Here is a 57,063-nt window from a genome sequence, read left to right on the forward strand (position 1 = left end):
CCTCGGCCGTTGTCGACGACGCGGACGCCGCCGTCGGCCAGGATCGTCACCTCGATGGTGTCCGCGTGGCCGGCCAGCGCCTCGTCGACGGAGTTGTCGACGACCTCGTACACGAGGTGGTGAAGTCCGCGCTCACCGGTCGAGCCGATGTACATGCCGGGTCGCTTGCGGACCGCGTCCAGACCCTCGAGGACGGTGATGGCGCTGGCGTCGTACGAGGATGAGACCTCGCCAGTGGCGCCGGCGTCGGTGGACGGGATGTTCTCGTTGGGGTTGCCGGAATCGGCCACGAAGCGCCCTTTCTGGCACAGCACAAGCCAAGCTCCCGGCGGGTGGCCGGAGCGGCTGCGGCGTGTTGCGTTGGTAAGCCTTAGTCAGCGTTGCTCGGTGTGTCCCACAAGTGGGGCGGGATTAGCCTCCAGTCTACCGGTAGCGCCGACAGTGATGGGGGTTTGCCGGTACCTGAGTCCGCATGTGCCGCCCTGAACCGGTCTCGGCCGACTCCCCATATACGGCCCCGGGCCCAAAGAGGCTCACAGCGGCACTCAGCGCTTCCGGCTGTCAACCCTTGGCTACTGCGGAGTCAGGTCGGTGTTCGCAACCGCGTGGGGTGGAACCGCGCCGGGCCCCGGAGGCGGGCGGAAGCGGCCTCCGAGAGGGCTCGGTGATCGCTCGCGACGGCCGACGATCTGCGGATCGTCGCAGGTCAGAAGGGATTGAAGTGCTCGTCGGTCTCCGGCGGCCCGACCGCCGCCGCAGGTGGTTCCGGCCGTGCGTGGGGCCGGCGGCTCCTCCGGCCGGATGCCGCCGGAAGCAGCGCGGAGGGGGCGGACCAAGGGTGGGGGTGCGCCCCGGGCGGCCGGGCGGCGCGGGGCGCGTCTCCAGTGAAGGCATGCGCCGGCTGTGACAGAAGTGTCGACCGAGGCCGAGGTATGGCCGAGACATTCCGTCCGCCTCGGGTACGGCGCGCGGGTCGAGCGTGTCGGCGGACCGCGATCAGCCGTAGGTGTCGCCGGGGCCCGTGCTCCCGGGCGCGCGCAGCGGACCGAAGCGGCGGGCGGGGCCCCCAGGGCCCTGCACCTTGATCAGACGCACCGTGCCGTGCCCGAGGTCCTGGTTCAGCCGTGCGACCAGCTGCGGAGCCAGCAGCCGGAGCTGGGTCGCCCAGGCCGTCGAGTCGCACTGCACCGTCAGCACCCGCTCGGCCGGGTCGTCGTCGTACTTCACCGGCACGCAGTGCTTGGCCAGGTCGTCGCCGACGATCTGTGGCCAGCGGCCCATCACGCCGCCGACCGCGGCCGGGGTCTCCCAGCCGCGCTCGGTCAGCAGCCGGTTGATGGCGGAGCCGAGCGCCATGGGGTCGCGTCCGTCGGCGCGTGCGCCGGAGCGCAGGCCGCCGCCGCGCCGCGCCTGCTTCCGCTGCTGTGCGGCGTCCCCACGCGCGCGTGCCTGTTCCTTCGCCGCGCGCAGGGCCACGCGCGCGAGGTCGACGCCGGAGGGCTCGGGGGTCTTGCCGCGGGCGTCTCCCGCGCCCTTCCCGGTGCCGGGCGTCGCGTCCGGTGTGTTCTCCGTCATACGCGTTCCACCGTGCCTTCGGACACGGCGTACCGCGTCCCCGTCAGTACGTCCGGTACGTCGTCCTCCACCGCGGCGGTCACCAGGACCTGCTCGCCGGGCGCGACGAGTTCCGCGAGACGCTCCCTGCGGCGGCTGTCGAGCTCGGCGAACACGTCGTCCAGGACCAGCACGGGTTCGTTGCCCTCGGCCCTGAGCAGGTCGTACGAGGCCAGGCGCAGCGCCAGCGCGTACGACCAGGACTCGCCGTGCGAGGCGTACCCCTTGGCGGGCAGCTGACCGAGTTTGAGAAGCAGATCGTCACGGTGGGGCCCGACAAGGGTCACGCCCCGCTCGATCTCCTGCTTGCGGACCTCGGCGAGCGCCGCCATCAGCTGCTCGTACAGTTCCTCGCGCGCGTGCGCCTCGCCGGGGGCGGACGGCCGGTACTCCAGGGTGATCGGTCCGCCGCCGGGGGCCAGCTGCTCGTAGGCCTTGTCGGCCAGCGGCTGGAGGGCGGCGACGAGGTCGAGCCGCTGGGCGAGCAGTTCGGCACCCACGCGTGCGAGGTGCTGGTCCCACACGTCGAGCGTCGACAGGTCCATGGTGCGTCCGCCGTGCCGGCGGGCCAGTGCGGCGGACTTCAGGAGCGTGTTGCGCTGTTTGAGGACCCGGTCGTAGTCGGAGCGGACGCCGGCCATGCGCGGAGAGCGGGCGGTGATCAGCTCGTCGAGGAACCGGCGCCGTTCGCCGGGGTCGCCCTTCACGAGGGCGAGGTCCTCCGGGGCGAACAGCACCGTCCGCACAATGCCCAGCACGTCACGCGGTCTGACCTGCGAGGACCTGTTGATGCGGGCTCGGTTGGCCTTGCCCGGGTTCAGCTCCAGCTCGACGAGCTGCTGCCGGTCGCCCTGCCGGACGTTGGCCCTGATGATCGCCCGGTCGGCGCCCATGCGGACCAGGGGCGCGTCGGAGGAGACACGATGGCTGCCGAGGGTCGCCAGATAGCCGACCGCCTCGACCAGGTTCGTCTTGCCCTGCCCGTTGGGCCCCACGAACGCGGTGACGCCCGGGTCGAGCGGGACCTCGACCCGGGCGTACGAGCGGAAGTCGGCCAGCGACAGATGCGTGACGTGCATGGTCGTTCGCCGACCTCCCCCAGCGTGGTGTCTCGGTTCTCCCGGGGCCCGGGTCTCCCCGGCCCTCCGGTTTTCCCCCGGCTGTGGACAACCGGGTCGCCCCGGGTGTGGAGAACCCGGGGCTCGGATCAGGCCTTCTCGACGGCGTGGCCGCCGAACTGGTTGCGCAGCGCCGCGATCATCTTCATCTGCGGCGAGTCGTCCTGCCGCGACGCGAAGCGCGCGAACAGCGACGCGGTGATCGCCGGCAGCGGCACCGCGTGGTCGATGGCGGCTTCCACAGTCCAGCGTCCCTCGCCGGAATCCTGTGCATAACCCTTGAGCTTGTCCAGGTGCTCGTCCTCGTCCAGGGCGTTGACCGCGAGGTCGAGCAGCCAGGAGCGGATGACGGTGCCCTCCTGCCAGGAGCGGAAGACCTCGCGCACGTCCGTGACGGAGTCGACCTTCTCCAGCAGCTCCCAGCCCTCGGCGTAGGCCTGCATCATGGCGTACTCGATGCCGTTGTGGACCATCTTGGCGAAGTGGCCCGCACCGACCTTGCCGGCGTGCACCGACCCGAAGTCGCCCTCGGGCTTGAGCGCGTCGAAGACCGGCTGCACCTTGGCGACGTTCTCCTTGTCGCCGCCGTACATCAGCGCATAGCCGTTCTCCAGGCCCCAGACACCGCCGGAGACGCCGCAGTCGACGAAGCCGATGCCCTTGATGCCCAGCTCGACGGCGTGCTTCTGGTCGTCCGTCCAGCGGGAATTGCCGCCGTCGACGACGACGTCGCCCGGCTCCAGCAGGGCGGCCAGCTCGTCGATGGTGGCCTGGGTCGCGGCACCGGCCGGGACCATGACCCACACCACGCGCGGGCCCTTCAGCTTGCCCACAAGTTCTTCGAGGCTGTGGACATCGGCGAGGTCCGGGTTGCGGTCGTATCCGATGACGGTGTGGCCTGCGCGGCGGATCCGCTCGCGCATGTTGCCGCCCATCTTGCCGAGGCCGACGAGACCGAGCTCCATCAGTGGTTCCTTAGGGTTGCGACGTGGCGTGAGGGCACTCTCGTGCCCGTGTCAGAGCCTAAGCCTGGCGGTACCACCCACGCCTTTCGGGCAGCGGGGGAACTCACGCACATCTGTGGGCATACCCGCTCAGACGGTCGCCTCATCGTGGACGCGCGCCGGACCCTGAGGCCCGGCGCGCGAGAGGGCTCAGCCCGACAGTCGCACCGGCATGATCAGGTACTTGTAGGCCTCGTCGGCCTCCGCGTCGACGGCCGGCTTGCCGCTCAGCAGCGCCGGCTTCGTGGACGTCGTGAAGGACAGCTGGGCCACCGGCGAGTCGATGGCGCTCAGACCGTCGAGCAGGAACGTCGGGTTGAAGGCGATCGAGATGTCGTCGCCGTCCAGCTGGGCGTCGACCCTTTCCACAGCCTGTGCGTCGTCGCTGGAGCCAGCCTCCAGGATCAGCACGCCCTGCTCGAAGCTGAGGCGCACCGGGGTGTTCCGCTCGGCGACCAGAGCCACACGCTTGACGGCCTCGACGAAGGGGGCGGTCTCGATCACCGCGACCGAGTTGAACTCCGTCGGGAACAGCGTGCGGTACTTCGGGAGGTCGCCTTCGAGCAGACGGGTGGTCGTGCGGCGTCCGGCGCCCTCGAAACCGATCAGGCCTTCGCCCGCGCCCGAGCCGGACAGCGCCAGGATGACGCTGTCGCCGCTGGTGAGCGCCTTGGCGGTGTCCAGGAGCGTCTTGGCGGGCACCAGGGCCACCGCGGACGCGTCCGGGTTCTCCGGCTTCCACAGGAACTCGCGGACCGCGAAGCGGTAGCGGTCGGTGGAGGCGAGGGTGACGGTGTCGCCCTCGATCTCGATGCGCACACCGGTCAGGACGGGGAGCGTGTCGTCGCGGCCCGCGGCGATGGCGACCTGTGCGGCGGCGGAGGCGAAGACCTCACCGGGGACCGTGCCCGTCGCCGACGGCATCTGGGGCAGCGCCGGGTACTCCTCCACAGGAAGGGTGTGGAGTGTGAATCGCGAGGAGCCGCAGACCACGGTCGCCCGTACACCGTCTGTGGAAATCTCCACCGGCCGGTTGGGGAGAGCGCGGCAGATGTCCGCGAGCAGACGGCCGGAGACGAGGACCGTGCCCTCTTCGTCGACCTCCGCGTCCACGGAGACGCGCGCCGAGACCTCGTAGTCGAAGCTGGAGAGGCTCAGGGCGCCCTCCTCGGCCTTCAGGAGGAGGCCGGCGAGCACAGGCGCCGGCGGACGGGCCGGGAGACTGCGTGCCGCCCAGGCCACTGCCTCCGCGAGTACGTCGCGTTCCACCCGGATCTTCACCGTTGCCGCCTCCGTCTGTTGCCGGCGCTCTCGCCCTGCTGGCCTTCGTCGTCCCGGTGTCGCTCCGCCTTGTGAGGGGAAGGACACCGGGGACCAGTCTGACGCACCGCGCTGACAGTCGGTGCCCCTCGGGGTCAAGTCGTGCCGAGCGGCAGTCGAGCCGCCGAGAGCAAGTTGTGCACAGCCCCGTCTTCGAAACGATTCTCAGGCTCTCTCTAGTTGGGAGTAGTAGTAGGGCCTGTGGATACCGTGGATAACCGCGTTTTCGCAGGTCAGGCGGGATTTTTTGTCCACTGGCCCTGTGGGCGGAGGCGGTGGACAACCGGGCGCTTCTGTGGACGACGAAAAGTTCTGCACACTCGATGCACAGCCTCGGGCCACTTCTCCCCAGCGCTGTCCCCAGCTTTACCCACGTTCCCCACAGCCCAACCCGGCACCTTGATGTGACGCCTTTCACTCGACACGGTGAGGAGGCGCGTCACGTTGCCGAACAGTGGACAGGCATGTGGAGAAGCTGGGAATCGCTGGGGACAACCGGCTGAAGCCTGTGGGTCGACGGTGGACAACTCCGTGCACACCCTGTGGATCTTTTCTTCGTCCACAGTCTGTGGAGAGCGGTCGTCCACGAATCCACAAGCGGTTGACCTGGTCTGATGGTCTTTCAACAGCTCCGCCTGTGGACACAGTCTGGACAACTTCCCAGTCCCCAGGGTGTGGACGCCAGAAAGTCACCGAATCTGTGGAGAGTGGCCGTAACCGGGCTCTTAATCGAACAGCTGATGACGCGCCGGTTGCGACGCTCACGGGCCGGATGCCCCTGAGAGGGGGTGCCGGAGCCCTTCGGAGCGGTCTTTCGGAGTGCTTTCCGGCGACCGCACGTCGGCTCGGAGCGCTCGGAACGGACCGGGGGAAGCCCTCCTGCGGAACCGGCCGGAGCATCTCGGGACAGGACCGGGACCTCTCGGCACGGGACCAGGACCTCTCGGCACGGGACCAGGAGACCTCTAGGGACGCCTGCCTGAGCGGTGAGCGGCAGCCGCGGACTCGCCGGGGACGCTGGCGGCGGAGACGGCTCGGGGAGAACGCGAAAGGCGCCCTCGGGGACGTGCCCCGGGGCGCCCTCAGCCGCGTACGGCCGCCGTCCTCAGGGACGGACGGCCACGCGGTCAGCCGTTCTTGATGCGGTTCGTGAGCTCGGTGACCTGGTTGTAGATCGAGCGGCGCTCGGCCATGAGCGCGCGGATCTTGCGGTCGGCGTGCATCACGGTCGTGTGGTCGCGGCCGCCGAACTGTGCGCCGATCTTCGGCAGCGACAGGTCCGTGAGCTCGCGGCACAGGTACATGGCGATCTGCCGGGCCGTCACGAGGACACGGCTGCGGGAGGAACCGCACAGGTCCTCCACCGTGAGACCGAAGTAGTCGGCCGTGGCCGCCATGATCGCGGTGGCGGTGATCTCGGGCGCCGAGTCCTCGCCGCCGGGGATCAGGTCCTTGAGGACGATCTCCGTCAGACCGAGGTCCACGGGCTGCCGATTGAGCGACGCGAACGCGGTCACCCGGATCAGCGCGCCCTCCAGCTCGCGGATGTTGCGCGAGATCCGCGAGGCGATGAACTCCAGCACCTCCGGCGGGGCGTTGAGCTGCTCCTGCACCGCCTTCTTGCGGAGGATCGCGATGCGCGTCTCCAGTTCGGGCGGCTGGACGTCGGTGATCAGACCCCACTCGAAACGGTTCCGCAGCCGGTCCTCCAGCGTCACCAGCTGCTTGGGCGGCCGGTCGGAGGACAGCACGATCTGCTTGTTCGCGTTGTGGAGCGTGTTGAAGGTGTGGAAGAACTCCTCCTGCGTCGACTCCTTGTCCGCGAGGAACTGGATGTCGTCGACGAGCAGGATGTCCATCTCGCGGTACCGCTTGCGGAAGCTGTCGCCCTTGCCGTCGCGGATGGAGTTGATGAACTCGTTGGTGAACTCCTCCGAGCTCACGTAGCGCACCCGCGTGCCGGGGTAGAGGCTGCGGGCGTAGTGCCCGATCGCGTGCAGCAGGTGCGTCTTGCCGAGCCCCGACTCCCCGTAGATGAACAGGGGGTTGTACGCCTTGGCGGGTGCCTCGGCGACGGCGACGGCGGCCGCGTGCGCGAAGCGGTTCGAGGCGCCGATGACGAACGTGTCGAAGAGGTACTTCGGGTTCAGGCGCGCGGTCGGCTCACCCGGGCCCGACGCCGGCGCGGGCTTCGCGGCCAGCGGGCCGGGCGCGCCGGATGGAGGCAGCGAGGGGCCGCCGCGGTGCCCGGGTCCGGCGCCGCCCGGGGACGGCTCCTGGAGGTCCCGGCGGTCGGTCCGCTGGTCGTAGTCGCCCCTCGGCTGGTCGTAGTCCGAGCGCGGCTGGTCGTAGTCCTGGCGCTGCTGCTCGTAGGGCGGGCGCTCCATCGACTGCGGCCGGTAGTCCTGGCCGGGCGAGGCGTACGGATCCCGCTCCGGGAAGCCGAGCCGCTGCTGCTGCCAGCCGTAGTCGTCCTGGGAGTGCCGCGGCCAGGCGCCCGGCTCGGGCCGCTGGTAGTCCGGGTAGGCGGGCCGGGCCGTCGGCAGCTGGTCCTGGCGTCCCGACGGCAGCTGGTCACCGGGACCGCCCGGGAGCTGGTCGGCGCGGCCACCCCTGTGGTCGTCGGCGCGGTGGCGGCCGTATCCCTCGTACTCGTCGCGCCGCTGGCCGTCGTAGGCACCGCGGTCGTCACGGGCCGGGGCGTCGTAATCGCGGCCCTGCGTGTCGTAGGGGCTGCGGTCGTCGCGGGACGGGGAGCCGTAGGCCGCCCTCTCGTCCCCGCCCTGGGAGCCGTACCCCACGCGCTCGTCGCCCTGGGATCCGTAGCCGGCGCGGTCGTCGCCGCCCTGGCCGTCGTACGCGTCACGGCCGTGACCGGGCCCGGAGGGGAGCTCGGGCTCCTCGTAGCGCGACGGGGCCGAAGGTGCCGGGGCGGGGGGCTCGCCGGCGGAGTCGTCGACGGTGATCGCGATGCGGATCGGACGGCCGCACTCGCGGCTCAGGGTCTCGCTGACGATCGGCGCGAGACGTCCTTCCAGTACGCCCTTCGCAAACTCGTTCGGGACCGCGAGCAGGGCGGTGTCGGCGACCAGCGCCAAGGGCTGGCAGCGTTTGATCCAGTGCTCGTCCTTCGCCTCGACACCCTGCCCGCGGCCCTCACCGAGAAGCTGTTCCAGAACTCGTGGCCACACTGCGGCAAGATCGGCAGGTACGTCAGCCACAGGGCACGCTCTCTCATGGGTCCCACGAACGTGTGGTTCTGGGAAAGGGTCGGGAAGTCGGTCGGGTGGGGCGGGGGGAACAAAACCGCTGGGGCGGTGGGAAGGGAACGAATCGGAGTTCAGCCACGGTAGTCAGGGCGACCGGTGCGGTTCAAGTTGTTGTCCCCAGCCTGTGGATAGTGTCTCCCGGCACGCGCTGGTTTGACCGGATGGCGTAGCCGCGCGTACCGTAACCAGGTCGAGTTGTCGATGGCTGCTGCCGCCTGCCTCCGATGGGCATAGATCACGTCGAGTGATCGGGAAGCGGTGCACTCGGGCGTAATACGAGCTACTCGTGGGCGCACGGTGACAGCCAGGACGGCACCCCGCCACTACCGATTCTTTCTGGAGCCCCCGAGTGAGCAAGCGCACCTTCCAGCCGAACAACCGTCGTCGCGCCAAGACCCACGGCTTCCGGCTGCGCATGCGCACCCGTGCCGGCCGCGCGATTCTCGCGTCCCGCCGTGGCAAGGGTCGCGCCCGCCTGTCCGCCTGATCGCACAGGTCATGATGTCGTGCTGCCTACCGAGCATCGGCTGAGGCGGCGCGAAGACTTCGCGACCGCGGTACGCCGAGGACGTCGGGCCGGACGCCCGCTTCTCGTCGTCCATCTACGTAGCGGTGCAACGGACCCGCACGCGCCAGGGGAGAGCGCTCCCCCGACGCGTGCGGGTTTCGTCGTGAGCAAGGCCGTGGGTGGAGCCGTCGTACGCAACACGGTGAAGCGCAGGCTTCGCCATCTGATGCGTGACCGAGTCGCCCTGTTGCCCCCCGGTAGCCTGGTAGTCGTACGAGCGCTGCCCGGTGCGGGCAACGCCGACCATGAACAGCTGGCCCGAGACCTGGATGCCGCCTTTCAGCGGCTGCTGGGAGGGGGCGCGCGATGAAGTACCCGCTGCTGGCACTGATCAAGCTGTACCAGTGGACGATCAGTCCGTTGCTGGGGCCGGTGTGCAAGTACTACCCGTCGTGTTCCCACTACGGCTACCAGGCCATCGACCGGCACGGTGCGATCAAGGGAACGGCACTCACCGCCTGGCGCATCCTCCGGTGCAATCCGTGGTCGCTGGGCGGTGTGGACCATGTTCCGCCGCGCAAGCGCCCGCGGTGGCACGAAATGCTGCGTAACGCCTGGCGTGCACGCAAGGGCGGGAACTCCGCCGCCGAACCGGCCACCGAGGGGCCTGGTAGGTCCGACCACCCCTCAAGCCCGGCCGCCGAGACCCCGTCCCATGCTCAAGGAGCCTGATTAGTGGACACGATTGCCAGTCTCTTCAGCTTCATCACGACACCCGTTTCTTGGGTCATCGTCCAGTTCCACTCCGTGTACGGGAAGATCTTCGGTCCCGACACGGGCTGGGCCTGGGGCCTGTCCATCGTGTCCCTGGTGATCCTGATCCGTATCTGCCTGATCCCGCTCTTCGTGAAGCAGATCAAGGCCACTCGGGCGATGCAGACGCTGCAGCCCGAGATGAAGAAGATCCAGGAGCGCTACAAGAACGACAAGCAGCGCCAGTCCGAAGAGATGATGAAGATGTACAAGGAGGCGGGCACCAACCCGCTCTCCTCGTGCCTTCCGATCTTGGCGCAGTCGCCCTTCTTCTTCGCCCTGTACCACGTGCTCAACGGCATCGCGACGGGCAAGACGATCGGCGTCATCGACGATCCGCTGCTCGCCAGCGCCCGTAAGGCGCACATCTTCGGAGCCCCGCTCGCGGCGAAGTTCACCGACAGCGCCGACAAGGTCGCCCAGCTCGGCGCCTCGCTGACCGACGTCCGCGTCGTCACCGCGATCATGATCGTCCTGATGTCGGCGTCGCAGTTCTACACGCAGCGCCAGCTGATGACGAAGAACGTCGACACCACGGTGAAGACGCCGTTCATGCAGCAGCAGAAGATGCTGATGTACGTCTTCCCGGTCATGTTCGCCGTCTTCGGTATCAACTTCCCGGTCGGTGTCCTCGTCTACTGGCTGACCACCAACGTGTGGACCATGGGCCAGCAGATGTACGTGATCCACAACAACCCGACCCCGGGTTCCAAGGCTCAGGCCGCTTACCTGGAGCGTCTGACCAAGCACGTCACGCACCACGGCAAGACCCGCAGCCGGGGCGAGCGCGCCATCGTCAAGGCGATCGTCGCCAAGGGCCGCGACCGCAACGAGTTCGAGCGCAAGTTCATCAACAGCCTCACCAAGGTGGGCCTGGCCGCTGCGGCCGATGGCACCGTGGCGAAGAGTGATGTCGCGGTCGTCGCCGAGACCGAGGACGGCACCACGGTGACCGGCGCCGCTCCCAAGCGTCAGCAGCCGAAGCGGCAGTCCAAGTCGCAGCGTCAGTCCCAGTCGGGCACCGCCAAGGCGGCCGACGAGACCGAGCCGAAGACCTCGCTGAGCAAGTCCGACGAGCCGGAGGACGCCAAGCCCTCCCCCGCCAAGCCGGCCGGTGGCGGCAACAAGCCCGGCGCCGGTACCCGCAGCAAGGCCCAGTCCGGACAGCGCAAGGGTCCTCAGCGGCCCAAGTCCCCGTCCAAGAAGTAAGAAGGAGTCCATCCCGTGACGGAAGGCACCACCTCCGCCGCCACCGAGGGCGACACCCTGACCCGCCTGGAGCAGGAAGGCGAGATCGCGGCGGACTACCTCGAAGGTCTGCTCGACATCGCCGATCTCGACGGTGACATCGACATGGACGTCGAGGCCGACCGCGCCGCTGTCTCGATCATCAGCGACGCGGGGAGCCGTGACCTGCAGAAGCTGGTCGGCCGTGACGGTGAGGTGCTGGAGGCGCTCCAGGAGCTCACTCGCCTGGCAGTGCACCGGGAGACCGGGGACCGCAGCCGCCTGATGCTGGACATCGCGGGCTACCGGGCCAAGAAGCGCGAGGAGCTCTCCGAGCTGGGCGCCAAGGCCGCGGCCGAGGTCAAGAGCTCGGGCGAGCCCGTGAAGCTGAAGCCGATGACGCCCTTCGAGCGCAAGGTGGTGCACGACGCGGTCAAGGCCGCGGGGCTGCGCAGCGAGTCCGAGGGCGAGGAGCCTCAGCGCTTCGTCGTCGTGCTTCCCGCCTGATCGGTACGTACGTTCCATCGGCCCCGTCTGTTGCGCAGACGGGGCCGAATTTTGTCAGCCTGATAGTCCTGGAGACAGCGCCCAGTGCGCTCATGCGGTACGGAAGGACGGTCCCCCCGTGACGGAGGCAGCGGAGCTTCCCCCTGCGCCCGAGCAGGCGCGCGAGGTTTTCGGCGATCGCTTCGCGGACGCGGTGCGGTACGCGGAGCTCTTGGCCGAGGCGGGAGTGAAGCGGGGTCTGATCGGCCCGCGTGAAGTACCCCGGCTCTGGGAGCGGCACCTGCTGAACTGTGCGGTGCTCTCCGAGGTCGTTCCCGAGGGTGTGACGGTGTGCGACGTGGGCTCGGGTGCCGGACTGCCGGGCATTCCGCTGGCGCTCGTCCGGGAGGACCTCAAGATCACGCTGCTCGAGCCGCTGCTGCGGCGCACCAACTTCCTCACCGAGGTCGTGGAGCTCCTGGGCCTCGATCATGTGACGGTCGTCCGTGGACGTGCCGAGGAGGTCATGGGCAAGCTGCCTCCCGTCCACGTGGTGACCGCCCGTGCCGTGGCGCCTCTGGACCGTCTGGCCACGTGGGGGATCCCTCTGCTGCGTCCCTACGGCGAGATGCTCGCTCTCAAGGGCGATACCGCGGAGGAGGAGCTGAAGAGCGCTGCCACGGCCCTGAGCAAGCTCGGTGCCGTGGAGACGTCCGTGCTCCACGTCGGGGACGGGGTGGTCGACCCGCTCTCCACCGTCGTGCGTGTGGAGGTCGGCGAGAGCCCGGGTGGTGTGCGCTTCGCAGCCAAGCGAGCCAAGGCCGCCCGAACCGGTCGGGCCCGGCGTCGACGCTGATCTCCTGAGAAGGCCTCGTACTCCCGGTTCCGCTGTGCGGAGCCGGGAGTTCTTCGTCACTCCGCCCGATCAGGTCGGGTGGCTGTCCGTACTCCACACAAGCCTCCAAACCTACGCATCTCGGAGTGTCGCGCGGTGATGGCCTGCGTGGCTATGCATCGTGTTTCACGTGAAACGTCGCTCACTGTTGCACGGAATCATCAGCCGCGGCCGTGCTGCGGCCGAACCTCGCGACCGAAAGCCTCTCGGTTCACTCGGAGAGGGTGCGGAGTTGTCCACAGAGGTGGATTTCTCCACAGAACAACGGGCCTCGCTGGTTCACGACCCCGAAGGCATGGGAGGCTCTGTTCATTGCGAGCCTGAAGTCGAGGAGAGTGAATCCTTGCGGTCCGACGCCAACATCGCGGGACCGATGACCGATCCGGTCCCCGGTCCCCGTACCGAGTCGATGGGGGAGGATGTTTCACGTGAAACACCGCCCCCGATGGACGACACTCCCATCGGTCGTGCTGCCCAACTTGCGGTGGAGGCGCTAGGTCGCGCCGGCGAGGGTCTGCCACGGCCCGAGCAGACCCGGGTCATGGTGGTCGCCAACCAGAAGGGTGGGGTGGGCAAGACCACGACCACGGTCAACCTTGCCGCTTCACTGGCGCTGCACGGTGGTCGTGTCCTGGTGATCGACCTCGACCCTCAGGGCAATGCCTCCACAGCGCTGGGCATCGACCATCACGCCGAAGTCCCGTCCATCTACGACGTGCTGATCGACAGCAAGCCGCTCTCGGAAGTCGTCCAGCCCGTCCCGGACGTCGAAGGTCTCTTCTGCGCTCCCGCCACGATCGATCTCGCCGGTGCGGAGATCGAGCTGGTGTCCCTGGTGGCGCGGGAGAGCCGGCTGGAGCGCGCGATCCAGGCGTACGAGCAGCCGTTGGACTACATCCTCATCGACTGCCCGCCGTCGCTGGGCCTCCTCACGGTCAACGCGCTCGTCGCCGGTGCGGAGGTACTCATCCCCATCCAGTGCGAGTACTACGCGCTGGAGGGGCTGGGGCAGCTCCTGCGCAACGTGGACCTGGTGCGGGGACATCTCAACCCCGCTCTCCATGTCTCGACGATCCTGCTCACCATGTACGACGGCCGGACGCGTCTCGCGTCGCAGGTCGCGGACGAGGTACGGAACCACTTCGGTGACGAGGTGCTGCGGACAAGCATTCCGCGCTCGGTCCGTATCTCCGAGGCCCCGAGCTACGGGCAGACCGTCCTGACTTACGATCCGGGTTCCAGTGGTGCTCTCTCGTATCTTGAGGCCGCACGGGAAATCGCCCTCCGAGGGGTCGGAGTGGCGTACGACGCGCAGCACGCACACGCGGGTGCGCAGAACGATCAGAACACGGTGGAGGGGATCCAGTGAGTGAGCGACGACGGGGGCTGGGGCGCGGCCTCGGCGCACTGATCCCTGCGGCTCCGACAGGGGAGAGGCCGGCGTCTCCGGCGGGTGGGACGCCCACCTCGCCGACGGCCGCGCCTGTCCTCACGGCGGAGCGCGGGGTGGCTGCGGCGAAGGTGGCCACGCTGCCGCCTGTTTCACATGAAACGGAGGAGCCGGCGGAGGTCGCATCCTTCGAGATGCCTTCGGAGCCCGTCGGCGCGCACTTCGCCGAGTTGCCGCTCGACTTCATCACTCCCAACCCGCGTCAGCCGCGTGAGGTCTTCGACGAGGACGCTCTCGCCGAGCTGGTCACCTCCATCCAGGAGGTCGGGCTCCTCCAGCCCGTCGTCGTGCGTCAGCTGGGTCCGGCACGCTACGAGCTCATCATGGGCGAGCGGCGCTGGAGGGCCTGCCGTGAGGCGGGACTGGAGGCCATTCCGGCGATCGTCCGAGCCACGGACGACGAGAAGCTCCTCCTGGACGCCCTGCTGGAGAACCTCCACCGCGCTCAGCTGAACCCTCTGGAGGAAGCGGCCGCCTACGACCAGCTCCTCAAGGACTTCAATTGCACGCACGACCAGCTGGCGGACCGCATCGGACGGTCCCGCCCGCAGGTCTCCAACACCCTGCGTCTGCTGAAGCTCTCCCCTGCGGTCCAGCGCCGCGTCGCGGCGGGTGTTCTCTCCGCGGGTCACGCGCGGGCCCTGCTCTCCGTCGAGGACTCTGAGGAGCAGGACAGGCTTGCCCACCGCATCGTGGCCGAGGGGCTCTCGGTGCGGGCGGTCGAGGAGATCGTGACGCTCATGGGTTCCCGCCCGCAGAGCGCGCCGCGCTCCAAGGGACCCCGAGCCGGCGGTCGCGTCTCTCCGGCTCTGAGCGACCTGGCGACGCGCCTCTCGGATCGCTTCGAGACGCGAGTGAAGGTCGACCTGGGACAGAAGAAGGGAAAGATCACCGTCGAGTTCGCATCGATGGACGATCTTGAGCGCATCCTCGGCGCCCTGGCGCCCGGCGAGGGCCCTGTCCTGCAGAAGAGCCTTCTGGATGACGACTCCGACGACTCGGAGGCCTGAGCCGGCCGAGTAGCCGCGGCCGCTCGACGGCACGTTCTGCCGTCGACCCGACCAGCAGAGCGGACTGTGTCCGGTGTGTACCGGAACACGGTCCGCTCTTTGCTTTCTGGCGGTATCGATGGAATCGCATCGTGGATACGATGCGAACGGGTATGGCGCATCCACCTGGCAGCACCTTCATTGGGGAGGCGGGGGCCATGCAAACCGTGAGCCGTACCGGATTGGTGACCGCGGGCCTGGGTCTAGGGGCGGTCGGCGGCTTCGTCGGCAGCCTGCTCAGGGAGCGCAGTGCCTTGACAGCCGCCCGCGATGCCGCGGGTGAAGGAAGCGAGGAACACCCTTCATGGGGCGTCGGCTGGTACCGCTCACGCTGGACAACCTCCAGGACCTTCCCAAGCGCTGCCGCGCGTGTGTCTTCTGGGAACTGGACCCAGTCAGTGGAGAAGCCGCGGTAAAGGCGGGTACACCGGCACTGGAAAAGGAAGCCTGGATCTCCGCGGTCCTGCTGGACTGGGGTTCCTGCGGCCGCGTCGTCTACGTGGACGACGTGCCGGTGGGCTTCGTGCTGTACGCGCCCCCCGCCTATGTCCCCCGCTCCACGGCCTTCCCCACGAGCCCGGTCTCGCCGGACGCGGTGCAGCTGATGACCGCCTTCATCATGCCCGGCTACCAGGGGCAGGGACTCGGTCGTGTGATGGTCCAGACGGTCGCCAAGGATCTGCTGCGCCGGGGCTTCAGAGCGATCGAGGCCTTTGGCGACGCGCGGTGGAAGGAGGCGGCGTGTGTGCTCCCCGCCGACCATCTCCTCTCCGTGGGATTCAAGACGGTCCGGCCGCACCCCACCTATCCACGGCTGAGGCTGGAGCTGCGCTCGACGCTCTCGTGGAAGGAAGACGTGGAGCTTGCTCTGGACCGGCTCCTGGGAGCGGTGCAGAAGGAGCCGGCGCTCCGTCCACTGTGACCGGCGGTCCGGCACCGCTCGATAGAGCCGGTCCGGCACCGCTCGACAGAGGTGACGAGGCCTCTATGACGGTCAAGCAAATGGGCCAGCCCTTTCGGGCTGGCCCATTCGTGTTTCACGTGAAACATGTGCCGCTCGCCGCGGCGAACACCGACTACTCGGCGATGAACGCCTCGAGGTCGCGCACGATCGCGGCCTTCGGCTTCGCGCCGACGATGGTCTTGGCGACCTCGCCACCCTGGTAGACGTTCAGGGTCGGAATCGACATGACGCCGTACTTGGCGGCCGTGGCCGGGTTCTCGTCGATGTTGAGCTTGACGACCTCGATCTTGTCGCCGTACTCGGAGGCGATGGCCTCGAGAGACGGCGCGATCTGGCGGCACGGCCCGCACCAGGCGGCCCAGAAGTCCACCAGTACAGGCTTGTCGCTCTTGAGGACGTCCTCGTCGAAGGAAGCGTCGGTCACGTTCTTCAGGGTGCCGGCCACGGCGGGCTCCTTAACTTGTTGGTGCGGTGGGGCGGGTGAGGGTCAGACGGTGGCAGTCGCGGCAGCGGTCTCGCTGTCCGCGAGAGCGGCGAGGAAGCGCTCGGCGTCGAGAGCGGCCGAGCAGCCCGTGCCGGCGGCGGTGATGGCCTGGCGGTAGGTGTGGTCGACGACGTCGCCGGCGCCGAAGACACCGGTCAGGTTCGTCCGGGTGGAGGGCGCGGCGACCTTGAGGTAGCCCTCGTCGTCCAGGTCGAGCTGGCCCTTGAAGAGCTCGGTGCGAGGGTCGTGGCCGATCGCGATGAACAGACCGGTCACCGGCAGCTCGGAGGTCTCGCCGGTCTTCAGGTTGCGCAGCGTCAGGCCTTCCAGCTTCGGGTCGCCCTTGATCTCGGCCACCTCGCTGTCCCAGACGAACTTGATCTTCGGGTCGGCGAAGGCACGCTCCTGCATCGCCTTGGAGGCGCGAAGGGAGTCCCTGCGGTGGACGATGGTGACGGACTTGGCGAAGCGGGAGAGGAAGGTCGCCTCCTCCATCGCGGTGTCGCCGCCACCGATCACGGCGATGTCCTGGTCCTTGAAGAAGAAGCCGTCACAGGTCGCGCACCACGAGACGCCACGACCGGAGAGTGCGTCCTCGTTGGGCAGGCCGAGCTTGCGGTGCTGGGAGCCCGTCGTGACGATGACGGCCTTGGCGCGGTGCACGGTACCGGCGGTGTCCGTGACGGTCTTGATCTCGCCCGTCAGGTCGACAGCGACGACGTCGTCGGGAACCAGCTCGGCGCCGAAACGCTCGGCCTGGGCGCGCATGTTGTCCATGAGCTCCGGGCCCATGATGCCGTCCTGGAAGCCGGGGAAGTTCTCCACCTCGGTGGTGTTCATCAGCGCACCGCCTGCGGTGACGGCGCCCTCGAAGACCAGCGGCTTCAGCGACGCGCGCGCGGTGTAGAGCGCCGCCGTGTAGCCGGCCGGCCCGGAGCCGATGATGATCACGTTACGGACGTCGCTCACGGCTTGATTCCTCGTCTCTGGAGACTGCTGCGTATCCGGTGGGAGCCACTCTCAGTACTCTCACCCCACCCAACGGATCCTAAGGGGCTTCAATTCCCGCTGTGTCCGGGCACACGGAGACGTCGTACCGCACACAGATCCCATGCGGTATCCGGGGACGAGCGGGGTCGAGAGAGACGGTGTCAGGACCGGTCGTACGACTTCGTCAGAAGCAGCTTGCCCGGCGTCGCCGAGCCCTCCTTCTCACAGGCGTCGTCGACGATGTACGCCGTGACCTTCGTGCCGTCGGATGCGTCGGGTTGGACGACGAGATAGACACTCGTCCCCTTGTACGTACCCTTCTCGGAGCCGAGCACTGCTCCGGCGTTTCCGGTCCCCTGTTGCACGCAGTCGGGCACCGGCACCTTCGGCGTGATCAGAGTGTCGACCCCACCGGGTTCGGTGCCCGTGCCCTGCGACGCGGCGCCCCAGGGCTTGGCACTGCCGGACTTGGTTCCCGTGCTCTTGTTCTTGGACAGCAGGTCCGAGACCCGCTGTTCCAGCTGTCCTTCGGAGAAGGTGACCTTCGACGACGTTTCCTGCTGTGCGCGCGTCTGGGGCTCCTTGCCGGAGCCGTCGCCCCCCATGGACTGCACAAGGATCGTGCCCAGTCCCAGAGCGGCGGCGGTGAAGACGGTGCCGAGGACGACCGCCCTGCGCCGCCCGCGGCGTGCTCGGTGAGCACGGCCCGGTCCGGTGGCCGCCCGCGGATGTCCGGAAGGGCGGTCGGTGGGAGCGGGGGAGCCGGATTCGCCGGCGGACGAGGGGGCTCCTGCGCCGAGCGGCGTGAGAAGAGTGTCGGTGGTGGAGGGTTCGACCGATGTTTCACGTGAAACATCGGCGTGCTCGTCCTGCGCACGCGCCGCGTGATCGGGTGCCGTGGCGCTCAGCAGCGCTTCCGCCGCGAGGGCCGCATCGATACGGCCGGCCACGTCGTCGGGCATACGCGCAGGACCGGGCATCGTGCCCAGCAGTCCTCGGATCTCCTCCAGCGACTCGTACACCTCGGAGCAGAGTGCGCACGTCTCGAGATGCCGTCGCACGTCCTCGGTACGGGAAGACGAGAGCAGACCCTCGGTGAGGTCGGAGATCTCCGCGACGTCCGGGTGCCCGGCCGTGTCCGTCGTGGATGTCACGCTCGCCCACCTCCGCCCTTCACAGCAGCTGAATCGCTTGGCCCTGCATCCTGGGGGCCCACATCGTGCGGTCCCGCTGCCGGTGGGACGGATGTCCCCTGCGTCCGGTTCCTTCGGCCACCCGACTTCTCGGACTCCTCGCCGCCCCCGGCCGTGCGGAGGTGGGCGAGCAGCGGGAGCAGTCTGGCTCTGCCGCGAGCGCAGCGGCTCTTCACCGTGCCGGTGGGGACGTCAAGGATGCGGGCGGCTTCGGCGACGGGATAGCCCTGCATGTCCACCAGGACCAGGGCGGCGCGCTGGTCGGCCGGAAGCGTGCCCAGGGCGCCGATGAGCTCGCGGTGGAGGTCATTGCGCTCGGCCGGCGCGGAAGCGGACTCGTGCGGTTCGAGGAGCTGCTCAAGGCGTTCGGTGTCGTCGACCGGCGAGGTCTTCCTGGAGGCGGCCTTGCGGGCACGGTCCAGGCAGGCGTTCACCGTGATGCGATGCAGCCACGTCGTGACGGCCGACTGGCCGCGGAAGGTGTGGGCGGCCCGGTAGGCGGAGACGAGGGCGTCCTGAACCGCGTCAGCGGCTTCCTCGCGGTCTCCCAGCGTGCGCAGGGCCACCGCCCACAGCCGATCGCGATGGCGCCGTACGAGCTCGCCGAAGGCGTCCGGGTCGCCCGCTACATGGCGGGAGAGGAGATCCTGATCGCTTGCTTCGTCGTATGCGACTTCATCGGCCATCGGACCCCCTCCCCTCCCGCGACGGACGTCAGCCGGTGAATTTCACGTCCGTGATGGCTTGCTTGTAGCCCGCGTAGCTGTAGTTGGCGGAGTCGTTGCCCGAGTACGGCATCGCGGTCAGCCACACGAGCACATAGCGGCTCTTCTTCTGCTTTTCGACCCTCACCTTGGCGGAGGTGCCGTTCGTCGTCACCGAGCCGAGCTTCGTCATCGAGCTCAGTGGTGTGGACGAATCCGGTGTGGCAGTCGCGTACAGGTCGATCTTCGTGTGGGGGCCGCCGTACCGGAGCGCGAGGTCGGCGGCCGACACGCTCTGGGCAGAGCCGAGGTCGTAGACGATGCCGACGCCAGGCTTGATCAGTATTTTCGGACCTTCTTTGTAGCTGTTGGTCCGCCACCCGGTCGTCGGGCTGTTGTCGTACGTCTTGCCCACGTCGTTCGGGTGCTGGGCGTCGCCCTCGGCCACGTACTCCGTGGCGCCCTGGATGGCGATCGGCTTGGTCGGCTTGGTGCTGTCGTCGCCCTTGTCGTTGCCGTCCGTCGTGTGCGTCTGCTTGGTGTCCTCGGGCTTGCCCCCGCGGTCCATGAGCGCGTCCGCGAGCTGCCAACTGCCGAGTCCCAGAGCGGCGATGAGCAACGCCGACACGGCCCACTTGAGCGCGGTGCCGGTACGGCTCTGCAGCGGGGGCGGCGGGGTGGGCAGCGGCTGGGTGGCACCGGGACGGCCCGCGGGGCGGCCGTACGTGCCCTGCTGGTAGGTCGTGCGCTGGTACTCCGGCGGGGCGGTGAAAGCGGGCTCCGGCGGGCGGATGCGGGGCATCTCGCTGATCGCCTTCACCAGCTCCTCGGGCGTGGTGCACGGCGATTCGTGACGGGAGGCCGTCGCGCCGTCGTTGACGAGCGCGCGCATGGCCAGCTCCGAAAGCCCTCGGTGGACGCCGGCGCGCACCTGGTCCGGGGCGATGAGGCCGACGCCCTTGGGCAGCCCGGACAGGCCGTACGCGTCGTTCTCGTACGGCCAGCGCTGGGTGAGCGCGGCGTACAGGAGCGCGCCGATCGCCTCCGTGTCCGTGCGCTGCGGGGTGTCGGAGCTGATGCCGCGCAGCGCGGCGTTCACGGCGAGGCCGCGGATGCGCCACTGGCCGGTCGACGCGCGCAGCACGGCGCCCGGCGTCAGACGCAGATGCGCGAGGCCCTCGCGATGGGCCGCGGCCATGGCCTGGGAGACCTGGCTGACCATCTGGTAGGCGTCGTGCACCTCCAGCGGACCGGCGGCCAGGAGAGCCGTCAGCTCGGTGGCGTCCGGCAGCCACTCATGGACGACGTAGACGAGGTCGTTCTCCTCGACGGCGTCCAGGACCTGGACGAACCGGGGATCGCCCAGGAGGGCGGACGACCGGGCCGCCGCCAGCACCGAACGGGCCCTCGGGTGATCGGCGGGCAGTAGATGCACGCCGACGGCACGGCGGAGTTTTTCGTCCACCGCGCGCCAACTGCTGAAACCGTCCAGTCGGGTGACGCACTCCTCGAGGCGGTAGCGCCTGGCGAGTTTGTGACCGCTGTGCAACTCGGGCGGTGAGGCCTTTCCGGGATTCTCGATCCCGCCGCTCCCCTGTGCCTCTTCGCTGTCCGTCTCCCGCTCCCGGTCCTGGGCCACCCCGTCGGACGTGGACTGGTCCGCCTTGGCGGTCAGCGGCTCGTCACCGCTGTTGTCTGCCACGTCGACGGCAGCCGTGCTCCGTTCCGCCACCGTCGTTCCCGCCTCCCCATCCGTTGCGCGCTGTCCGACGCAGAAACCAATTGTGCCCACAGTCCGGCGCTATGCACGACACACGGCGACGGACGATGGTTGTGCGCGTACCCCCGCCTCAGCGCCCCAGGCGCCCGCGGACCATTCCGACCATTGAATTGAGTTCTTCGATGCGCATCTTGCGCGCAGCGACGTAGAAGACGCCGAGGAGGGCCACCGAACCGACCAGCAGCGCCGCGATCGATCCGAAGACCCCGTCCCCGAGGGCCCCGGTGACCGCGAAGCCGATGGCGCCGCCCACCACGGCGCCCGGGATTGCGGCCAGGCCGAGCCGCGCGTACGTGCGCAGGACCTGGGCTCCGTCGAGGTCGCCGCCGAGGCGCTTGCGCAGCCGCTGCCAGGCCACTCCGACACCCACGGCGTAGGCCAGACCGTACGCGCCGGCCATGCCGACGACGGCCCATTCGGCGGGCAGGATCACGTAGCACAGGGCCGAGGCGGCGGCGTTGACCGCGGCCACGATGACCGTGTTGTAGAAGGGGGTGCGGGTGTCCTCGTAGGCGTAGAAGCCGCGCAGGACGACGTACTGCACCGAGAACGGGATCAGGCCGAGGCCGAAGGCCATGAGCACGTAGCCCATCGACTGGGCGGCGTCGATGCCGCTGGAGCCGAAGAGCAGGGTGCACATCGGGATGCCGAGGGCGACGAACATGAAGGCCACGGGGACGATCGCGACGGCCGAGGTGCGCAGGCCGTGGGAGATGTCGTCCCGCACCGCGCCGGCGTCGCCGTCGTGGGCGGCGCGCGAGATCCGGGGGAGCATCGCGGCCATGACCGAGACGGTGATGATCGCCTGCGGCATGCCCCAGATCAGCTGCGCGTTCGAGTAGGCCATGATGCCCGCGCCGCTCTTGCCCGAGGCCTTGCCCGCGGCGGTGGCGAGCTGGGTGACCACGAGGACGCCCGCCTGGTTGGCGAGGACGAAGAGCACGGTCCACTTGGCGAGCTTGACGGCCTTGCCGAGGCCGTGGCCCTTCCAGTCGAACCGCAGCCGGAAGCGGAAGCCGGTCTCGCGCAGGTACGGCACCATCGCGAGGGCCTGCACGACCAGGCCGAGCAGGGTACCGACGCCCAGCAGACGGACTCCGTCCGCGGGGATGTTGTGGACCGACATGCCAGAGTCGCCGGACGTCCCGTAGACCCACAGGAACAGACCGAAGGTGGCGATCATGACGATGTTGTTGAGGACCGGGGTCCACATCATCGCGCCGAACTTCCCGCGGGCATTGAGGATCTGCCCCATGACCACGTGGATGCCCATGAAGAAGATCGTGGGCAGGCAGTAGCGGGCGAAGGTGACGGCGACGTTGTTCGAGGCCGGGTCGCTGGCGACGGAGTCCGACATCAGCTGGATCAGCAGCGGTGCCGCGAAGACCACGATCGCGACGATCACACCGAGGGCGACCATGACGAGGGTCAGCAGGCGGTTGGCGTAGGCCTCACCGCCGTCCTCGTCCTCCTTCATGGATCGCACCAGCTGCGGCACGAACACGGAGTTCAGGCCGCCGCCGACGGTCAGGATGTAGATCATGGTCGGCAGCGTGTAGGCCACCGTCCACGCATCACCGAGGGTCGCGGCGCCCAGGGCAGCCGTGATGATCATGGTCCGGACGAAGCCGGTGAGCCGGGACACCAGCGTGCCCGCCGCCATCACGGCGCTGGACTTCAGCAGACCCGAGGCCCGCCCGCCGCCCCTCGACGCGGGTGCGGCGGCGGGAGCCGCCGGTGCCGTGGCGGCCGGAGCCGGTTCGGGAGCCGGTGCGGGGACACCGGGCGGCGCGGCGTACTCCCCGGCCGGAGCGGCGTACTGCGGACGGGCGCCGCCCTGCTGCTGGTCCCGGAAGAGATGGGCGAACGCGTCGGGCTCGTGGCGCTCGTCACCGGCCTGGGTGACCAGGTCGTCGACACCGACGTACTGGGTGGTGCGCGCGTCGTCGCCGTAGGGCAGGTGGCGCGTGGGGCCGGCCGGCTCGGGCGGGGGCGTCTGGGCCCACACACGCGGGTCGGGGGCGTGCTGAGGCGTGGGGGGCTGCGCGTAGAGCGCCTGCGGCGGGTAATACGTGCCGGGAGGCGGCGGGGGGTGCGCGGCACGGTCGTAGAGCGCCTCGGTCACCGGATCCTGGGCGGAGAGGTCCTGGCCCCGGTAGGGATCCTGGTTGTAGGCGTCCTGGAAGTACATGTCGGCCGGGGGGCCCGGCTGCGTCTGGCCCTGCTCCGGCGGGGGGCCCTCGGGGTAGCCCTCGGAGTATCCGTCCGGGTAGCCCGAGCTGCCCGCGCCCTGGCCGCGGTCACCGTTGTACGGCGCGTTCATGGTTACCCCACCTCATCGTCCCCGGGCCGACCGGCCACGACATCGCTCAACGGTCCACTCTCTCACCCGTCCCGGACGGGTCGGCGCTTTCCGGTGCGGTGTCCGGTGTCGGGTCACTCGGGTGCTCCGGGTCGTCTGCCCCGGACTCCGCTTCGGACTCCCTTTCGGGACCCTTCGCGGAGTCTTCGGTGTCCTCAGTGTCTACGGTGCCGTCCGCATCCTTGTTCACGGCCTCGTCCTCGGGACCGTCCTGCGCCTCCTCGGCCTGCCGGGCGGCGGCGCGCTTGCGCTGTGTGTACATCCGGAAACCGGCGAGGACGAGCAGCAGGACGCCACCACCGATGACCAGCATCACCGTCGGAGTGAACTCGGTGACCTTCACCTCGAAGGTGACCTCGGGACCGTACGCCTGACCATCGGCCGTGTACAGCTGCGCGACGACCATGACCGGGCCGTTCGCCTCGGCGGAGGTGGTGAACTTCACCGACTGGCTGTGCTCGCCGGCGACCTTGATGGGCTGCTCGTAGTAGGGGCCGTTCCCGATCTTCAGACGGTTGGGCTTCTTCGACGTGAGACGCAGCACCAGATTGTCGACGCCCTGAACCAGGTTGTTCTGCACCGTCACGGGGATCGTGGCGCTGCGCCCGGAGAGCTTGGCGTCGGACTTGTCGATCAGCCGGACGAGCCCGGTCAGGTTGTTGAGGTACGCCTCGACGCCGACACGGAAGGTGGCCGCCTCGGCGGGCCTGCCCCGCCACGACGTGGACATCCCACGGTCTATGGCCCGGCCGAACGGGGTGGCCACGCGGGACTTGTCGGTGAGGATCACCTGGAAGTTGTCGAGTTTGGTCTGCGTGGCCTGGATCCGCTCGAAGGCCGAGCGCGGCAGCTCCTGCTTCCGCAGCGATGACGGGTAGGCGGACGCCGAGGGCACCTTCGTGGTGGCGGCCGGGTCCGGCTTGGCCTTGGCCGCGGCGGTCAGGCCCTGCGACTCCGACCAGTTCCCCTCCTGGAGGGCCTTCAGGGCCTGTGCCATCGTCTGGGCCTGGCTCGCGGACGGCATGCGCTGCGGAGCCACCACGATGCTGCGCTGCTCGTCCTCCTGCAGGTTGATCATCAGGCTCTGGGCGAGGAATTCCTGGATGGCGAGCGTGGAATTGGCGGCCTTCGTCATGTCGCCCTGGAACTGGGTCGACAGCCGGGCGTCCGCGACGACCGCGGTCGTCCCGCCACCGATGGGGCGGGCCGCGCTCGGTGTGTACAAGAGACCGCCCGTCTCACGCATGCTGTCGCTGCGGGCGATCACCGTGTCGGCACCGGCCGAGGTCGCCACCTTGACGATCGAGGGGTCCACGGCGCCGTCGGCGGGCCAGGCGAACTCGGTGCTCGGCTTCACATGCAGGATCGTGTCCACCGTGCTGGCGGCCACGTCGGTGGCTTCCTTGAGGTGGCTCAGCGAACCGGTGACGTCCTTGCCGTTGTGTGCCAGCGAGGCGAGGTCGGGGTCGGCGAAGGGGAGAGCGACGACCTTCTTGTCCTGGACCGTCTTCTCCAGCTTGTCCAGCCAGGCCCGCGCGACCGCCTGGTTCTTCCCGGCCGTGGTGGTGCCGTCGGGCCCTTGGATCCGGTAGCTGTCCCGCATCGCGTCCACGGAAGCCAGCAGGTCCGGGTCGAGGACCCAGGTCACGTCGAGATCGCTGCCCAGGGACAGCATCTGGTCCAGCCGGCCTCCGGGAGAGAGCTCCTTGGCCAGCTCGTCGTTCTTGAAGACGCGGGTCTGCTGCTCGTCCGATCCGGTCTCGGCCGTGAGGTGGACCGTGGAGATCAGCGGCCAGAGGTACGTCGTCCGGGTCTTGGTGTCCGCCGCCTCGGGCTGCCAGGGCAGGAACGTCCGCTCGATGCCGAGTACCTGGTCCCACTGCTGGGCCGCAGTCCGGCCGGTGAGCGAGACGGCGAGCTGGTAGACGCCGTCGTCGCCGAGATCCAGCTCCTTGACGGGCACCGAGATGCTGAAGCGCTGCGAGACGCCCGCCGCGAGTTCTGAGAACTTCGCCACGTACTTGCCGCCGACCTCGGCCGCGTCGAGGCCCGGCTGGAAGCTGGTGCGCCGTGCGGCGGTGTCGATGGCCGAGCGACTGGTCAGGGAGGGCCCCACACGCAGGCCCACATGGGCGTCCGTGATCTTCTGCTTGCCCTTGTTGGTGACCGAGCCCGAGACGGTGACCGTGTCGCCGTCCGTGGGGACGCTGGGGGTGAGCGAGTCGAGGGACACGTCCACCGTGCCCGAGCCCGCAGCTTGGGCCGCAGAGGCCTTCTGGACGGCTTCTGCGGGCGCGCTGAGGGGCAGCTGGAGCAGCCCTGCCAGCAGCGGTGCCCCGGCCAGCAGCGCTCCGCTGCGCCGGAGCCACCGGCGGGCAGGTGAGGGACTCGTCCCCTGGAAGTCTGCCGCCTCGGCCACGCGCTCGCCCGTCCCTCGTCGTCGTCAGTGGTCGTCGGAATGTGCGTCCACGCATGGTAACGATGTGCGCTGAGGGGAAGTGCCGCGGAGGGCTCACAAGATCGGCCGAGAGCGCCGACTGTCCTGTATATGCGCGTATTGATGCGCGTACCGAGAGAGGGCGCCTGTGCACGTTTTATGGAGGCGCTCGCGGGGGTCTCGGCCACGTACTCTTTTCTGTTGTGCCGAACGCCAACGAAGACACTTCCAGTGCCCTGAGCCAGGTGCAGCGCCGCGCGGTGAGCGAGCTGCTGCGGGTCTCCCCTGTCGCCGACGACCTCGCCCGCCGTTTTCAGGACGCCGGGTTCTCGCTCGCCCTGGTAGGCGGCTCGGTCCGGGACGCCCTTCTCGGCCGGCTCGGCAATGATCTCGACTTCACGACCGACGCGCGTCCCGAGGACGTGCTCAAGATCGTGCGGCCCTGGGCGGACGCCGTCTGGGAGGTCGGGATCGCCTTCGGCACGGTGGGTGCTCAGAAGGACGCCCGGGTGGACGACGTGGAGCAGTCCTTCCAGATCGAGATCACGACGTACCGGTCCGAGGCGTACGACCGGACGTCGCGCAAGCCCGAGGTCTCCTACGGCGACTCCATCGAGGACGATCTCGTGCGCCGGGACTTCACCGTGAACGCCATGGCCGTGGCGCTGCCGGAGAAGGAGTTCATCGACCCGCACGGCGGGCTCGACGACCTGTCCGCCCGTGTCCTGCGCACCCCGGGCACCCCGCAGGCGTCCTTCTCGGACGACCCCCTGCGGATGATGAGGGCCGCGCGATTCGCCGCACAGCTCGACTTCGAGGTGGCGCCCGAGGTCGTCGCGGCGATGACGGACATGGCGGTACGCATCGAGATCGTCTCGGCGGAGCGGGTGCGGGATGAGCTGAACAAGCTGATCCTTTCCGCGTACCCCCGCAAGGGGCTCACGCTGCTGGTGGACACGGGCCTCGCCGATCATGTGCTGCCCGAGCTCCCCGCGCTGCGTCTGGAACGTGACGAGCACCACCGGCACAAGGACGTCTACGACCACACCCTGATCGTCCTGGAGCAGGCGATGGCTCTGGAGGAGACGGGCCCCGACCTGACCCTCCGGCTCGCCGCGCTGCTGCACGACATCGGCAAGCCGCGCACGCGCCGCTTCGAGGAGGACGGCCGGGTCTCCTTCCATCACCACGAGGTGGTGGGCGCCAAGATGACCAAGAAGCGGATGACCGCGCTCAAGTACTCGAACGATCTCGTGAAGGATGTCTCGCGACTCGTCGAACTTCACCTGCGCTTCCACGGGTACGGAACGGGCGAGTGGACGGACTCTGCCGTCCGACGCTACGTGCGTGACGGCGGGCCGCTTCTCGACCGTCTGCACAAGCTGACCCGTTCCGACTGCACCACGCGGAACAAGCGGAAGGCTTCGGCGCTGTCCCGCGCCTATGACGGGCTCGAGGAGCGCATCGCTCTGCTCAAGGAGCAGGAGGAGCTCGACGCGATCCGCCCGGACCTCGACGGCAACCAGATCATGGAGATCCTCGGCATCGGTCCGGGTCCGGCGATCGGTCAGGCGTACAAGTTCCTGCTTGAGCTGCGCCTCGAGAACGGCCCGATGGAGTACGACGCGGCTGTGGCCGAGCTCAAGGAGTGGTGGGCCGCTCGCCAGGGCGTTGATGCGTAGAGCTGAGGTGCTGGCAGCCGCGTCATGTTTCACGTGAAACATGACGCGGTGAGCGAGGCCCGGCCTCCCGGCCGGAGCGGCCGGGGCATGCGAAAGGGCGGTGTTTCACGTGAAACACCGCCCTTTCGCTACGTCCGGCTCCGTGGGTTACTTGTTGTCACCCAGGCAGAGCGTGAAGGACTCGCCGGTTTCCTTCCACGTCAGCGTGGCCGTCGTGCCCGTGACGCTCTGGCAGGTCAGCTGGGGAAGCGAGGCGCCGTCCGCCTTCTTGAGGACCTTGTGCGTGGCCTTGGAGTCGCTGCAGTCGACCTGGACGACATCCGGGTCGTTGTCCGTGCCCTTGTTGTACAGGCAGTCGCCGACAGCAAGCTTCTTGGCGTCCTCGCCGTCCTTGCTGACCAGCCATCCGCCGACGATGACGGCGAGGCCCGCGACGGCCACGATTATGCGGAGGTACTGCTTGAAGCCGCGCTTCGGGGCCTGCGGCGGCACGGGGGCGTACGGGGCGCCCTGCTGCGGGTAGCCGGGCTGGCCGGGCTGCTGCGGGTAACCCTGCGGCGGCTGCTGGCCGTAGGGAGCCTGCCCCTGGGGCGGGGTCTGAGCGAACGGGTTCTGGCCCTGGGGCGGCGGAGTGGTCACTTGGGGGTCCCCCTAGAACGTAGGCACGTGACGCGAATAAGACGCACGTAAGCTATCGGGCCGCTGTGACAACTCAGTAGTCCGGAGGGGGTCTGTGGCACTGATGTGACACTTACTGCAGCTCAAAGCGGGCCATAGTCACAGCAATCGCGCCGTAGAGAACCGCCACGGTGACGACGAGAGAAACCGAGCGTCCGTCAGAAGGCAGTATCAGGGCGGCTACTGCGGCGGCGCCGACGAAGGCGACGTTGAACAGGACGTCGTACACGGAGAAGATCCGGCCCCGGAATCCGTCGTCCACCGATGACTGCACGATCGTGTCCGTGGCGATCTTGGCGCCTTGCGTGGTCACGCCGAGGACGAACGCCGCGACCATCATGGGCGCGGGGGCGAAGGGAAGGGCGAGCGCGGGCTCCAAGACCGCGGCGGCTCCCGCGCACGCGACGATCCAGCCGCCGGGCCCCAGCCGGCCGGCCGCCCAGGGCGTCACCACGGCCGCGACGAAGAAGCCCGCCCCCGAGATGCCCACAGCGAGCCCCAGCAGGGCCAGCCCGTCGTCGGACTCGGACGCCCAGGCGTACCGGCAGAGCATCAGCACCATGACGGTCAGGGCGCCGTAGCAGAAGCGCATCAGCGTCATCGCCAGGAGCGCCCAGGCGGCCTCCCGCCGGGCCGGCTCGGCGAGGTGCCGTACGCCCGCCGCCAGGCCCCGCGCCGTACCGCTGACGGCCGAGACGAGGCGAGGGTGGGCGGGCGACCGGTCCGGACCGAGCAGCTCCGGGGCGATGCGCAGAGAGGCGAGAGCGGCACACAGGTACAGAGCCGCGCCGACGAGGACGACCGCCGCGTCGGAGTCCGAGGCGACCAGACGCACGGCGAAGGCGAGAGCGCCGCCGATCGTGGCGGCGAGCGTACCCGCGGTGGGAGAAAGTGAGTTGGCCATCACCAGGCGGTCCCGGTCGACGACGCGGGGCAGCGCGGCCGACAGACCGGCCAGGACGAAGCGGTTCACCGCGGTGACGCACAGCGCGGAGACGTAGAAGAGCCAGTCGGGGACATGGCTCAGCATCAGGACGGCCGTCACACACGCCAGCGCGGTCCGCAGCAGATTGCCGTACAGAAAAACCTGGCGGCGCCGCCAGCGGTCCAACAGCACGCCCGCGAAGGGGCCGACGAGGGAGTACGGGAGCAGCAGGACCGCCATCGCGGAGGCGATCGAAGCCGCCGAGGTCTGCTTCTCCGGCGAGAAGACCACATATGTGGCGAGGGCGACCTGATAGACGCCGTCGGCGCCCTGGGACAGCAGCCGTATGCCGAGCAGGCGTCTGAAGCCCTGGAAGCGCAGAAGTACGCGCAGGTCACGCACGACAGCCATGGGGCACAGCCTCACATACGAGAAAGGTCCCCGGGCGCAATGCCCGAGGACCCTCAACAGCACTCACGAGGATGTGCTTTAGCGCTCGACCTCGCCCTTGATGAACTTCTCGACGTTGGCGAAGGCCTCGTCGTCGAAGTACTGGACCGGCGGGGACTTCATGAAGTAGCTCGACGCGGAGAGGATCGGGCCGCCGATGCCGCGGTCCTTGGCGATCTTCGCGGCACGCAGGGCGTCGATGATGACACCCGCGGAGTTCGGGGAGTCCCAGACCTCGAGCTTGTACTCCAGGTTCAGCGGAACGTCACCGAAGGCACGACCCTCGAGGCGCACGTACGCCCACTTGCGGTCGTCCAGCCAGGCCACGTAGTCCGACGGACCGATGTGGACGTTCTTCTCGCCCAGGTCGCGGTCGGGGATCTGCGAGGTGACGGCCTGCGTCTTCGAGATCTTCTTCGACTCGAGGCGGTCGCGCTCCAGCATGTTCTTGAAGTCCATGTTGCCGCCGACGTTGAGCTGCATGGTGCGCTCGAGACGGACACCGCGGTCCTCGAACAGCTTCGCCATCACACGGTGCGTGATGGTGGCGCCGACCTGCGACTTGATGTCGTCGCCGACGATCGGGACACCGGCCTCGGTGAACTTGTCGGCCCACTCCTTGGTGCCGGCGATGAAGACCGGGAGGGCGTTGACGAAGGCGACCTTGGCGTCGATCGCGCACTGCGCGTAGAACTTCGCCGCGTCCTCGGAACCGACGGGCAGGTAGCAGACGAGAACGTCGACCTGCTTGTCCTTGAGGATCTGGACGACGTCGACCGGGGCCTCGGCGGACTCCTCGATGGTCTGGCGGTAGTACTTGCCGAGACCGTCCAGGGTGTGGCCGCGCTGGACCGTCACGCCCTTGTTCGGGACGTCGCAGATCTTGATGGTGTTGTTCTCGCTGGCGCCGATGGCGTCCGAGAGGTCGAGGCCGACCTTCTTCGCGTCGACGTCGAAGGCTGCGACGAACTCGACGTCACCGACGTGGTAGTCGCCGAACTGGACGTGCATGAGGCCCGGCACCTTGGACGCCGGGTCGGCGTCCTTGTAGTACTCGACGCCCTGTACCAGCGACGCGGCGCAGTTGCCTACGCCGACGATGGCTACGCGAACCGAACCCATTCCGGTTGCTCCCTGTGTGTATCGGTGAAACCCCGAATGGGCCTCACGTGGCGGTGTCGTCGGACGGATCCGGCCGGGTGCTGTCCCGGTGCCGGGGCAGGCCGCCCGTCTCTCCAGATGTGCTGTTCTGCTGAGCGGAGCCTTCGGAGGCGGAACCCTTGATGTCCCGTCCCGCTCGCTCGCTCTCGATGAGCTCGTTCAGCCAGCGCACTTCGCGCTCCACGGACTCCATTCCGTGGCGCTGGAGCTCAAGCGTGTAGTCGTCGAGGCGCTCCCGGGTGCGCGCCAGGGAGGCACGCATCTTCTCCAGACGCTCCTCCAGCCGGCTGCGGCGGCCCTCCAGTACGCGCATGCGTACGTCGCGTGACGTCTGCCCGAAGAAGGCGAAGCGAGCGGCGAAGTGCTCGTCCTCGTATGCGTCCGGGCCCGTCTGCGAGAGCAGCTCTTCGAAGTGGTCCTTACCTTCTGCCGTCAACCGGTAGACGATCTTGGCGCGACGCCCGGCGAGTGGTGCGGCGAGGGCGTCCTCAGGTGCCGACCCCGACTCCTCGATCAACCAGCCGTTGGCGACCAGCGTCTTGAGGCAGGGGTAGAGCGTCCCGTAGCTGAACGCACGGAACACACCCAGTGACGTATTGAGTCGTTTGCGCAGCTCATAGCCGTGCATCGGGGATTCGCGGAGCAGGCCGAGTACGGCGAATTCGAGGATCCCGGAACGCCGGCTCATCGTCGCCTCCTCCCCTGTCGTCACCCGTCAGCGCGACCTTTATGCCGTGCTGATGTATCGACTCGATACATCAGCACGATAGAACGACCATCCGGATGCGACAAGAGGGGTCACGGTGAACGGCGTCACATCACCGATTCATACGAAGCGAGTTGCCTGATTTGAGGTGAACTTCGAACCTAGGTGGGTTTTGGTGGTGCGTAGTCTGTGCGGCATGCACACCACCGGGAACCGAGTGACACCTGAGGGCGTCATCGTCTTTGGTGCAGTACGGGTGAATGCACAAACGACCACATCCGTACTTCGGGGGGACCGGAAACCAGCCGCCGTTTCCAGGCGCGCAAGGGTGCGCCTGCCCGAGGAGTAATCGTTCGATGAGCGAGCACCGTCGCAAACCGCCGCAGCCGCAGGGCGGCGGACGTGCCGCGGCCCGACGCGGCCAGACCGGCCCGTCCGAGGGCCGCCGCGCGGCACCGCGAGGCGCCACCGGGTCTCCTTCCGATTCCTATGGTTCGGGGGGTGAAGAGCGCCCGTTCGGTAGCCGTGCCGAGGCCCGGCGGGCCTCACAGCGAAGTAGTAGTAGTGGTGGCGGAGGCCGACGCAGAGCGGCCGACGGCGCCGGGCGGGGCCCCGGAGGCGGTGGCGGCCGACGTGGTGGCCCCGCGGGGCCGAACGGCCCCGGACGCGGCCGTGGCCGCGCTCCCGTGCCCGCCAAGAAGCGCATCATCGACTACCCGCGTGCCGGCAAGTACGGCGCGGCACGCTGGGTGCCGTCGTGGAAGCTCGTCACCGGGCTGTTCATCGGCTTCTGCGGCAGTCTGGTCGCGGTGGCCGGTATCGCGTACGCGATGGTGTCCGTGCCCAAGGTCGCCGACACCGCCACGGCGCAGAACAACGTCTACTACTGGGACGACGGCACGGAGATGGTCGCCACCGGTGGTGAGACGAACCGGCAGATCATCAACTACGACCAGATCCCCGAGGCGATGCGGTACGCCGTCATCTCGCAGGAGAACAAGACCTTCGAGACCGACAGCGGCATCGACCCCAAGGGCATCGCGCGTGCCCTGTTCAACATGGCCAAGGGCGGTCAGACGCAGGGTGGTTCGACCATCACCCAGCAGTACGTCAAGAACGCGATGCTGGACGACCAGTCGCAGACGGTCTCGCGAAAGTTCAAGGAGCTCTTTGTCGCGATCAAGGTAGGCGCCACGGTCAACAAGGAAGACATCATGGCCGGCTACCTGAACTCCGCGTACTACGGGCGCGGTGCCTACGGCATCCAGGCGGCCGCGCGGGCGTACTTCAACAAGGACGCCGTCGACCTGGACGAGAGCGAGTGTGCCTTCCTCTCGGCGGTGCTCAAGGGCGCCACGTACTACGACCCGGCGGGCGCGACCGAGGTCGACCCCGCGGCCACGCCCGAGGACAACAGGAGGCGGCTGAGGGCCCAGTGGGCGGACACCTTGGACAAGGAGGTCGAGTACGGTCACCTGAGTGTCGCGAAGCGCGACCAGTTCAAGGACCTGCCCAAGTGGAAGAACCCGCGGTCCAACACCCGGCTCAGCGGCCAGATCGGCTATCTCGTCGACCTCGCCAAGGGCTACATCGTCAACAACACGGACATCACGGCCAGCCAGCTCCAGCGGGGCGGCTACTCGATCCACACGACCTTCGACAAGAAGAAGGTCAACGCGCTCACCGCGGCCGTGTCGAAGGTCCAGAAGGCCAACATCAAGCCCAAGCTGCGTCCGAAGACGGACAAGCACGTCCAGTTCGGCGGGGCATCCATCGACCCGGACACCGGCGCGATCAAGGCCATCTACGGCGGTGAGGACGCGACCAAGCACTTCACCAACAACGCCGACCAGACCGGTGCCCAGGTGGGTTCGACGTTCAAGCCGTTCGTGCTGGCGGCGGCCATGTCCTGGGGTGCCCGTGATCCCGACGGCGACCAGGTCCAGGCGCAGGACGAGCGCACCATCGTCTCTCCGAAGAGTCTCTACAGCGGCAAGAACAAGCTGAAGATCCGGGACTACGACCGCCAGGTCTGGATGGACGACAAGGGCAGGGAGTGGCTCCAGCGCAACGACGGCAACCGGTCGTACAACCCGCCGAGCTACAAGATCGACCTGCGTGAGGCGATGCGGGAGTCGGTGAACTCCGCGTACGTCCAGCTGGGCATGGACGTCGGCCTGGACAAGGTGAAGGAGGCCGTCCTGGACGCCGGCATCCTGAAGTCGAGTCTGGCCAGCTCCAACTATCCGTCGTTCTCGCTGGGTACGTCCTCGCCGAGCGCCATCCGCATGGCGGGCTCGTACGCCACCTTCGCCGCCAGCGGCAAGCAGCGTGACCCGTACTCGGTCGATAAGATCACCAACAAGGACGGCACGGTCTTCCGTCACGCCGACGTCGCGAAGACGAAGCAGGCCTTCACCGAGAAGGTGGCCGACAACGTCACCGACGTCCTGAAGACCGTGGTTGAGAAGGGAACCGGTACCAACGCCCAGCTGACGGGCCGCGAGGTGGCCGGCAAGACCGGTACCACCGACGGCAACAAGTCCGCCTGGTTCGTCGGGTACACGCCCCAGCTGTCGACCGCGATCGGCATGTACCGCCTGGACGACGACGCGTCGAACAAGAACCGCCAGTTCCTCCAGATGTACGGCACGGGTGGCGAGAAGACCATCCACGGTGCCTCGTTCCCGTCGCAGATCTGGCGCGACTACATGGAGCAGGCGCTGAAGGGCCAGAAGGCGGTTCCGTTCCCGAAGCCCGAGGAGATCGGCACGGTCCTCAATGACGACCCGAGCCCGAGTGTGACCCCCTCGGCCACCGAGAGCACGGTGGAGAGCCCGACCCCGACCCCGACTCCCAGCGAGACCGTGACGTCTCCCTCGCCCTCGACGAGTGAGACCTGCAACAAGTTCGACTGGAACTGCAACAACAACGGCGGGACGGACAACGGCGGCACCGATACGGGTGGCACCGACGGGGGCGTCACATCCACACCGACGGAGACCACCACAACAACAGGGAGCTCCAGAGGCAACGGCAATGGCAACGGAGGAATCTTCGGAGGACCGAACGGCTAGCCACCAGCCAGTCTGTTTCACGTGAAACACACCGTTTCACGTGAAACGAGGGCCGCCGCACCCCACCAGGTGCGGCGGCCCTCGGCGTATTCCCAGACTCGTACGGCAGGATGTGCGGCATGCCCAGTGCAGAGACGACGCGAGCGAGCGCGCACGAGCCGGAGCTGGTACGGCCGACCAGGGAGGACGGGGTCGCCGCGAACGGCAGTGAGCTGTTCGGCGGCCCCATCGGACGCCGAGCCCTGCTCGGCACGTCCTGGTGGACGCCCGTGCGCGTGATCGCGCTCGTGGCGATCGGCATGTTCGCCCTCGGCATGGTGCAGAAGCTGCCCTGCTACGACGGTGCCTGGTTCTTCGGCGCCAGCTCGCAGTACACGCACGCGTGCTACTCGGACATCCCGCACCTCTATCAGGGGCGGGGCTTCGCCGACGGGCTCGTGCCGTACTTCGACAAGATCCCCGGCGACATGCAGTACCTCGAGTACCCGGTGCTGACCGGAGTCTTCATGGAGGTCGCGGCCTGGCTCACGCCGGGCGGCGGGAGCATCCAGCATCAGGAACAGATCTACTGGATGGTCAACGCCGGGATGCTGATGGTGTGCGCGGCGGTCATCGCCGTCTGCACCGCCCGCACCCACCGCCGACGCCCGTGGGACGGCCTCCTGGTCGCTCTGGCGCCCGCCTTCGCCCTCACGGCCACCATCAACTGGGATCTCCTCGCCGTCGCCCTGCTGGCCGCCGCGATGCTGATGTGGTCACGAGGCCGCGTGCTGGCGTTCGGTGTGCTGATCGGGCTCGCCACGGCCGCGAAGTTCTACCCCTTCCTGGTGCTGGGGCCGCTCTTCCTGCTCTGCTGGCGGGCCGGCAGATGGCGCGAGTTCGGCACGGCCCTGCTCGGTGCCGTGGGAGCCTGGCTCGTGGTGAACCTTCCGGTCATGTACTTCGCCCCGGAAGGGTGGGCGAAGTTCTACAGCTTCAGCCACGACCGCGGCGTCGACTTCGGTTCGGTCTTCCTGTTCATCTCGCAGTGGCTGAAGATCACGATCACCCCCGACGCCGCGAACAACTGGGCGCTGGTGATGATGGTGCTCGCCTGCGTGGGACTGACCGTCCTCACGCTCACCTCCCCGCGACGCCCCCGCTTCGCCCAGCTCGCCTTCCTGATCGTCGCGGTGTTCATCCTCACCAACAAGGTCTACTCGCCGCAGTACGTGCTCTGGCTGGTTCCGCTCGCCGCACTGGCCCGGCCGCGCTGGCGGGACTTCCTGATCTGGCAGGCGTGCGAGGTCACGTACTTCCTGGGGATCTGGCTGTACCTCGCGTACACGACCAGTGGTGACGCCCACAAGGGCCTGCCGACGGACGGGTACCAGGTCGCCATCCTCGTCCACCTGGTGGGGACCCTGTACCTCTGCGCCGTGGTCGTCCGCGACATCTTCATGCCGGAGCGCGACCCGGTTCGCCGGGCGGGCGACGACGACCCCTCGGGCGGTGTGCTGGACGAGTCCGAGGACGTCTTCGTCCTCGGTGCGGCGGCCCATCCGCCGCGGCATGCGGCCCACTTCGAGGGGCCTCAGGTCGAGTGGGGCAGCCGCCCCGCACCGGTAGGCGAGGGTTCGCCCTGAGCGAACAGGACGTAGCGAGGCCACGAGAAAGGCCGTACACGGAGACCCGTGTACGGCCTTTCTGCTGCTGTGGTCCGGTGGAATCCCGGGCTCAGCGCTCGACGATGCGGTCGAACTGCGTGGTGGTGTGCCGCAGATGCGCCACCAGTTCGTCGCCCACCTTCGGTTCCGTGGCGTCCGACGGCACGAAGAGGATCGACACCTGCATGTGCGGCGGCTCGGCGAACCAGCGCTGCTTGCCCGCCCAGACGAACGGAGAAAGGTTCCGGTTGACCGTCGCGAGGCCGGCGCGTGCGACGCCCTTGGCGCGCGGCATGACGCCGTGCAGCGCCTTCGGGGCCTCCAGGCCCACGCCGTGCGACGTACCGCCCGCCACGACGACCAGCCAGCCGTCGGAGGCCGTCTTCTGCTGCCGGTAACCGAAGCGGTCGCCCTTGGAGACCCTCGTGACGTCCAGGACGGCTCCGCGGTACTCGGTGGCCTCGTGGTCGCCCAGCCACAGCCGCGTGCCGATCCGGGCCCGGAAGCGGGTCTGCGGGAACTGCTGCTGGAGCCGCGCGAGTTCCTCGGCCTTGAGGTGGCTGACGAACATCGTGTGCAGCGGCAGTCGGGCGGCGCGCAGGCGGTCCATCCAGCCGATGACCTCCTCGACGGCGTCCGAGCCGTCGGTGCGGTCGAGCGGCAGGTGGATGGCGAAGCCCTCCAGCCGGACGTTCTCTATGGCGGCGTGCAGATGGGGCAGGTCCTGCTCGCTGACTCCGTGGCGCTTCATCGAGGACATGACCTCGATGACGACACGGGCCCCCACAAGGCCGTACACGCCGTCCACGGACGACACGGAGCGGATGACGCGGTCGGGCAGCGGCACGGGCTCCTCGCCCCGCCTGAACGGCGTCAGCACCAGCAGGTCGCCACCGAACCAGTCCTTGATCCGGGCGGCCTCGTAGGTGGTGCCGACCGCGAGGATGTCCGAGCCGAGGCGCGTGGCCTCGTCCGCGAGCCGCTCGTGGCCGAAGCCGTAGCCGTTGCCCTTGCAGACGGGGACCAGCCCCGGAAACTGCTCGGACACGTGCTTGTGGTGTGCCCGCCAGCGCGCGGTGTCGACGTAGAGCGTGAGCGCCATGGCCGGTCCCGGAACCTTTCTCGTGGCTGCGGTGTATCAGAGGTATGAAAGGAAATTGTGGCGGATCCGCCGGACCTACGGGGCGACGCCGTGCCGGAAATACGGCTCGGCGGCTGGTCCCGGCTGGTTCAGCGGCGCGACATGTAGATGTCGAGCGCCTTGTGGAGCAGCTTGTTGAGGGGGAAGTCCCACTCGCCGAGGTACTCCGCGGCCTGGCCGCCGGTGCCCACCTTGAACTGGATGAGGCCGAAGAGGTGGTCTGTCTCGTCCAGAGAGTCGGAGATGCCGCGCAGGTCGTAGACGGTCGCGCCGAGGGCGTACGCGTCGCGCAGCATCCGCCACTGCATCGCGTTCGAGGGCCGGACCTCACGGCCGATGTTGTCCGAGGCTCCGTAGGAGTACCAGACGTGCCCACCGACGACGAGCATCGTCGCGGCCGACAGGTTCACGCCGTTGTGGCGCGCGAAGTACAGCCGCATGCGGTTGGGGTCCTCGGTGTTGAGGGCCGTCCACATGCGCTGGAAGTACGAGAGCGGGCGGGGCCGGAAGTGGTCGCGCACGGCCGTGATCTCGTACAGCCGCTGCCACTCCTCCAGGTCCTGGTAGCCACCCTGGACGACCTCGACGCCGGCCTTCTCGGCCTTCTTGATGTTGCGGCGCCACAGCTGGTTGAAGTTCTTGTGGACCTCTTCCAGGGAGCGGTTCGCGAGCGGCACCTGGAAGACATAGCGGGGCTGGACGTCGCCGAAGCCGGCGCCGCCGTCCTCGCCCTGCTGCCAGCCCATGCGGCGCAGCTTGTCGGCGACCTCGAAGGCGCGCGGCTCGATGAAGTCGGCCTCGATGTCACGCAGGCGCTTGACGTCGGGGTTCTGGATGCCGCCCTTGATGGACGTGGCCTCCCAGCGCCGGATGATCACCGGCGGGCCCATCTTCACGGAGAAGGCGCCCTGCTGCTTGAGGTGCGCGAGCATCGGCTGGAGCCAGTCATCGAGGTTCGGCGCGAACCAGTTGATGACCGGGCCCTCGGGGAGATACGCGAGATAGCGCTTGATCTTGGGCAGCTGTCGGTAGAGAACCAGACCCGCTCCGACCATCTCGCCGGTCCGGTCGTCGAACCAGCCGAGGTTCTCGGAGCGCCACTCCGCCTTGACATCTGCCCAGGCCGGGACCTGCATGTGGCTTGCCGAGGGCAGGCTCTGGATGTATGCCAGATGCTGCTCTCGACTGATGGTCCTCAGGGTCAGGCTCATTCGGGGCGCTCCTCGGGCTGGTGTGTCCCCATGGGTTCAGGGGCTCCGGCTCTCGCGCCGAAGCCTACTGCGCCCTGCGAGCGCCCCGTCTGGCCGTATGGAACCTGGGCCCCGGGCAGGGTGTGGAGGGGGTCCCGGGGTCAGGGGAAAACGGGCGTTCGGGTCAGAAGAGACCGCCGAAGAGGCCTCCGTGCGCCATGCCGAGGAAGAAGCCCACGGCCGAGGCACCGAGTCCCAGGATCAGGCCGAACCGCTCACGCGTCGTCTCGGAGATGAACTGGCCGTACGCACCGGTGAGGATGCCGATCAGGCCGGCCCACGAACTGATCAGATGGAGGCTGTCGAACATCGCCGTGACGAAGGCAGTGATTCCGAGCACCAGGGTCACTGCGAGCAGGGAGTCCTGGAGTGGATGAGGCTTGCCGTCCGTGGCGAAGAGGGATCCGGTCGAGCCAGTGGTGTTGGGTCGCAATACCTGTGCCATGAGGCACCTCCTGCGGAAGGCCGCGCATCGTAGCGCCTTACACACCCGATGTGTACAGACTGACGGTCCCCCCGGTCGGATTTCAACCGGAAGCCACCGTGCAGGTAGTCTGTACCGTCTGCACCGGTGTCTGCCCAGGTTGTGTCCGGGTCGAAACCCAGGTCACAGCACTGATGGCGTCTGGCTACTCCGTTCGGTTCACCGACGGGGACACCCGATTGTCAGTGGCGACCGATACCGTTGCGTACGCATCACAACCCTCCTGCCACGGAACGACCGTGGCCGCTGAGTCCAAAGGAGGTGGGTTCCACATGCGTCACTACGAGGTGATGGTCATCCTCGACCCCGATCTTGAGGAGCGCGCTGTCTCTCCCCTGATCGAGAACTTCCTCTCCGTGGTCCGTGAGGCCAACGGAAAGGTCGAGAAGGTCGACACCTGGGGCCGTCGTCGTCTCGCGTACGAGATCAAGAAGAAGCCCGAGGGCATCTACTCGGTCATCGACCTGCAGGCCGAGCCTGCGGTCGTCAAGGAGCTCGACCGCCAGATGAACCTGAACGAGTCGGTCCTCCGGACCAAGGTCCTCCGCCCCGAGACCCACTGAGCTCTCCCGCTCAGCTGAACTCGGGATTCGAGTAGCAGCACCAAGCAGCCAGCAGCAAACCCGCCGAGAGGTTCCCCATGGCAGGCGAGACCGTCATCACGGTCGTCGGCAATCTTGTCGACGACCCCGAGCTGCGCTTCACCCCTTCCGGTGCGGCGGTCGCGAAGTTCCGTGTCGCGTCCACCCCCCGCACCTTCGACCGTCAGACCAATGAGTGGAAGGACGGCGAGAGCCTGTTCCTGACCTGCTCGGTCTGGCGTCAGGCGGCGGAGAACGTCGCCGAGTCGCTCCAGCGAGGCATGCGCGTCATCGTGCAGGGCCGGCTGAAGCAGCGGTCCTACGAGGACCGTGAGGGCGTCAAGCGCACGGTCTACGAGCTGGACGTCGAGGAAGTCGGCGCCAGCCTGCGGAACGCCACGGCCAAGGTCACCAAGACCACGGGCCGAGGCGGCCAGGGTGGCTACGGCGGCGGCGGTGGCGGCGGCCAGCAGGGCGGCGGCTGGGGCGGTGGCTCCGGCGGCGGTCAGCAGCAGGGCGGCGCTCCCGCCGACGACCCCTGGGCGACCGGCGCTCCTGCCGGTGGCAACCAGGGCGGCGGCGGTGGTGGTGGCTGGGGCGGCTCCGGCGGCTCCGGCGGCGGCTACTCGGACGAGCCCCCCTTCTAGGGACGGGTTCGTACCCAAACTTCTTGATCACACAGGAGAAACACCATGGCGAAGCCGCCTGTGCGCAAGCCTAAGAAGAAGGTCTGCGCTTTCTGCAAGGACAAGGTCACGTACGTGGACTACAAGGACACGAACATGCTGCGGAAGTTCATTTCCGACCGCGGCAAGATCCGTGCCCGCCGCGTGACCGGCAACTGCACGCAGCACCAGCGTGACGTCGCCACGGCCGTGAAGAACAGCCGTGAGATGGCGCTGCTGCCCTACACGTCCACCGCGCGATAAGGGAAGGGTGACCGACACATGAAGATCATCCTCACCCACGAGGTCTCCGGCCTCGGTGCCGCGGGCGACGTCGTCGACGTCAAGGACGGTTACGCTCGCAACTACCTGATCCCGCGGAACTTCGCGATCCGCTGGACCAAGGGTGGCGAGAAGGACGTCGAGCAGATCCGTCGTGCTCGCAAGATCCACGAGATCGCGACCATCGAGCAGGCCAACGAGATCAAGGCCCGCCTCGAGGGCGTGAAGGTCCGTCTGGCCGTTCGCTCCGGCGACGCCGGCCGTCTCTTCGGTTCCGTCACCCCGGCCGACGTCGCTTCGGCGATCAAGGCTTCCGGTGGCCCCGAGGTCGACAAGCGCCGCATCGAGCTGGGCGCGCCGATCAAGACCCTGGGCGCCCACGAGACGTCCGTGCGTCTGCACCCCGAGGTTGCCGCCAAGGTCAGCATCGAGGTTGTCGCTGCCTGAGTGCAGCGCTCGGCATAGCTGAGAGAAGGGCCGCACCCGAGGGTGCGGCCCTTCTGCGTGCCGTAAGACGCGGCGGTGTCGGTGCCGCGGCGTTTCCGTGCGAGGGAGTCATGTCTTCCTGCGGCGATCGTCGTTTCACGTGAAACCCCCGTTTCACGTGAAACGGGCAGAGCCAGGCGTCAGCGCGTCGCTCCCGTGACGATCCAGCGACCCGATCGGGAGCGCAGCCCCAGAGTCAGGAGCCGGATCGCCATCATCAGCGTCATCGTTGCCCAGAGAGCGGTGAGACCGCCGTCCAGCACAGGGACGAGCAGTGCGACGGGAGCGAAGACCGCCAGGGTGAGCACCATGGCCCACGCCAGATAGGGGCCGTCCCCCGCGCCCATCAGGACTCCGTCCAGGACGAAGACGATTCCGCAGATCGGCTGCGAGAGGGCCACCATGACCAGTGCGGGCAGCGCCGCATCACGCACGACCGAGTCGCCGCTGAACATCGGCAGGAAGAGCGGGCGCGCCACGATGACCAGCAGGCCGAGCACGACGCCGGTGGCGAGACCCCACTGCACCATGCGGCGGCATGCCTCGCGGGCACCCTGAGCGTCGCCCGCGCCGAGGTAGCGGCCGATGATGGCCTGCCCCGCGATGGCGATGGCGTCGAGGGCGAAGGCGAGCAGGCTCCACAGCGACAGGATGATCTGGTGGGCGGCCATGTCGGCGTCCCCGAGCCGGGCGGCGACCGCAGTGGCGATCACGAGAATTGCCCTCAGGGACAGGGTGCGGACGAGCAGGGGCGCGCCGGCCTGGGCGCAGGCCCGTATTCCGGTGGCGTCGGGCCGCAGGGAGGCATTGTGCTTGCGGGCTCCGCGGACGACGACGACCAGATAGACCGCCGCCATCCCGCACTGGGCGATGACGGTTCCCCAGGCGGAACCGGCGATGCCCAGGCCTGCGCCGTAGACGAGGCCGGCATTGAGGGCGGCGTTGGCCACGAATCCGGCGACGGCGACGTACAGAGGCGTCTTGGTGTCCTGGAGTCCGCGCAGGACACCGGTCGCGGCGAGCACGACGAGCATGGCCGGGATACCGAGCGTCGAGATCCGTAGATACGTGGTCGCGTAGGGGGCGGCCGTGGCGGAAGCGCCGAACCAGTCCATGAGGGCCGGTGCTGTCGGCAGCACGACGGCGATGACGGCCGCGCCGATCAACAGAGCGAGCCAGATGCCGTCCATGCCCTGCCGGATCGCGGCCCGGATATCGCCCGCGCCGACGCGGCGGGCGACGGCGGCCGTGGTGGCGTAGGCGAGGAAGACGAAGACGCCGACGGCTGTCATGAGGAGGGTCGAGGCGACGCCGAGGCCGGCCAGCTGGGCAGTGCCGAGGTGGCCGACGATGGCGCTGTCGGCGATCACGAAGAGAGGCTCGGCGACGAGTGCGCCGAAGGCCGGAACGGCCAGCGCGACGATCTCTCGGTCGTGCCGGCGTAGGACGGCCCTGGGTGCCGCGGGAGCCTGTGTCATGAGCACCAATCTAATCTTCCACAGGTAAGAGATGCAAGGTGATAAAGACCCTTACCAACCGTCGGGTCGGACGCGTCGCGTCACATCATTTGCAGCGATCTTGGTCCGACTGGGGAAGTTTTTCTTCTGCACACCCGGTGGATGGGAGAGTCGCAGGTCAGGGGCGTTTTTCTGAAGTGGCTGAGGGCTTGTTCACAGGGCTGTCCACCGTGTCGTGCACAGGTTTTGCCGAGTTCTCCACAGCATCGGGCCCGTCGTCCACATGGCCTGTGGATAACCAGATTGGCTGACGGTGCCCGCGGGCCTAACGTGGTGCGGCGCCCGCTCTCTCCTCCGTCCTCGGAAAGCTCGCAAAACCGACGCGTCAGAACCGGAGTTGGGCCGCTCAGTTGTCAGTGCTGTGCCGTAGAAATGAGGGGCACGGCTAGGTCCGCTCGGCGGACGGGAGGAGGTCGCTCGGTGAGTATTTCCGAGCCCTTGGACGATCCCTGGGCCGACAGCGGGCCCAGTGATCGTCTGCCTTCTTCCCGTCAGCGCCGAGACGTGCGTGGCCGTGACGAGCAGCACGACCGTGACCGGGACACCGGTTCGTGGGAGAGCGGCGGTTCGGCCTTCGAGCGTGTGCCCCCACAGGACCTGGACGCCGAGCAGTCCGTCCTCGGCGGCATGCTGCTGTCCAAGGACGCCATCGCGGATGTCGTGGAGGTCCTCAAGGGACACGACTTCTACCGGCCCGCCCACGAGACCATCTACCAGGCGATCCTCGACCTGTACGCGAAGGGGGAGCCGGCCGACCCGATCACCGTCGCGGCCGAGCTCACCAAGCGGGGCGAGATCACCAAGGTCGGCGGAGCACCGTACCTGCACACCCTGGTGCAGACGGTCCCGACCGCGGCGAACGCCGAGTACTACGCCGAGATCGTGCACGAGCGAGCGGTCCTGCGCCGCCTGGTCGAGGCGGGCACCCGCATCACGCAGATGGGATACGCGGCCGACGGCGACGTCGACGAGATCGTCAACAGCGCCCAGGCGGAGATCTACGCCGTCACCGAGCAGCGCACCACCGAGGACTATCTGCCGCTCGGCGACATCATGGAGGGCGCGCTCGACGAGATCGAGGCGATCGGCTCGCGATCGGGGGAGATGACCGGTGTACCCACCGGATTCACCGACCTCGACTCGCTCACCAACGGCCTGCATCCGGGCCAGATGATCATCATCGCGGCCCGTCCCGCCATGGGTAAGTCCACGCTCGCCCTGGACTTCGCCCGCGCCTGCTCGATCAAGCACAACATGCCCAGCGTGATCTTCTCGCTCGAAATGGGCCGCAACGAGATCGCGATGCGTCTGCTGTCCGCCGAGGCACGTGTGGCCCTGCACCACATGCGGTCCGGCACGATGACCGACGAGGACTGGACCCGTCTCGCCCGCCGGATGCCGGACGTCTCCGCCGCCCCGCTCTACATCGACGACTCTCCGAACCTGTCGATGATGGAGATCCGCGCCAAGTGCCGCCGCCTCAAGCAGCGCAACGACCTGAAGCTGGTCGTCATCGACTACCTCCAGCTGATGCAGTCGGGCGGCAAGCGGTCCGAGAGCCGGCAGCAGGAAGTCTCCGACATGTCGCGAAACCTGAAGCTGCTGGCCAAGGAGCTGGAGCTGCCGGTCATCGCGCTCTCGCAGCTCAACCGTGGCCCCGAGCAGCGAACCGACAAGAAGCCCATGGTCTCCGACCTGCGTGAGTCCGGCTCGATCGAGCAGGACGCCGACATGGTGATCCTGCTGCACCGTGAGGACGCGTACGAGAAGGAGTCTCCGCGCGCGGGCGAGGCCGACATCATCGTCGGCAAGCACCGTAACGGCCCGACGGCCACGATCACGGTCGCCTTCCAGGGCCACTACTCGCGCTTCGTGGACATGGCACAGACCTGACCGGGAGCCGGCGATGGCGTGGAGCCGCGGAAATGCGCTCGACGTCCGGTCACCTGCCGGGTGGACTGGGGGCATGACGACACCCCAGGAACTTCTGCTGCCCGCCACTCGCCGAGCGTTGTTGCACCGTATCGCCGTAGCGCAGAGCGAGGGGCGGGCGCCGTCGCTGGTCGCGGCGGTCGTCCGGGGCGGGGAGACCGTGTGGCACGGGGCCAGGACCTCGGTGGACGGACACGGTCCGGACGAGAACGTGCAGTACCGGATCGGCTCCATCACCAAGACCTTCACCGCCGTCCTGGTCCTGCGTCTGCGCGACGAGGGTGTGCTGGATCTTGGTGATCCGCTGGAGAAGCACCTGCCGGGCACGGGAGCGGGGGAGGTCACCGTCTCCGAACTGCTCGCGCACACTGGTGGGCTGGCCGCCGAGTCGCCCGCGCCCTGGTGGGAGCGCACACCGGGATCGCTGCGCCCCGAGCTCGCGGATGTCCTGGGTGAGCAGCCCTTCCGGCATTCCGTCGGACGGCGGCACCACTACTCGAACCCCGGCTTCACGCTGCTGGGCGCGCTGGTCGAGGAGCTGCGGGGCGCCCCGTGGGAAGAGGTGCTGCGGCGGGAAGTGCTCGAACCGCTGGGCCTGCACCGCACGAGCGGTCGGCCCGAGATGCCGCACGCGGGCGGCTGGGCGGTGCATCCCTGGGCGGATGTGATGATGCCCGAGCCCGCGGAGGACCTCGGCAGGATGGCCCCGGCGGGTCAACTGTGGTCCACCACCGGTGACCTGGCGCGCTTCGCCGTCTTTCTCGCCCGGGGTGACGACCGGGTGCTGAGCGCGGACTCCGTGCGGGAGATGCGGACGCCCGCCGCTCCGCCCGAGACTGCGGACCTGGCCGCGGGGTCCGGCTACGGCCTCGGCATACAGATCGCGCACCGGGACGGCCGGACCCTGGTGGGGCACTCCGGCTCGCTGCCCGGGTTCCTGGCCGGCCTCGCGATCGGTGTGGACGACGACGTCGCGGCGGTCGTGCTCACGAACTGCACCTCGGGCCCGGCCGCGTTCACCGTGGCCGCCGATCTCGTGCGGATCGTGGCGGAGGCCGAGCCGAGGATTCCCGATGCTTGGCGGCCGGTGGCCGAGGCCGACAGCGCCCTCCTGGAGCTGGTGGGGCAGTGGTACTGGGGGACTCAGGGGTTCGGGCTGCGATGGCGGGCCGACGGCCGGCTCTCGCTGGAGCCGCTTACGGGTGTCGGCCGCGGCGCGCGCTTCCGGCCGAATGCCGACGGAAGCTGGACGGGACTCGACGGCTACTACGCGGGGGAGGTCCTGCGGGCCGTACGGCGCCCTGACGGCTCGGTGAGCCATCTGGACCTCGGTTCGTTCGTGTTCACCCGTCAGCCGTACGGCGACGGGTCTTCCGTGCCGGGTGGAGTGGATCCGGAGGGCTGGCGGGGGATCCAGTAGCCGACGCCATGAGAGGCGGCCCGTTTCACGTGAAACGGGCCGCCTCTGTCCTCTGCGCGTCTCAGAGGGGGAGTTTGAAGCCGACGTGCGAAGCGGTGAAGCCGAGACGCTCGTAGAAGCGATGGGCGTCGGTGCGTGTGACGTCGGAGGTCAGCTGGACCAACTGGCAGTCCTGGCGGCGGGATTCCCCGATCGCCCATTCGATGAGCTGGGTTCCCAGGCCGCTGCCGCGCTCGTCGGCGTGGATGCGCACGCCTTCGATCACGGAGCGCGTCGCCCCCTTGCGTGACAGCCCAGGGATCACCGTGAGCTGAAGCGTTCCGACCACGCGGCGCTCGCGAACGGCGACCATCAGATGCTGATTCGGGTCACCGCTCAGGCGTTCCAGGGCGGCGAGATACGGGCTCAGGTCGTCGAGTGACTCACGTTGCGCGCCGAGCGGGTCGTCCGCGAGCATCGCGACGATCTCAGGCACGTCGTCGGCGACCGCGGCACGTATTTCAAGATCTCCCATGAGCGCACCCTACGCAGGTGCCAGGGGCTGCGCCGGCACGCTCGCCGACTCCACGACCCGGACCAGCGGCGCCAGTTCGGGGTTCTTCGCGGCCTCGTCGAGCGCTTCCCGCAAAGCGGCGTCATTGGTGGGCCGGGCCTCGTCGAGGAGCTGGAGTCCCGCCTCGCTGACGTTCGTGTAGATGCCGCGGCGGTCGGTCGGGCACAGGTAGCGCGAGAGCAGCCCGCGGTCCTCGAGGCGGGTGACGAGCCGTGTGGTGGCGCTCTGGCTCAGCACGACCGCGTCCGCGACCTGCTTCATCTGGAGATGACCGCCTTCACCGTCGTGCTGCCGGCTCAGGACGTCGAGCAGCGAGTACTCCCGCACGCTCAGGTCGTGCTCGGCCTGCAGAGCTCGCTCGATGTGGGCCTCGATCCTCCCGTGCAGCAGGGAGAGAGCGCACCAGCCCTGAGAGAGGGCGGTGAGCGCGGGGTCCGTGGCTGTCATGGCGTTTTCCTCCGTCCCGGAGCGGCTGAAGCCCAGGATAGACCACAATCGAAATATCCCGCGGTTGCACATAGCCCGCGTCTGCAACTATTGTGAACGCACGCAAAGCGCTCCTGCAATCTTTTGGGAAGGTGTACCCCACCATGCCTCTCGCGCTCCTGGCCCTCGCGATCGGGGCCTTCGGAATCGGGACGACCGAGTTCGTGATCATGGGCGTACTGCCCGAGGTCGCGGGTGACTTCGGTGTCTCCATCCCCACAGCCGGTCTGCTGGTGACCGGATACGCCCTCGGCGTGGTGATCGGAGCCCCGATCATGACCGCGCTCGGCACACGGGTGTCCCGTAAGCGGATGCTGATGCTGCTCATGGGGCTGTTCGTGATCGGCAACCTGCTCTCCGCCGTCGCGCCCGCTTTCGGACTGATGCTGGTGGGACGAGTGATCGCCTCCCTCGCTCACGGCGCCTTCTTCGGCATCGGCTCCGTGGTGGCCGCCGAGCTGGTCGCGCCGGAGAAGAAGGCCGGCGCGATCGCCATGATGTTCAGCGGTCTCACCGTCGCCAATGTCGTCGGTGTCCCGCTGGGCACACTGATCGGGCAGTCGGCGGGCTGGCGCGTCACCTTCGCGGGCGTAGCGGCGCTCGGTGTGATCGGGCTGCTGGGCATCGCCAAGCTGGTTCCCGAGCTGCCCAAGCCGGAGGGCGTGCACCTGCGGCACGAGCTGGCCGCCTTCAAGAACGTCCAGGTCCTGCTGGCGATGGCGATGACCGTGCTCGGCTTCGGCGGCGTCTTCGCGGCCATCACGTACATCGCGCCGATGATGACGCATGTCGCGGGCTTCGCCGACGGCTCCGTCACCTGGCTGCTGGTCCTGTTCGGCCTCGGCATGGTCGGCGGGAACCTGATCGGCGGCAGGTTCGCCGACCGCTCGCTGATGCCGATGCTCTACGTCTCCCTGGGCGGTCTCGCGATCGTGCTCGCCCTGTTCACCGTCACCGCGCACAACAAGATCCTCGCGGCCGTCACGATCGCTCTGATCGGAGCACTGGGCTTCGCCACCGTGCCGCCGCTGCAGAAGCGCGTCCTCGACCAGGCATACGGCGCCCCCACGCTCGCCTCGGCCGTGAACATCGGCGCCTTCAACCTCGGCAACGCCCTCTCGGCGTGGCTCGGCGGCCTCGTCATCGCGGCCGGCCTCGGCTACACCGCTCCCAACTGGGTCGGCGCCGTCCTTGCCGCGAGCGCCCTCGTCCTCGCCGTCGTCTCGGCCGCGTTGGAGCGCCGCACGGAGACGCCCGGCGCCGGCGCCGTCGTCGCCGGCGCCGCGCCCGCCGAGCAGCGGGCCGCCGTCCACCACTGAGCCGAGCCGATCAGGGAGCGAGGCCAGGGCCGTCCCCGCTCCCGCCGGCTCAGCACCACCCCGCAACACCCCCGAGAAGGAGAAGACCCCTCATGAGCACCACCACTGCCGTCGCCCCGCTGACCATCGAGGACGCCGAGGTTCTCGTCACCGCGGCCCGCCACGCAGCCGAGGCGGCTGGTGTCCGAGTCAGCGTCACCGTCCTCGACGCGGGCGGTCACCTGCTCGCCTTCCGACGTGACGACCAGGCCGTGCTGATCTCCGGTGAGACCAGCACCCGCAAGGCCTACACGGCGCTCCAGTTGAACTCCGCCACCGCCGACCTCGTCGACGCGGTTCAGCCCGGAGGCCTCTTCCACACTCTGCCGACCGCACTCGATCGTCCCCTGCTGTTCATCGCGGGTGGTGTCCCGGTCCACCGGGACGGACGGCTGATCGGCGCGATCGGGGTCGGTGGCGGCATGCCGGACCAGGACCACGGTTTCGCCTCCGCAGCGGTCGAGACGCTCGTCTGACACGACCCGACCGGCGAAGCCCCGGCCGAGGTCCGCTCCGAGCGAGGCACGCCACGCTCCGGCCCAAGCCCTGTCCGACGCGGGCCGTTCGGCTCCGGCAGGCATCGGCAAGGAAGTGCCGGCCCCACCGTCTGGTGGGGCCGGCACTTCCATCTGCGCATGCTGAGGAGCGCTCGGCCGGCCGGTCCACGGTCATGGCCCGGCATCCGCTCCTGACGCCAGGCACCCCACCCGGTCCTGCTACCCGGCGGCCACCGTCAGGGGCGCGAACCGTCGCGTCCAGTCCCCGGGCAGCTCCGGGATTCCGTAGGTCATGACCGCGTTGAAGGCGACGGACGCCAGGCCGTGCTCTTTCACCCACGACAGCAGCTCTTCGTGCCGCACGTCGATATCGGTACGCAGCGGACGGTCGGTGTGGGCGGCGAGCGAGGCGATGAGGGCCTTCGCCGTCTCCGTGTCGCGAGCGATCAGCGGGCCGACCACGTGGTTGTCCATGTTGGGCCAGGCCGCGCCGTATCCGATGATCCGGCCGCCCTCCTCGGCGACGCGCAACTGATCGGAGAAGGCCGGCAGTCGCGTGATCATGGGCGTGCGATCGGTGCCGAAGACCTCCTCGTCGAGCCGGAGAATCGTGGAGAGATCCTCGGCGGTGGCCGCACGCGTGAAGGCGTCGGGCGCCAGTCCGTCTGGAGTGAAGACTCCACGGACCATCTCGGCGCGGCCGGTGACCTTGAAGCCCAACTCCTCGTAGAGCGGCCGGCCGTACGGGGTGGCGTGCAGGGTCAGTGGCGTGGTGCCCATCTCGGTGACGACATGGTGCATGAGTCGACGTCCGACACCCTTGCGGGCATGACGCTCGGCGACGAGCACCATGCCGATCGCGCCCAGTTCAGGTCGCTCCCGCGGGCCGTACTCGGTCACGACGCACGCGGTGACGAGGCCGCCGTCCGGGTCGTCGATTCCGTAGCCGGTTCCCGCCGCGAGCAGGAGACCCCACTTGTGTTCCTCGCGCGGCCACCCCCGGTTCTCGGACAGGTCGGCACAGGCGGTGAGATCGCGAGGCGTCAGGCGGCGGACGGGCAGATCGGCGAGGAAAGGTGTCGACACGCAGGTCAGGCTGTCCGACCTGCAGCCCTGACGTCCACCGGTTTGCGGCCGGATGTACGTGCTTTTGGCCACGACATACACAGCCGCGCGGCACGCGGATAGATGTTTCACGTGAAACAACGCGGACAGGGGCATTCCAGTGCCGCTGTTTGCCGAATCGGCGGAACCGGCGGAAATTGCCGACATCGCATCCAAGGTGGAGATCACGAAGTGGCCATGTGAAGGGTTCGGGGAGGTCCGGGGTGATCTGTCGGACGCTTGCGAATGCCTGTGAATTGGGCTGCCCTGCACGGCAATTGAGCGACATCGATGGATCGCCCCCGGGCTGTTCACGGGGAGAGCAGAGAGGGCTTGTGCCTGGGGCGCCTGCCGGTATGGTCGACTCCGGTTCACCCCCGCCGAGACGTAAGTGCGTCCTCAGGGGCTGAACGCAGGCCAATGCAGCCTAACGGGACGGAGAGATCGAAGACCCGCATTTTCCGTTGTGCGACCGGGCGTTGACGCGGCGTGGCATGCTGCGGTGAGGCCAGTGCGGCCAATGTCACATTCCCTCCTTACTTGTCCGTACGTGACGGGAACGCGGGTTCAATGTGGCCGCATTGGCCGACGGGGACTGAATCGGAAAAGAGGGCAAGCCGTCTGCGGGGGAAAGTAGGCATCTTCCGACCGCGGAGGTGCGCAGACCGATCGAAAGATGTTCGAGGCGAGGCACACCATGGACGCTCCGACCACGGCGTCGGCCGACAAGGGCACTTCCGGCGGCAACGGCGGGGGCGGTTGGTTCACACCGCGCCAGGAACCGGCGCCTGCCGACGGTGATCAGGGGGCATCCGACGGCCGTCGGCTCGCAGCGATGCGCCCCGTCGGCCGGCCCACCACTCCGCAGGACGAGCCCGCCCAGGAAGCGGACCGACGGACGCCGCCCACGACGCCGGCCGCGCAGGAACGAATATCCCCGTCGGTGCAGGCTCCCCGTGGCGCTGCAGCCCACGCGTCACAGGCACCCGGTGGCGCGGCACCGCAGACTTCCTACCAAGGGGCGCCGTACGCGCCCGGGCGTCCCGAGCCGGAGCCCGCCGGCGGAGCCGCACAACCCGTGTCAGGGGCCCCGCAGCCCGCGTACGGCTCTCCCCGGCCCGCATACGGCACCCCGCAGCCGGAATCCGTCCCTGCCCCGCGAGGGCCCGAACGGACGCCCTCCCCGATACCGCCCGACGCCGTGCTGATCCGCCGGACCATGGCGGAGGTCGGCCCGGTGGCCGACAAGGTCACCTCCTACTTCTACGCGCTGCTGTTCGTGCGCCACCCGGAGCTGCGCCAGCTGTTCCCCGCCGCGATGGACACGCAGCGAGACCGGCTTCTCAGGGCCCTGCTGACCGCCGCCGAGCACATCGACAACACCGAAGTCCTCGTGGCGTATCTGCAGAACCTCGGCCGTGGACACCGCAAGTACGGCACCAGACCGGAGCACTACCCGGCCGTCGGCGAGTGCCTGATCGGCTCGCTCAGCAGGTATGCCTCTGGGAGCTGGGACGCCGAGACGGAGGCGGCTTGGGTGCGTGCGTACACGACGATCTCCCAGGTCATGATCGACGCGGCGGCAGCGGACGAACTGCTCGCGCCGGCCTGGTGGTACGCCGAGGTGGTCTCGCACGATCTGCGGACCCCGGACGTCGCGGTCGTCACCGTCCGCCCCGACCAGCCCTATCCGTTCCTCGCCGGCCAGTACACGAGCTTGGAGACGCCGTGGTGGCCGCGGATCTGGCGCCACTACTCCTTCGCCTCGGCTCCCCGCTCCGACGGTCTGCTGTCGTTCCATGTGAAGGCGGTTCCGGCGGGGTGGGTGTCCAACGCCTTGGTGCACCGCGCCCGGCCCGGCGACATCATCCGGCTCGGCCCGCCCGCCGGTTCGATGACCGTCGACCACACCACCGACAGCGGTCTGCTCTGTCTGGGCGGCGGCACGGGCATCGCGCCGATCAAGGCCCTGGTCGAGGATGTCGCCGAGCACGGTGAGCGGCGCCCGGTCGAGGTGTTCTACGGCGCACGCACCGACCACGACCTGTACGACATCGACACGATGCTGCGGCTTCAGCAGAGCCACCCCTGGCTTGCCGTACGGCCGGTCGTCGACCAGCAGGCCCACCTTCAGCTGCCGGACGTCGTCCGTGAATACGGGCCGTGGAACGAGTACGACGCGTATCTCTCGGGCCCTCCCGGGATGATCCGCAGCGGTGTGGACGCGCTGAGGGACATCGGCATCCCGTCGGACCGCATCCGTCACGACTCGGTGGAGGAACTCGTGACGGCCGGAGACTGATCACGTCTCGGCCGGGACGGTGTGGATCCGTCTCCCGGTCAGGACGGTTCGACGGTCCTCCGGACCGCGACGGTCGGCCCAGATCGGGCGGGACCGCGACGGTCAGCCCAGATCGGGCGCGTGCATCGCCCGTACGCCCTCGATGTTCCCGTCGAGATAGTGCCGCAGGGACAGCGGCACGAGGTGGACGGAGGCGATGCCGACCCGCGTGAACGGCACGCGGACGATCTCGTACTCTCCGATCGGCTCGTCCACCTCAGGACCGTGTCTCTGAGACAGGTCCATGGACTCCAGGCGGCAGACGAAGAAATGCTGCACCTTGACGCCGGTCGCGCCGCCGTCGTCGCCGATGTGCTCGACGGTGTCGACGAAGCAGGGCACTACATCGGTGACCTTGGCGCCGAGCTCCTCGTGCACCTCGCGGTGGAGGGCGTCGACGACGGTCGTGTCCTCCGGTTCGACCCCGCCGCCCGGTGTGAGCCAGTAGGGATCGACGCCGGGCTTGGTGCGCTTGATCAGGATCAGGTCGTCACCATCGAGCAGGATGGCGCGGGCGGTGCGCTTGACCACGGGTCGGACGGTCATGGGAGAAATGTGGCCCGGCTGGTTCCACGTGAAACATCGCGACGCCCCCGAACTGCCGCGACGAGCCGTCAGGCCCAGCCGGCAGCGGCCCGCAGCAGCCATTCGTGCGCCCGGACGATGTGCGGCATGGCCAGCGTGCCCGTGCGCACCACGAGAAAGTAGGTGCGCAGCGGCGGCACGGCCGGGTCGAGCAGCGCCACGACGTCGCCGCGCTCCAGCGCCTCGGTGCACAGATACCGAGGCAGGACGGCGAGGCCGGCGCCCGCGGCCACACAGGCCAGGACGGCACGCAGGTCCGGAACGACAACGGTGCCGGAGGCGGCGGGGCGGGAGTCGAAGACGGAGGCCCAGTAGCGGGCGACCAGGGGCAGCGACTCGTGCACCTCGACGATGGGGAGGTCCTCCAGCGCGTGAGCGCCCTTGCGGCGCAGCTTCCCGGGCCCCACGCGGGCCATCCAGCGCGGAGCGGCGACCAGGACGTGTTCTTCGTCGCAGAGCGGAGTCGCGGTCAGCAGAGCGCCGCGTGGGCGGGCCGTCGTGATGGCCAAATCATGATGTCCGGCAGCAAGCCCTTCCAGGGTCTCCTCGGCGTTGCCGAAGGAGGCGCGCAGCGCCAGGCCCTGGCCGTCGTCGCCGATCAGCTCGGTGAGCGCGGGCAGCGCCCGCTCCGCGGTGAACTCAGGCGGCCCGGCGAGATGGAGAGTGCGCAAGGACGAGTCCTCGTCGAGGCCGGTCTCGGTGATCTCCACGAGGGCGTCGAGGTGCGGTGCCGCCTTGTGGGCCAGCTCGTCGCCGATGGTCGTGGGGGTCACCCCACGGGCCTGGCGCAGGAACAGCGGCCGCCCCAACTGCCGCTCCAGCGTGCGTATCTGCGAGGTGACGGCAGGCTGGGAGAGCCCGAGCAACGCGGCGGCGCGGGTGAAGGAACCGGCCCGGTGCACCGTCACGAACGTGCGCAGCAAGGCCAAATCCATGGTGCCCCTCCCCTCCCAGCACCCCCGCGCGAGCCCTAACTATAAATAAGTCGATAGGTCGCTGTCGCTACTGTGATTGGACACTGACACAGAGTCAACTAGCCTTGGTCGCGCGGTTCTTCGCGCGCAGAACCGGGACGGTCCGAGCCACGAGGGGGGAGGCTCGGACCGTCCGTCGTGCGTAGGGGAGCACCGATCCCGCGGCTGCGCACGACGCCCCGGCTCAGCGGTCGCTCAGAAGGCCTTCACTCCGCGGACTCGTCGAGTGCCCGCAGCAGGTCCGCCACCAAGTCCTCGGGGTCCTCCGCACCGACGGAGAGGCGGACGAAGCCTTCCGGCACCGCGTCCCCGCCCCAGCGCCCCCGCCGTTCCGCCGTGGACCGGACGCCGCCGAAGCTCGTCGCGTCGTCCACCAGACGCAGCGCGTCGAGAAAACCGTCGGCACGCTCGCGCGTGGGCAGCGTGAAGGACACCACACATCCGAACCGCCGCATCTGCTGAGCGGCGATCTTGTGCGAGGGGTCGTCGGGCAGACCGGGATAGCGCAGCCCCGACACCTCGGGCCGCTCCCGCAGGGCCTCGGCGACGATCAGGGCGCTGGAGGTCTGCCGGTCGGCGCGCAGCTGGAGGGTGGCGAGCGAGCGGTGCGCGAGCCAGGCCTCCATGGGGCCGGGGATCGCGCCGACGATCTTCCGCCAGCGCTTCACCGGGACCATCAGCGCGCTGTCGCGGGCGGTGACGTACCCCAGCAGGATGTCGCCGTGCCCGGTGAGCATCTTGGTGCCGCTCGCGACCGAGAAGTCCGCGCCGAGCTCCAGCGGGCGCTGTCCGAGCGGAGTGGCCAGGGTGTTGTCGACGGCGACGAGTGTGCCCTGCGCGTGGGCCGCCGTGACCAGCCGCCGGACGTCGCACACGTCGAGGCCCGGGTTCGACGGCGTCTCGATCCACAGAAGCTTCGCGCCGTCGAGCACCTCCAGCTGGGCGTCGCCGGCGGTCGGGGCGGTGCGCACCTCGATGCCGTACGCGGTCAGCTGCTCGCGCACCAGCGGGAGCACCTGATAGCCGTCGTCCGGCAGGACCACGACGTCCCCGGCGCGCAGCTGGGAGAAGAGGACGGCGGAGATGGCGGCCATGCCCGAGGGGAAGGCGAGGGTCTCGACGCCGTCCAGCCCGGGGGCCTCCAGCTCGCCGATGGCGCGCTCCAGGAGCGTCCAGGTCGGGTTCTCGTCACGGCCGTAGGCGTAGGGGCCGGTGGGATCGCCGGGCAGGTGGAAGTGCGCGGCGAAGACCGGTCCCGGAAGCGTCGGCTCGTACTTGACGGGCTCGGGCAGCCCGGCCCGCACCGCGCGCGTGCCGTCACCGCTCGGCGCGACGAAATCCCCTGAGGTCATGAGACCTGTCCCTCCACTTGCTCCTGTACAGCGGCGAGCAGACCGACGCTCGCCGCCTCCACCATCTCAAGACACTCCTCGAAGCCGTCCATACGTCCGTAATACGGATCCGGGACATCCGGATCGTCGCCCGCGGCGGGGTCGTACGACCGCAGCAGTCTGACCTTGTCGGCGTCCTCGGGAGTGGGCGCGAGCCGGCGCAGCGCCTTGAAGTGGCCGGAGTCGAGGGCGACGACGAGGTCGACGCGGGAGAACCACGAGGCCTGGAACTGCCGGGCGGTGTGGTCGCTCCCGTAGCCGTTCGCTTCCAGGACGGCGACGGTCCGCGGGTCGGCGCCGTCGCCCTCGTGCCAGCCGCCCGTGCCCGCGCTGTCGACCTCGACGAGCTGATCGAGCCCGGCTTCTTCCACACGGGCGCGGAAGACGGACTCCGCCATCGGGGAGCGGCAGATGTTGCCGGTGCAGACGAAACAGACGCGATAGGGCATGGGTACTCAGTCCTTGCCGTCGGGCAGCACGACGTTGAGCGCCCAGGACACGACGGAAATGATCAGGCCGCCCAGGACGGCGGTCCAGAAGCCCTCGACGTGGAAGCTCAGGTCGAGCTTGTCGGCCAGCCACGAGGTGAGCAGCAGCATCAGTGCATTGACCACGAGCGTGATCAGGCCGAGCGTGAGAATGAAGAGCGGGAAGGTCAGGATCTGGACGATGGGCTTGACCAGGAAGTTCACCACGCCGAAGACCAGCGCGACGAGCAGCAGCGTGCCGACCTTCTTGCCGGTGCTGTCCCCCGTGAGGGTGATCTTGTCGAGCAGCCACACCGCGACGGCCAGGGCCCCCGCGTTGGCGAGTGTCTTGACTACGAAATTCTTCATGTGTCTGATCGTGGCAGAAGAGATCGACTGGCGAGCAGGCTGTGCGCACAGCTTGTGGGGTACGAGAGCGGACAAGAGCGATGAAGGCATTCCGGCTGGACGAACTGGAGGCGGAACGCGCCGCCAACGAAGGCGCCTACTTGCAGTTCCTGCGTGAGCGGAACATGTCGGTCGGCCTCTACGCGCTCGACGCGGGTGAGCTCGACCCGCAGAAGCCGCACCAGCAGGACGAGGTGTACTTCGTGGTGAGCGGGCGGGCCTCGATCACGGTCGGACTGGAGACCACGCAGGTGGCGCGCGGCAGCGTCGTCTATGTACCCGCGGGCGTCGCCCACAAGTTCCACCACATCACCGAGGATCTGAGGGTCCTGGTGGTGTTCTCTCCGCCCGAGAGCTGACCGCCGTCTCAGGGTTCCCTAGGGGAACGGTCAGGGGAGGACAAGGGATGCGAGGCCCCTGTACGCGTCTGTCCCGGCCTAGCATCGAAGCAGGACATCGGAGAACCCGGAATCACGGCCCCGGACTTGGGGCGACGGGCGAAGAGAGGTAAGGACGAGGGCGATGCGAGAGATCTTCAGCGGTATGCCGTGGTGGGTGAAGTGGGTCGCGGTGCCGGTCATCGCCCTGGTCGTGTTCGGCGGCCTGATAGCCAGCGTCGTCGGATTCGTCATCGGCCTGCTCTTCAAGCTGCTGATCTTCGTCGCGCTGGTCGGCGGACTGATCTACATCGTGCGGAAGTTCATGGCGGGCTCGTCGTCCCGCAGCGACTGGTGAGACGCGAGAGGGTGAGCGTGGGGTAACGGGTGGGCCGGGAAAGGGAACTCCAGGTTCCCTCGCCCGAGGGAAGTTTCCCGGTGAGGCCGTCTGCGAGCGGTGACAGACGGTTAAAGTCCGGAGCTCGACGCGGGGCCGACCCCCGCGGGCAGCGCACAGCCCCCTCCCGTGTTCCCCCGCACGGGCGGTTCCCCTCGCGCTTCGGGAGTGCCCCTTGGCCACGGTTGACACCGCACCCGCACAATCACCTGCTCCCCCCGTCCAGCGGTCGGGCGGACCCACGGCGTCACGTGTTCCGCCGACCCAGCCCCTGACCACCCCCGGCGAGACGCGCGCCGCGCACCTCCCGCAGGCGCAGGACCCGCCCGTGGAGTCGAACTCCACCACCCTGATCGGCTCGGTCCAGCGTGCGAT

Annotated in this window: 53 protein-coding genes (2 of these 53 cut by a window edge); 24 read left to right on the plus strand and 29 right to left on the minus strand. The window is 68.6% G+C overall.

From position 1 onward, the window contains the following. The 6 genes from gyrB to dnaA form a co-directional block, all read right to left on the minus strand. Positions 1-314, minus strand: partial view of a DNA topoisomerase (ATP-hydrolyzing) subunit B gene (gyrB, locus tag ABEB03_RS02010; RefSeq protein ID WP_345640188.1) — the 5' end (the start) only. 1,750 nt of this gene lie to the left of the window's left edge; the window shows 314 of its 2,064 coding nt (coding positions 1-314); the start codon lies at positions 312-314; its stop codon lies beyond the left edge, outside the window. A 682-nt stretch (positions 315-996) separates the two neighbouring features. Then, positions 997-1,575, minus strand: coding sequence for a DciA family protein (locus ABEB03_RS02015; protein WP_095935451.1), 579 nt, complete (start codon positions 1,573-1,575; stop codon positions 997-999). Continuing rightward, entirely contained in the window at positions 1,572-2,693 is a 1,122-nt protein-coding gene (gene recF, locus ABEB03_RS02020; protein ID WP_345640191.1) for a DNA replication/repair protein RecF, read from the minus strand. The genes ABEB03_RS02015 and recF overlap by 4 nt, the downstream gene beginning before the upstream one ends. Positions 2,694-2,821: 128 nt before the next feature. Next, complete coding sequence (gene gnd, locus ABEB03_RS02025; RefSeq protein WP_345640193.1) at positions 2,822-3,697, minus strand: phosphogluconate dehydrogenase (NAD(+)-dependent, decarboxylating); 876 nt, start codon at positions 3,695-3,697, stop codon at positions 2,822-2,824. 189 nt (positions 3,698-3,886) lie between these two features. Then, positions 3,887-5,017 carry a DNA polymerase III subunit beta gene (gene dnaN / locus ABEB03_RS02030; RefSeq protein ID WP_095935448.1) on the minus strand — a complete coding sequence of 377 codons (1,131 nt, stop codon included), beginning with the start codon at positions 5,015-5,017 and terminating at the stop codon, positions 3,887-3,889. A 1,166-nt stretch (positions 5,018-6,183) separates the two neighbouring features. After that, complete coding sequence (dnaA, locus tag ABEB03_RS02035; RefSeq protein ID WP_345640197.1) at positions 6,184-8,277, minus strand: chromosomal replication initiator protein DnaA; 2,094 nt, start codon at positions 8,275-8,277, stop codon at positions 6,184-6,186. Between the two features lie 397 nt (positions 8,278-8,674). Between dnaA and rpmH the strand changes: the two genes are divergently transcribed. The 9 genes from rpmH to ABEB03_RS02080 all read left to right on the plus strand — a co-directional run bounded on the left by rpmH (position 8,675) and on the right by ABEB03_RS02080 (position 15,675). Continuing rightward, the gene (gene rpmH, locus ABEB03_RS02040) at positions 8,675-8,812 is read left to right on the plus strand and encodes a 50S ribosomal protein L34 (RefSeq protein ID WP_003949374.1); all 138 of its coding nucleotides are present in this window, start codon (positions 8,675-8,677) and stop codon (positions 8,810-8,812) included. Positions 8,813-8,831: 19 nt separating this feature from the next. Then, positions 8,832-9,203 (plus strand): ribonuclease P protein component, encoded by a 372-nt coding sequence (gene rnpA, locus ABEB03_RS02045; protein ID WP_345640200.1) that lies wholly within the window; start codon positions 8,832-8,834, stop codon positions 9,201-9,203. Then, the gene (gene yidD / locus ABEB03_RS02050) at positions 9,200-9,565 is read left to right on the plus strand and encodes a membrane protein insertion efficiency factor YidD (RefSeq protein WP_345640202.1); all 366 of its coding nucleotides are present in this window, start codon (positions 9,200-9,202) and stop codon (positions 9,563-9,565) included. The genes rnpA and yidD overlap by 4 nt, the downstream gene beginning before the upstream one ends. Positions 9,566-9,568: 3 nt before the next feature. Continuing rightward, positions 9,569-10,855, plus strand: a complete 1,287-nt coding sequence (gene yidC / locus ABEB03_RS02055; protein WP_345640204.1) for a membrane protein insertase YidC — start codon at positions 9,569-9,571, stop codon at positions 10,853-10,855. Between the two features lie 15 nt (positions 10,856-10,870). Continuing rightward, the gene (locus ABEB03_RS02060; protein ID WP_095935442.1) at positions 10,871-11,380 is read left to right on the plus strand and encodes a Jag family protein; all 510 of its coding nucleotides are present in this window, start codon (positions 10,871-10,873) and stop codon (positions 11,378-11,380) included. Positions 11,381-11,498: 118 nt separating this feature from the next. Further along, a complete protein-coding gene (rsmG, locus tag ABEB03_RS02065; protein ID WP_095935441.1) occupies positions 11,499-12,215 on the plus strand; it encodes a 16S rRNA (guanine(527)-N(7))-methyltransferase RsmG in 717 nt (238 codons plus the stop codon). 334 nt (positions 12,216-12,549) lie between these two features. Then, the gene (locus tag ABEB03_RS02070; protein WP_078629360.1) at positions 12,550-13,623 is read left to right on the plus strand and encodes a ParA family protein; all 1,074 of its coding nucleotides are present in this window, start codon (positions 12,550-12,552) and stop codon (positions 13,621-13,623) included. Beyond that, on the plus strand, positions 13,620-14,714 hold the full coding sequence (locus ABEB03_RS02075; protein WP_345640209.1) for a ParB/RepB/Spo0J family partition protein: 1,095 nt from the start codon (positions 13,620-13,622) through the stop codon (positions 14,712-14,714). The genes ABEB03_RS02070 and ABEB03_RS02075 overlap by 4 nt, the downstream gene beginning before the upstream one ends. A 343-nt stretch (positions 14,715-15,057) precedes the next feature. Then, positions 15,058-15,675, plus strand: coding sequence for a GNAT family N-acetyltransferase (locus ABEB03_RS02080; RefSeq protein WP_095935439.1), 618 nt, complete (start codon positions 15,058-15,060; stop codon positions 15,673-15,675). A 154-nt stretch (positions 15,676-15,829) separates the two neighbouring features. On the opposite strand, the gene trxA is transcribed toward ABEB03_RS02080, so the two are convergent. From trxA to ABEB03_RS02115, 7 genes are all read right to left on the minus strand, one after another. Then, a complete protein-coding gene (trxA, locus tag ABEB03_RS02085) occupies positions 15,830-16,162 on the minus strand; it encodes a thioredoxin (protein ID WP_028804102.1) in 333 nt (110 codons plus the stop codon). Positions 16,163-16,204: 42 nt separating this feature from the next. After that, positions 16,205-17,170, minus strand: a complete 966-nt coding sequence (gene trxB, locus ABEB03_RS02090) for a thioredoxin-disulfide reductase (protein WP_028804101.1) — start codon at positions 17,168-17,170, stop codon at positions 16,205-16,207. Positions 17,171-17,352: 182 nt separating this feature from the next. Continuing rightward, positions 17,353-18,345, minus strand: coding sequence for an anti-sigma factor family protein (locus tag ABEB03_RS02095; protein WP_345640213.1), 993 nt, complete (start codon positions 18,343-18,345; stop codon positions 17,353-17,355). Beyond that, positions 18,342-19,070 carry an RNA polymerase sigma factor SigM gene (gene sigM, locus ABEB03_RS02100; RefSeq protein ID WP_345640214.1) on the minus strand — a complete coding sequence of 243 codons (729 nt, stop codon included), beginning with the start codon at positions 19,068-19,070 and terminating at the stop codon, positions 18,342-18,344. The genes ABEB03_RS02095 and sigM overlap by 4 nt, the downstream gene beginning before the upstream one ends. 28 nt (positions 19,071-19,098) lie before the next feature. Next, a complete protein-coding gene (locus ABEB03_RS02105; protein ID WP_345640215.1) occupies positions 19,099-20,820 on the minus strand; it encodes a protein kinase family protein in 1,722 nt (573 codons plus the stop codon). A gap of 118 nt (positions 20,821-20,938) precedes the next feature. Then, positions 20,939-23,191 (minus strand): murein biosynthesis integral membrane protein MurJ, encoded by a 2,253-nt coding sequence (murJ, locus tag ABEB03_RS02110; protein WP_345640216.1) that lies wholly within the window; start codon positions 23,189-23,191, stop codon positions 20,939-20,941. 46 nt (positions 23,192-23,237) lie between these two features. Beyond that, positions 23,238-25,649: a DUF6049 family protein gene (locus tag ABEB03_RS02115; protein ID WP_345640218.1), complete on the minus strand. Its 2,412-nt coding sequence runs from the start codon at positions 25,647-25,649 to the stop codon at positions 23,238-23,240. A gap of 221 nt (positions 25,650-25,870) precedes the next feature. On the opposite strand from ABEB03_RS02115, the gene ABEB03_RS02120 reads away from it, so the two are divergent. Next, positions 25,871-27,349 (plus strand): CCA tRNA nucleotidyltransferase, encoded by a 1,479-nt coding sequence (locus tag ABEB03_RS02120; protein WP_345640220.1) that lies wholly within the window; start codon positions 25,871-25,873, stop codon positions 27,347-27,349. A 147-nt stretch (positions 27,350-27,496) separates the two neighbouring features. On the opposite strand, the gene ABEB03_RS02125 is transcribed toward ABEB03_RS02120, so the two are convergent. The 4 genes from ABEB03_RS02125 to ABEB03_RS02140 all read right to left on the minus strand — a co-directional run bounded on the left by ABEB03_RS02125 (position 27,497) and on the right by ABEB03_RS02140 (position 31,251). After that, positions 27,497-27,988, minus strand: a complete 492-nt coding sequence (locus ABEB03_RS02125) for an LppU/SCO3897 family protein (protein ID WP_345640221.1) — start codon at positions 27,986-27,988, stop codon at positions 27,497-27,499. 112 nt (positions 27,989-28,100) lie between these two features. Next, on the minus strand, positions 28,101-29,363 hold the full coding sequence (locus ABEB03_RS02130; protein WP_345640223.1) for an MFS transporter: 1,263 nt from the start codon (positions 29,361-29,363) through the stop codon (positions 28,101-28,103). A 78-nt stretch (positions 29,364-29,441) separates the two neighbouring features. After that, on the minus strand, positions 29,442-30,524 hold the full coding sequence (locus tag ABEB03_RS02135; protein WP_345640224.1) for an inositol-3-phosphate synthase: 1,083 nt from the start codon (positions 30,522-30,524) through the stop codon (positions 29,442-29,444). A 43-nt stretch (positions 30,525-30,567) separates the two neighbouring features. Beyond that, the gene (locus ABEB03_RS02140; RefSeq protein ID WP_345640225.1) at positions 30,568-31,251 is read right to left on the minus strand and encodes a PadR family transcriptional regulator; all 684 of its coding nucleotides are present in this window, start codon (positions 31,249-31,251) and stop codon (positions 30,568-30,570) included. 374 nt (positions 31,252-31,625) lie between these two features. Here ABEB03_RS02140 and ABEB03_RS02145 point away from each other — a divergent pair, with 374 nt between their 5' ends. After that, positions 31,626-34,346, plus strand: a complete 2,721-nt coding sequence (locus tag ABEB03_RS02145; protein ID WP_345640227.1) for a transglycosylase domain-containing protein — start codon at positions 31,626-31,628, stop codon at positions 34,344-34,346. A gap of 119 nt (positions 34,347-34,465) precedes the next feature. Continuing rightward, the gene (locus tag ABEB03_RS02150; RefSeq protein WP_345640229.1) at positions 34,466-35,971 is read left to right on the plus strand and encodes a glycosyltransferase family 87 protein; all 1,506 of its coding nucleotides are present in this window, start codon (positions 34,466-34,468) and stop codon (positions 35,969-35,971) included. Positions 35,972-36,062: 91 nt separating this feature from the next. On the opposite strand, the gene ABEB03_RS02155 is transcribed toward ABEB03_RS02150, so the two are convergent. From ABEB03_RS02155 to ABEB03_RS02165, 3 genes are all read right to left on the minus strand, one after another. After that, entirely contained in the window at positions 36,063-37,094 is a 1,032-nt protein-coding gene (locus tag ABEB03_RS02155) for an alanine racemase (RefSeq protein ID WP_345640232.1), read from the minus strand. Positions 37,095-37,222: 128 nt separating this feature from the next. After that, complete coding sequence (gene femX, locus ABEB03_RS02160) at positions 37,223-38,344, minus strand: peptidoglycan bridge formation glycyltransferase FemX (RefSeq protein ID WP_095935424.1); 1,122 nt, start codon at positions 38,342-38,344, stop codon at positions 37,223-37,225. A 163-nt stretch (positions 38,345-38,507) separates the two neighbouring features. Then, a complete protein-coding gene (locus tag ABEB03_RS02165; protein ID WP_028804086.1) occupies positions 38,508-38,828 on the minus strand; it encodes a hypothetical protein in 321 nt (106 codons plus the stop codon). A 311-nt stretch (positions 38,829-39,139) separates the two neighbouring features. Here ABEB03_RS02165 and rpsF point away from each other — a divergent pair, with 311 nt between their 5' ends. The 4 genes from rpsF (at position 39,140) to rplI (ending at position 40,842) form a co-directional block, all read left to right on the plus strand. Continuing rightward, on the plus strand, positions 39,140-39,430 hold the full coding sequence (gene rpsF, locus ABEB03_RS02170) for a 30S ribosomal protein S6 (RefSeq protein WP_028804085.1): 291 nt from the start codon (positions 39,140-39,142) through the stop codon (positions 39,428-39,430). Between the two features lie 77 nt (positions 39,431-39,507). After that, positions 39,508-40,095, plus strand: a complete 588-nt coding sequence (locus ABEB03_RS02175; RefSeq protein ID WP_345640233.1) for a single-stranded DNA-binding protein — start codon at positions 39,508-39,510, stop codon at positions 40,093-40,095. Positions 40,096-40,140: 45 nt separating this feature from the next. Beyond that, complete coding sequence (gene rpsR, locus ABEB03_RS02180; RefSeq protein ID WP_003949403.1) at positions 40,141-40,377, plus strand: 30S ribosomal protein S18; 237 nt, start codon at positions 40,141-40,143, stop codon at positions 40,375-40,377. Between the two features lie 18 nt (positions 40,378-40,395). Continuing rightward, positions 40,396-40,842, plus strand: coding sequence for a 50S ribosomal protein L9 (rplI, locus tag ABEB03_RS02185; RefSeq protein WP_345640235.1), 447 nt, complete (start codon positions 40,396-40,398; stop codon positions 40,840-40,842). Positions 40,843-41,021: 179 nt separating this feature from the next. Here rplI and ABEB03_RS02190 read toward each other — a convergent pair whose 3' ends face one another. After that, entirely contained in the window at positions 41,022-42,359 is a 1,338-nt protein-coding gene (locus ABEB03_RS02190; RefSeq protein ID WP_345640237.1) for an MATE family efflux transporter, read from the minus strand. A gap of 459 nt (positions 42,360-42,818) precedes the next feature. Here ABEB03_RS02190 and dnaB point away from each other — a divergent pair, with 459 nt between their 5' ends. Both dnaB and ABEB03_RS02200 read left to right on the plus strand, forming a co-directional pair. Then, a complete protein-coding gene (gene dnaB, locus ABEB03_RS02195; protein ID WP_028804081.1) occupies positions 42,819-44,291 on the plus strand; it encodes a replicative DNA helicase in 1,473 nt (490 codons plus the stop codon). Between the two features lie 73 nt (positions 44,292-44,364). Continuing rightward, on the plus strand, positions 44,365-45,750 hold the full coding sequence (locus tag ABEB03_RS02200) for a serine hydrolase domain-containing protein (protein ID WP_345640240.1): 1,386 nt from the start codon (positions 44,365-44,367) through the stop codon (positions 45,748-45,750). 61 nt (positions 45,751-45,811) lie between these two features. Here ABEB03_RS02200 and ABEB03_RS02205 read toward each other — a convergent pair whose 3' ends face one another. Beyond that, positions 45,812-46,264, minus strand: a complete 453-nt coding sequence (locus ABEB03_RS02205) for a GNAT family N-acetyltransferase (RefSeq protein WP_345640242.1) — start codon at positions 46,262-46,264, stop codon at positions 45,812-45,814. 9 nt (positions 46,265-46,273) lie between these two features. Next, positions 46,274-46,750, minus strand: a complete 477-nt coding sequence (locus tag ABEB03_RS02210; protein WP_345640244.1) for a MarR family winged helix-turn-helix transcriptional regulator — start codon at positions 46,748-46,750, stop codon at positions 46,274-46,276. 143 nt (positions 46,751-46,893) lie between these two features. Between ABEB03_RS02210 and ABEB03_RS02215 the strand changes: the two genes are divergently transcribed. Beyond that, positions 46,894-48,108, plus strand: coding sequence for an MFS transporter (locus ABEB03_RS02215; RefSeq protein ID WP_345640246.1), 1,215 nt, complete (start codon positions 46,894-46,896; stop codon positions 48,106-48,108). A 92-nt stretch (positions 48,109-48,200) separates the two neighbouring features. Then, positions 48,201-48,623 (plus strand): GlcG/HbpS family heme-binding protein, encoded by a 423-nt coding sequence (locus ABEB03_RS02220; protein ID WP_345640248.1) that lies wholly within the window; start codon positions 48,201-48,203, stop codon positions 48,621-48,623. 240 nt (positions 48,624-48,863) lie between these two features. Here the strand turns inward: ABEB03_RS02220 and ABEB03_RS02225 are convergent, their stop codons facing one another. After that, a complete protein-coding gene (locus tag ABEB03_RS02225) occupies positions 48,864-49,730 on the minus strand; it encodes a GNAT family N-acetyltransferase (RefSeq protein ID WP_345640615.1) in 867 nt (288 codons plus the stop codon). 715 nt (positions 49,731-50,445) lie between these two features. On the opposite strand from ABEB03_RS02225, the gene ABEB03_RS02230 reads away from it, so the two are divergent. Then, a complete protein-coding gene (locus ABEB03_RS02230; protein WP_425589161.1) occupies positions 50,446-52,050 on the plus strand; it encodes a globin domain-containing protein in 1,605 nt (534 codons plus the stop codon). Positions 52,051-52,152: 102 nt separating this feature from the next. On the opposite strand, the gene ABEB03_RS02235 is transcribed toward ABEB03_RS02230, so the two are convergent. From ABEB03_RS02235 to ABEB03_RS02255, 5 genes are all read right to left on the minus strand, one after another. Next, on the minus strand, positions 52,153-52,635 hold the full coding sequence (locus tag ABEB03_RS02235; RefSeq protein ID WP_345640252.1) for an NUDIX hydrolase: 483 nt from the start codon (positions 52,633-52,635) through the stop codon (positions 52,153-52,155). Positions 52,636-52,703: 68 nt separating this feature from the next. Next, on the minus strand, positions 52,704-53,609 hold the full coding sequence (locus tag ABEB03_RS02240; RefSeq protein WP_345640253.1) for a LysR family transcriptional regulator: 906 nt from the start codon (positions 53,607-53,609) through the stop codon (positions 52,704-52,706). Between the two features lie 245 nt (positions 53,610-53,854). After that, positions 53,855-55,000, minus strand: coding sequence for a cystathionine gamma-lyase (locus tag ABEB03_RS02245; protein ID WP_345640256.1), 1,146 nt, complete (start codon positions 54,998-55,000; stop codon positions 53,855-53,857). Further along, a complete protein-coding gene (locus ABEB03_RS02250) occupies positions 54,997-55,488 on the minus strand; it encodes a low molecular weight protein-tyrosine-phosphatase (RefSeq protein ID WP_345640259.1) in 492 nt (163 codons plus the stop codon). Before ABEB03_RS02250 ends, ABEB03_RS02245 begins: the two co-directional genes overlap by 4 nt. Before the next feature lie 6 nt (positions 55,489-55,494). Then, on the minus strand, positions 55,495-55,875 hold the full coding sequence (locus ABEB03_RS02255) for a phage holin family protein (protein ID WP_345640262.1): 381 nt from the start codon (positions 55,873-55,875) through the stop codon (positions 55,495-55,497). A gap of 80 nt (positions 55,876-55,955) precedes the next feature. Here ABEB03_RS02255 and ABEB03_RS02260 point away from each other — a divergent pair, with 80 nt between their 5' ends. The 3 genes from ABEB03_RS02260 to ABEB03_RS02270 all read left to right on the plus strand — a co-directional run. Beyond that, a complete protein-coding gene (locus tag ABEB03_RS02260; RefSeq protein WP_028804066.1) occupies positions 55,956-56,273 on the plus strand; it encodes a cupin domain-containing protein in 318 nt (105 codons plus the stop codon). Between the two features lie 163 nt (positions 56,274-56,436). Next, complete coding sequence (locus tag ABEB03_RS02265) at positions 56,437-56,649, plus strand: DUF5326 family protein (protein ID WP_028804065.1); 213 nt, start codon at positions 56,437-56,439, stop codon at positions 56,647-56,649. A 214-nt stretch (positions 56,650-56,863) separates the two neighbouring features. After that, positions 56,864-57,063, plus strand: partial view of an IclR family transcriptional regulator gene (locus ABEB03_RS02270; RefSeq protein WP_425589162.1) — the 5' portion only. It continues 712 nt past the right edge of the window; only the first 200 of its 912 coding nucleotides appear in the window; the start codon lies at positions 56,864-56,866; its stop codon lies beyond the right edge, outside the window.

The sequence above is a fragment of the Streptomyces siamensis genome, assembly GCF_039543605.1.
In the GTDB taxonomy this organism is placed as follows: domain Bacteria; phylum Actinomycetota; class Actinomycetes; order Streptomycetales; family Streptomycetaceae; genus Streptomyces; species Streptomyces siamensis.

Excerpts from the sequence above, each read along its gene's own strand:
- ABEB03_RS02015 (WP_095935451.1), bottom strand. The coding sequence starts at position 1,575 with ATGACGGAGAACACACCGGACGCGACGCCCGGCACCGGGAAGGGCGCG.
- recF (WP_345640191.1), bottom strand. The coding sequence starts at position 2,693 with ATGCACGTCACGCATCTGTCGCTGGCCGACTTCCGCTCGTACGCCCGG.
- gnd (WP_345640193.1), bottom strand. The coding sequence starts at position 3,697 with ATGGAGCTCGGTCTCGTCGGCCTCGGCAAGATGGGCGGCAACATGCGC.
- yidD (WP_345640202.1), top strand. The coding sequence starts at position 9,200 with ATGAAGTACCCGCTGCTGGCACTGATCAAGCTGTACCAGTGGACGATC.
- ABEB03_RS02070 (WP_078629360.1), top strand. The coding sequence starts at position 12,550 with ATGGGAGGCTCTGTTCATTGCGAGCCTGAAGTCGAGGAGAGTGAATCC.
- ABEB03_RS02080 (WP_095935439.1), top strand. The coding sequence starts at position 15,058 with ATGGGGCGTCGGCTGGTACCGCTCACGCTGGACAACCTCCAGGACCTT.
- sigM (WP_345640214.1), bottom strand. The coding sequence starts at position 19,070 with ATGGCCGATGAAGTCGCATACGACGAAGCAAGCGATCAGGATCTCCTC.
- murJ (WP_345640216.1), bottom strand. The coding sequence starts at position 23,191 with ATGAACGCGCCGTACAACGGTGACCGCGGCCAGGGCGCGGGCAGCTCG.
- ABEB03_RS02130 (WP_345640223.1), bottom strand. The coding sequence starts at position 29,363 with ATGGCTGTCGTGCGTGACCTGCGCGTACTTCTGCGCTTCCAGGGCTTC.
- ABEB03_RS02135 (WP_345640224.1), bottom strand. The coding sequence starts at position 30,524 with ATGGGTTCGGTTCGCGTAGCCATCGTCGGCGTAGGCAACTGCGCCGCG.
- ABEB03_RS02140 (WP_345640225.1), bottom strand. The coding sequence starts at position 31,251 with ATGAGCCGGCGTTCCGGGATCCTCGAATTCGCCGTACTCGGCCTGCTC.
- ABEB03_RS02145 (WP_345640227.1), top strand. The coding sequence starts at position 31,626 with ATGAGCGAGCACCGTCGCAAACCGCCGCAGCCGCAGGGCGGCGGACGT.
- ABEB03_RS02150 (WP_345640229.1), top strand. The coding sequence starts at position 34,466 with ATGCCCAGTGCAGAGACGACGCGAGCGAGCGCGCACGAGCCGGAGCTG.
- ABEB03_RS02155 (WP_345640232.1), bottom strand. The coding sequence starts at position 37,094 with ATGGCGCTCACGCTCTACGTCGACACCGCGCGCTGGCGGGCACACCAC.
- femX (WP_095935424.1), bottom strand. The coding sequence starts at position 38,344 with ATGAGCCTGACCCTGAGGACCATCAGTCGAGAGCAGCATCTGGCATAC.
- ABEB03_RS02165 (WP_028804086.1), bottom strand. The coding sequence starts at position 38,828 with ATGGCACAGGTATTGCGACCCAACACCACTGGCTCGACCGGATCCCTC.
- rpsF (WP_028804085.1), top strand. The coding sequence starts at position 39,140 with ATGCGTCACTACGAGGTGATGGTCATCCTCGACCCCGATCTTGAGGAG.
- ABEB03_RS02175 (WP_345640233.1), top strand. The coding sequence starts at position 39,508 with ATGGCAGGCGAGACCGTCATCACGGTCGTCGGCAATCTTGTCGACGAC.
- rpsR (WP_003949403.1), top strand. The coding sequence starts at position 40,141 with ATGGCGAAGCCGCCTGTGCGCAAGCCTAAGAAGAAGGTCTGCGCTTTC.
- rplI (WP_345640235.1), top strand. The coding sequence starts at position 40,396 with ATGAAGATCATCCTCACCCACGAGGTCTCCGGCCTCGGTGCCGCGGGC.
- ABEB03_RS02190 (WP_345640237.1), bottom strand. The coding sequence starts at position 42,359 with ATGACACAGGCTCCCGCGGCACCCAGGGCCGTCCTACGCCGGCACGAC.
- ABEB03_RS02200 (WP_345640240.1), top strand. The coding sequence starts at position 44,365 with ATGACGACACCCCAGGAACTTCTGCTGCCCGCCACTCGCCGAGCGTTG.
- ABEB03_RS02205 (WP_345640242.1), bottom strand. The coding sequence starts at position 46,264 with ATGGGAGATCTTGAAATACGTGCCGCGGTCGCCGACGACGTGCCTGAG.
- ABEB03_RS02210 (WP_345640244.1), bottom strand. The coding sequence starts at position 46,750 with ATGACAGCCACGGACCCCGCGCTCACCGCCCTCTCTCAGGGCTGGTGC.
- ABEB03_RS02215 (WP_345640246.1), top strand. The coding sequence starts at position 46,894 with ATGCCTCTCGCGCTCCTGGCCCTCGCGATCGGGGCCTTCGGAATCGGG.
- ABEB03_RS02220 (WP_345640248.1), top strand. The coding sequence starts at position 48,201 with ATGAGCACCACCACTGCCGTCGCCCCGCTGACCATCGAGGACGCCGAG.
- ABEB03_RS02230 (WP_425589161.1), top strand. The coding sequence starts at position 50,446 with ATGGACGCTCCGACCACGGCGTCGGCCGACAAGGGCACTTCCGGCGGC.
- ABEB03_RS02235 (WP_345640252.1), bottom strand. The coding sequence starts at position 52,635 with ATGACCGTCCGACCCGTGGTCAAGCGCACCGCCCGCGCCATCCTGCTC.
- ABEB03_RS02240 (WP_345640253.1), bottom strand. The coding sequence starts at position 53,609 with ATGGATTTGGCCTTGCTGCGCACGTTCGTGACGGTGCACCGGGCCGGT.
- ABEB03_RS02245 (WP_345640256.1), bottom strand. The coding sequence starts at position 55,000 with ATGACCTCAGGGGATTTCGTCGCGCCGAGCGGTGACGGCACGCGCGCG.
- ABEB03_RS02250 (WP_345640259.1), bottom strand. The coding sequence starts at position 55,488 with ATGCCCTATCGCGTCTGTTTCGTCTGCACCGGCAACATCTGCCGCTCC.
- ABEB03_RS02255 (WP_345640262.1), bottom strand. The coding sequence starts at position 55,875 with ATGAAGAATTTCGTAGTCAAGACACTCGCCAACGCGGGGGCCCTGGCC.
- ABEB03_RS02260 (WP_028804066.1), top strand. The coding sequence starts at position 55,956 with ATGAAGGCATTCCGGCTGGACGAACTGGAGGCGGAACGCGCCGCCAAC.
- ABEB03_RS02265 (WP_028804065.1), top strand. The coding sequence starts at position 56,437 with ATGCGAGAGATCTTCAGCGGTATGCCGTGGTGGGTGAAGTGGGTCGCG.